The organism is Massilia cavernae (assembly GCF_003590855.1).
In the GTDB taxonomy this organism is placed as follows: domain Bacteria; phylum Pseudomonadota; class Gammaproteobacteria; order Burkholderiales; family Burkholderiaceae_D; genus Telluria_A; species Telluria_A cavernae.
On the sequence record NZ_QYUP01000079.1, the window covers coordinates 1 to 45,319 of the forward strand.

The window sequence follows — 45,319 nt, forward strand, 5'->3', positions numbered from 1 at the left end:
CTTGAAGCCGGCCATGGCACGGCGCTGTCTTCCCCTGCTGGCGCTGTGCGCGGCCGCCGCCTTGTCGGCGTGCGCGGGCGGCAGCGGCATGGCCACCACCGGCGAAGCGGAAATCAAGACCGCGTCCGACCAGACGCTGGCCGAGAAGCGTTCCAGCATCCGCCTGCAACTGGCGATCGGCTACTACCAGGACCGCAAGTACGAGGTGGCGCTCGACGAAGTCAAGCAGGCCATCGCGGCCAATCCGGAATCGGCCGACGCGCATGGCGTGCGCGCGCTGATCTACGATGCGATGGGCGAAGCCGCGCTGGCCGACCAGAGCTTCCAGCGCGCCCGCCAGCTGGCGCCGCGCAATCCGGAACTGGCCAACAACTACGGCTCCTTCCTGTGCCAGAACGGCAAGCCGGAGCAGGGCATCGCCCTGTTCGAGCAGGCCCTGAAGAACCCGGCCTACCAGTCGCCGGTCAACGCTTTGCTGAACGCGGGCTCGTGCAGCCTGCGCATGAAGAAGCTCGACGCGGCCGAGCGCTACCTGCTCGACGCGCTGCGCTACGACGCCGACCAGGTGGCCACCAATGCCAACCTGGCGCATGTGTATTTCGAGCGGCGCGACCTTACGCGCGCCGGATTTTTTATTAACCGCCTGAGGGAAGTCGCAAAGATCGACAACCTGCCGGCCGACACGCTCTGGCTTGCGATCCGTATCGACCGCAAGCTGGGGAACAAGGCGGGCGAGGCGAGCATGCTGTCGCAACTGCGCCGCCGCTTCCCGGCGTCGCCGGAGCTGGCAGCCTATCAGCGCGGTGCATTTGATGAGTGAGACAGGGACGACGATGAGTGGAGAGTGGGCAGATCAGCCGGCAGTGCCAGACAATCATGGTATTCCGGGCAAGACGCTGGCAGCCGCGCGTGAAGCGTTGGGCTGGTCGGTGGAACAGATCGCGGACCAGCTGAAGATGGCGGTGCGCCAGGTGGTTGCGCTGGAAGCGGGCGACTACGCCGCGCTGCCCGGCCCCGCCGTGGTGCGCGGCTTCGTGCGCGCCTACGCCAAGGTGGTCAAGCTCGATCCGGTGCCGCTGGTGGCGCAGATCGCGCTGGACGCGCCCGAAGCCGGCATCAACGGCAGCGTGCGCCCGAACAGGCCAACCTCGTTCACGCAGACGCGCTTCCCCAGCCACGGCAAGCGCGGCAAGCTGCCGGTGATGCCGATCGCGATCGCGGTTATCGCCGCTGCGGCCGCCGTCGGCGCCTGGCAGTTTGGCTTTGTGCCCGGCATGAACCGCGGCGCCACCCAGCCTGCCGCGACCGGCGACGCCGGCATCGCCACCTTGCCGGTGCCTGCCAACGGCAGCGCGGTGACGGCGCCTGCCATGCAGGATCCGTCGGTGCCCCTGATTTCGGTACCGCCGCCGGCCACGCCGGGTACGTCGGGCGGCGCTTCCGCGCCGGTCACCAATTCGCCGGTACAGGGCGTGACGCCGCCGCCGGCTGCCGTTGCGCCGGCTCCTGCCGCGACCGCTCCAGTCGTCACGGCGCCTGCGGCCACCGCGCCAGCCGCGGCCGCGCCGGGCGCCAATGCGCTGGTGCTGCAGGTTCGCGAGGATTCCTGGGTTGAGGTCCGCAACGCCAGCGGCAAGCCGCTGATCCGCCGCATGGTCAAGGGCGGCGGCAGCGCCACCGTGGACATCACCGACTCATCGACGGTCATCGTCGGTAACCCGTCGGCCGTCACGGCGACCCTGCGCGGCGCCGAGGTAGCGCTGCCGCCGCAGCCGGGCAAGACCTTTTCACGAGTTAAAGTTCAGTAATCATGTCCTTTTCGAATCAGGCTATTCCTTCGGGCCCGCTGGCCCGCCGCGCCAGCCGCAGCGTGCTGGTCTCGCACGGCGAGCGCAAGGTCTGGGTGGGCGGCGACGCGCCGGTGGTGGTGCAGTCGATGACCAACACCGACACCGCCGACGTGATCGGCACCGCGATCCAGGTCAAGGAGCTGGCGCGCGCCGGTTCCGAGATGGTCCGCATCACGGTCAACAATCCGGAGGCGGCGGCCGCGGTGCCGCTGATCCGCGAACAGCTCGACAAGATGGGCATCGACGTGCCGCTGGTGGGCGACTTCCACTACAACGGCCACACGCTGCTGCGCGACTTCCCTGAGTGCGCGAAGGCGCTGTCGAAGTACCGCATCAATCCTGGCAACGTGGGGCAGGGCGCCAAGCGCGACACCCAGTTCGCCCAGATGATCGAAGTGGCGGCGCAGTACGACAAGCCGGTGCGCATCGGCGTCAACTGGGGCAGCCTGGACCAGGCGCTGCTGGCCCGCATCATGGACGAGAACGCGCAGCGCGCGGAACCATGGAGCGCGCAGGCGGTCATGTACGAAGCGCTGATCACCTCGGCCATCGAGAATGCCGTGCGCGCCGAGGAACTGGGCCTGGGCCGCGACAAGATCATCCTGTCGTGCAAAGTGTCGGGCGTGCAGGACCTGATCGCGGTGTACCGCGAACTGGCGCGCCGCTGCGACTACCCGCTGCACCTCGGCCTGACCGAAGCGGGCATGGGCAGCAAGGGCATCGTGGCGTCGACCGCGGCGCTGTCGGTGCTGCTCCAGGAGGGCATCGGCGACACCATCCGCATTTCGCTGACCCCGGAACCGGGCGGCGACCGCTGCAAGGAAATCGTGGTGGCGCAGGAGATCCTGCAGACCATGGGCCTGCGCAAGTTCACCCCGATGGTGATCGCCTGCCCGGGCTGCGGCCGCACCACCTCGACCACTTTCCAGGAACTGGCCGACAACATCCAGACCTACCTGCGCGACCAGATGCCGGTGTGGAAAGAGACCTATCCGGGCGTCGAGGCGATGAACGTGGCCGTCATGGGCTGCATCGTCAACGGCCCCGGCGAATCGAAGCACGCCAACATCGGCATCAGCCTGCCGGGCACCGGCGAGTCGCCGGCCGCGCCGGTGTTCGTCGACGGCCAGAAGTTCACGACCCTGCGAGGCGAGCGCATCGTCGAGGAGTTCCAGGACATCGTGCTCAATTACGTCAAACAGAATTACGGTAAAAAAGAATATGTCCAAGCCTGAAAAAATTACAGCCGTCAAAGGCATGAACGACATCCTGCCGGCCGACGCGCCGCTGTGGGAGCTGTTCGAGAACACCGTGCAGTCGGTCCTGAAAAGCTATGGCTTCCAGAAGATCGTCACCCCTATCGTCGAAGACACCGCGCTGTTCGCGCGCGCCATCGGCGCCGTGACCGACATCGTGGAAAAGGAAATGTACTCCTTCACCGATTCGATGAACGGCGACGCGCTGACCCTGCGCCCTGAAGGCACGGCCGGCGTGGTGCGCGCGGTGATCGAACATAACCTCGTCTACGAAGGCCCGAGGCGCCTGTGGTACCAGGGCCCGATGTTCCGCCACGAGCGTCCGCAGCGCGGCCGCTACCGCCAGTTCTTCCAGATCGGTGCGGAAGCCGTCGGCTTCGCCGGCCCGGACATCGACGCCGAACTGATCATGCTGTGTCGCCGCCTGTGGGATGACCTGGGCCTGGAAAACATCCGCCTCGAACTGAACTCGATCGGCGACGCGTCCGAGCGCCAGCGCCACCGCGCCGACCTGATCGCCTACTTCGAAGCCAACGAAGACCAGCTGGACGCTGAAGCCAAGCGCCGCCTGCACACCAACCCGCTGCGCATCCTCGACACCAAGAACCCTGCCATGCAGGAGCTGGTGAACAAGGCGCCGAAGCTGCTCGACTACCTGGAAGGCGAGTCGGTCGCCCACTTCGAGGGCGTCAAGCGCATCCTCGACGCCAACAACATCCAGTACACGGTCAACCCGCGCCTGGTGCGCGGCCTGGACTACTACAACCGCACCGTGTTCGAATGGGTGACGGACGAACTGGGCGCGCAGGGCACCGTGTGCGCCGGCGGCCGTTACGACCCGCTGATCGAAACCTTCGGCGGCAAGCCGACGCCGGCGGTCGGATTCGCGATGGGCATCGAGCGCCTGGTCGAGCTGATGAAGCTGGCCGGCGAGCCTGCCGTGCCGTCGCTGTGCGACGTCTACATGGTGCACCAGGGCGAAGCGGCGCAGACCCAGGCGTTCATCCTGGCCGAGCGCATTCGCGATGCCGGCCTCGATGTTGTGCTACATTGCGCGACTGCGGCGGGTGCGGGCAGCTTCAAGAGCCAGATGAAGAAGGCCGATGGCAGCGGCGCCGCGTACGCGGTCATTCTCGGCGAAGACGAGATGGCCAAGGGCGTGGCCGCGATCAAGGCGCTGCGTGGCGCCGAGGGCGAGCAGCAGGCCAGCGTGCCGTTCCTCGAGGTGGTCGACTACGTGGTCGACCAGATCATCGGCTGCTGCGACCACAGCGGCGAAGAAGGCCACGTGCACCATCATCACTAGGCAAGCGGCAGTACTTTTTTTGATCCATTAACTATACTTATAAGCACATGGCATACGATCTCGAAGAACAAGAGCAGATAGCGTCCCTGAAAGCATTCTGGAACAAGTTCGGCAACCTGATTACCTGGGCGGCCATCATCATCCTCGGCAGCTATGCGGCCTATAACTACTGGAACTACTACCAGCGCAACAACGCCGCCGAAGCCTCGGGCCTGTACGAAGAGATGACCAAGTCGATGGCCGCCAAGGACAACACCAAGGTCCAGCGCATCGCCTCCGACATCGAAGCGAAGTACGCGCGCAGCGCCTACGCCCAGATGGGCGCGCTGGCCGCAGCGAAAAGCGCGTTCGACGCGAACGACCTGAAGACCGCGAAAGCGCGCCTGCAGTGGGTGGTCGAACACGGCGACGACGAATACCAGTCGGTCGCGCGCCTGCGCCTGTCCGGCGTGCTGCTCGACGAGAAAGCCTTCGACGAGGCGCTGAAGGTATTGTCCGCCGTCGAGCTGCCGCAATTCGCGGGCGCGGTTGCCGACCGCAAGGGCGACATCCTGGTAGCGCAGGACAAGCTGGCCGAGGCGCGCGCCGCCTACCAGGCTGCGCTCGACACGATGGCAAAGAACGATCCTGGCCGCCAGCTGGTGCAGCTGAAGCTCGAAGCGATTGGCGGCGCCGCGGCGACCCCGAAAGCAGCTGCGTAATATCCCGTAATGGCAGCCCGCGCGCGCCGTCAAGGGTGCGCGCGGGCTTTGCGCCCTCTGGTGGCAACGAACACAAGATCAAGGTAAATGAATATGCGTATTACCCAGAAGCTTCTCGGTGCAGGTGTGCTGGCTGTCGTGGCCGGCTGCTCGACGCTCAATTCGATCAATCCATTCGCGTCCAAGCCGAAGGGTAACCTGCCGGCGCCGCTGGTCGAACTGAAAGGCACGATGGCCGTGCGCACCGCATGGAAGCTCGATATCGGCAAGGCCCAGGATTACCTGTTCTCGCCTGCGGTGGTCGGCAACACCGTGGTTGCCGCCAGCAACGACGGCTCGATCGCGCGCGTCGAAGCGGAATCCGGCCGCCAGCTGTGGCGCATCAAGGCCGAGAGCCCGCTGACCGCGGGCGTCGGCACCGACGGCAACATGCTGGTCTTCGGCGCCAACAAGGGCGCGGTGCTGGCCTACGACATGGACGGCAAGGCGATGTGGAAGTACCAGGCCTCGTCGGAAGTGATCTCGTCGCCGGTGGTGGGGCAGGGCATCGTGGTGGTGCGCTCGATCGACAACCGCATCGTCGGCCTGGACGCCAGGACCGGCGAACAAAAATGGACCGTGCAGCGCATTTCGCCGCCGCTCACCTTGCGCAACGCGCCGGGGATGGTGGTGGTGAACAAGGACGTGATCATCGCCCAGCCGGGCGGCAAGCTGATTTCGCTGCTGCTGGCGACCGGCGCGCCGCGCTGGGAAGCGACGGTCGGCGAGGCGCGCGGCGCCACCGAACTGGAACGCGTGACCGACATCGGCGGCACGCCTGTCGTGTTCGGAAACGAAGTGTGCGCCGCTGCCTACCAGGGCCGTGTAGCCTGCTTCGAACTGGCCAGCGGTTCGCCGCGCTGGAACAAGGAACTCTCGTCCGAAGTGGGCGTGTCGGTCGACCAGCGCTTTGTGTTCGCGGTGGACGACAAGGGCGCGGTATCGGCCTTCGACCGCGAAAGCGGCACCAGCGTCTGGAAGAACGACAAGCTCGGCTTCCGCCGCGTGTCGACCCCCGTTTCCTACGGCCGTGCCGTGGCGGTGGGCGACTACCAGGGTTACATCCACTTCCTGTCGCGGGAAGATGGCGCATTTTTGGCACGCGCCGCAACTGACGGAAGCCCGGTGATCTCGGTTCCCCAGGTCGCTGGCTCGAATCTGATTTTTCAAACACAATCTGGGACTGTGACCGCAATCGCGGTCGAATAAAATGAAGCCGGTAATAGCACTAGTTGGTCGACCCAACGTCGGGAAATCGACCTTATTCAATCGCCTCACCCGCTCGCGCGATGCGCTGGTGGCGGACCTGCCTGGCCTGACGCGTGACCGCCACTACGGCGAAGGCCGCGTCGGCGAGCGTCCGTTCCTGGTCATCGACACGGGCGGTTTCGAGCCCGTGGCCAAGGAAGGCATCGTCAAGGAAATGGCGCTGCAGACCAAGCAGGCCGTGGCCGAAGCCGACGTGGTGGTGTTCATCGTCGACGGCCGCCAGGGCCTGACGCCGCACGACAAGACCATCACCGACTTCCTGCGCAAGTCCGGCCGCAAGGTCATGCTGGTGGTGAACAAGGCCGAGGGCATGAAGTACACCTCGGTGGTGGCGGACTTCTATGAACTCGGCATGGGCGACCCGTACGTGATCTCCGCCGCCCACGGCGACGGCGTGCACGACCTGGTGCAGGAAGCGCTCGACACGGCCTTCGCCCAGCGTCCTGAGGACGCGGAAGAGCTGGAGCCGGCCGAACGCGGCATCAAGATCGCCATCGTCGGCCGCCCGAACGTGGGCAAGTCGACCCTGGTGAACACCCTGATCGGCGAACAGCGCGTGATCGCGTTCGACATGCCGGGCACCACCCGCGACTCGATCGAGGTTCCGTTCGAACGCGACGGCAAGCACTATACGCTGATCGACACCGCCGGCATCCGCCGCCGCGGCAAGGTGTTCGAAGCGATCGAGAAGTTCTCGGTCGTGAAGACCCTGCAGTCGGTGTCCGAAGCCCACGTGGTGATCCTGCTGCTCGACGCGCAACAGGACATCTCGGAGCAGGACGCCCATATCGCCGGCTTCATCCTCGAATCCGGCCGCGCGCTGGTGGTGGCGGTGAACAAGTGGGACGGCCTCGAGTCCAGCGACCGCGACGAGATCAAGATCGACCTCGACCGCAAGCTCGACTTCCTGTCGTTCGCCAAGACCCACTTCATCTCGGCGCTGAAGGCCACCGGCATCGGCCCGCTGATGAAGTCGGTCGACTCGGCCTACGCCGCGGCCACCGCCGACCTGTCGACCCCGCGCCTGACCCGCGCGCTGATCGAGGCGGTGGAAAAGCAGGAACCGAAACGCAAAGGGTCGACCCGGCCCAAGATGCGGTATGCTCACCAGGGCGGGCAAAATCCGCCGATCATCGTCATCCACGGCAATTCGCTCGAGGCGATCACCGAGCCATACAAGCGCTACCTCGAGAAGCATTTCCGCGACACGTTCAACCTGGTCGGCACCCCGCTCCGCATTGAATTGCGTACTGGCAAGAACCCCTTTGCCAGAACGCAGAAATAAAGACGGTCGGCCGACAAGAACCGGCAAAACAGGTTACAGTAGCTTGGAGACACCTTTCGCCTTTTTATAGAATGGTGTTTCCGGCACTTGAAAAAGAACGAGTCGCCTCCAATTCCTTAATACAACAAACACACGGAGCTGTTATGAGCAACAAAGGGCAATTGTTACAAGACCCATTCCTCAATGCATTGCGCAAAGAGCACGTACCCGTTTCGATCTACCTGGTCAACGGCATCAAACTGCAGGGCCACATCGAATCGTTCGACCAATATGTAGTACTGCTGCGTAACACCGTTACCCAGATGGTCTACAAGCATGCCATCTCCACCGTCGTGCCTGCCCGCGCTGTCAACCTCAGCCTTGAATCCGAAGCTGAATAAGACGATGGGCGACAAGCCACCGGCGTTTGCCCGCGCCGACTGCAGCCTGGAACTGTCATGCGCGCGGCGCTAGTCGGCGTCGACTTCGGCGCTGGCGACTTCGACGCCAGCCTCGAAGAGCTGTCGCTGCTTGCCCAATCCGCCGGCGCGGAACCGATCACGACCATCACCGCCAAGCGTTCCAGCCCGGACGCCGCCTACTTTGTCGGCAGCGGCAAGGCGGACGAAGTGGCGCATGCCTGCGTCGACGACAAGATCGAGATCGTCATCTTCAACCACGCGCTGTCGCCGGCCCAGCAGCGCAACCTCGAAAAACGCCTGAACGTACGGGTACTCGACCGCACCAGCCTGATCCTCGACATCTTCGCGCAGCGTGCGCAAAGCCACGAGGGCAAGCTGCAGGTCGAACTGGCCCAGCTCCAGCACCTGTCCACGCGCCTGATCCGCGGCTGGACCCACCTTGAACGCCAAAAGGGCGGTATCGGCCTGCGCGGCCCGGGTGAGACCCAGCTGGAGACCGACCGCCGCCTGATCGGCGAGCGCGTCAAGGCCCTGCGCGCACGCCTGGCCAAGCTGCGCAAGCAGCACGAAACCCAGCGCCGCTCGCGCAACCGCGCCGGCACCTTCTCGGTGTCCCTGGTCGGCTATACCAACGCGGGCAAATCGACGCTGTTCAATGCACTCACCAAGGCCGGCGTGTACGTCGCCAACCAGCTGTTCGCGACGCTGGACACGACCTCGCGCCGCGTCTACCTGGGCGAGGAAGTCGGCAACGTGGTCATCTCCGACACGGTCGGCTTCGTGCGCGAACTGCCCCACCAGCTGGTGGCGGCATTCCGCGCCACCCTGGAAGAAACCATCCACGCCGACCTGCTGCTGCACGTGGTCGACGGCGCCAGCCCGGTGCGGATGGAACAGATCGATCAGGTCAACCTGGTGCTGAAAGAGATCGGCGCCGACCATATTCCCCAGATCCTGGTCTGGAACAAGATCGATGCGGCGGGCCTCGATCCGGCGGTCGAACGTGATGAATATGATAAAATCAGCCGCGTTTTTATCAGCGCCCGCAGTGGCGCCGGCCTGGACTTGCTGCGCGATTCGATCGTCGAATCGGCCAAATCCGCGCCAGGTCTGACCTATATGTATGAAAACAAAGAGCAGGACGATGCCGGCCTGGAGTCGATGGAAGACATCGACCCAACCGAAAGTATTCTAACCTCCACCAACGTCGGACCACGATAGCATGCTTGTCTCACTTCTTAAACGCGTTGGCATCTCGCTGACGCTGAACGACCCGCGCTGGGGCCGCAAGCCCGAAGGCGACAACAACAAGGCCCAGGAAGGCAAACGCCCGGGCGAAGGGCCGCCTGACCTCGACCAGATGTGGCGCGACTTCAATGCCCGCCTGAATCGCCTATTCGGCGGCAAGAACAAGGGCGGCGGCGACGGCGGCAATGGCGGCGGCAGCGGCTACGTCGGCGACATGAAAGGCGCAGGCTTCACGGTCGGCGCGGCCGCCGCGGTGGTGGCGCTGATCTGGCTGGCCAGCGGCGCCTTCATCGTGCAGGAAGGCCAGGTTGGCGTGGTCACCACGTTCGGCCAGTACAGCCACTCGACCACGCCGGGTTTCAACTGGCGCTGGCCGTATCCGTTCCAGGCGCATGAAACCGTCAACGTGTCGCAGGTGCGCACCGCCGAAATCGGCTACCGCTCCAACGTGCGCAACAAGCGCCCGCAGGAAGCGCTGATGCTGACCGACGACGAAAACATCATCGACATCCAGTTCGCCGTCCAGTACACGCTGAAGGATCCGGTGGCGTGGCTGTTCAACAACCGCGACCAGGACGAAACCGTGCGCCAGGTCGCCGAAAGCTCGATCCGCGAAGTGGTCGGCAAGAGCAAGATGGACTTCGTGCTGTACGAAGGCCGCGAGAAAGTCGCCAACGACGTGCAGATGCTGATGCAGACCATCGTCGACCGCTACAAGCTGGGCGCGCAGATCACCAACGTGACCATGCAGGGCGTGCAGCCGCCGGAGCAGGTGCAAAGCTCGTTCGACGACGCCGTCAAGGCAGGGCAGGACCGCGAACGCGCCAAGAACGAAGGCCAGGCCTACGCCAACGACGTGATCCCGCGCGCACGCGGTAACGCATCGCGCCTGCTGCAGGAGGCCGAAGCGTACCGCTCGATGGTGACCGAGAACGCAACCGGTAACGCATCGCGCTTCGCGCAGGTGCTGACCGAGTACCAGAAGGCGCCGGGCGTAACGCGCGACCGCCTCTACCTCGACACCATGCAGCAGATCTTCACCAGTGCCAGCAAGGTCATGGTCGACGCCAAGTCGAACAGCAACCTGCTGTACCTCCCGCTGGACAAGCTGATCGCCCAGAGCGCGGCCAATGCTGCAGCGGTGGGCAGCAAGTCCGGTCCTGTGACGATGCCGGTCGAAACGCCGGCGCCGCTGGAACAGGTAATTCAGCGCGACAGCCGTAGTCGCGAGTCTTCACGTGATCGGGAGAGCCGTTAATGAACCGCTTGGTAACCATTTTAGTCGCGGGCTTCATTGGCTTGATGATCTTGTCGTCGACCGTGTTCGTGGTCGACCAGCGCAGCTACGCGATCGTATTCGCCCTGGGCCGCGTGGACAAGGTCATCGTCGAACCTGGCCTGCAATTCAAGCTGCCGCCGCCGTTCCAGAACGTGATGTACCTGGACAAGCGCATCCAGACCCTGGACACGCCTGACGCCGACCGCTTCATCACCGCCGAGAAGAAGAACATCCTGGTCGACGCTTTCGTCAAATGGAAGATCGCCAACCCGCAGCGCTACTTCATCAGCTTCAGCGGCGATGAAAGCCGTGCGCGCGACCGCATGTCGCAGATCGTCAAGGCGGCGCTGAACGACGAGATCACCAAGCGCACCGTGCGCGAAGTGATTTCGGGCGAGCGCGGCAAGGTGATGCAGGCGATCCAGGCCAAGGTAGTGGCCGAGTCGAAGGAGATCGGCATCGACATCGTGGACGTGCGCCTGAAGCGTGTCGACTACGTCGAGCAGATCAACACCTCGGTGTACGAGCGCATGAAGGCCGAGCGCGCCCGCGTCGCCAATGAACTGCGTTCGACCGGTATGGCCGATTCGGAGAAGATCCGCGCCGATGCAGACCGCCAGCGCACCGTGATCCTGGCAGAAGCGTTCCGCGAAGCCGAGAAGATCAAGGGCCAAGGCGATGCGAAAGCGTCGCAGATCTATGCCGATGCGTTCGGCAAGAACCCCGAGTTCTACAAGTTCTACCGTTCGCTCGAAGCCTACCGCGCCGGCTTCAAGGACCGCAACGACGTGATGGTGATCGATTCGAATTCGGAGTTCTTCAAGTACTTCCGCAATCCGGGGGCATCGTCGGCCGCGCCTAAGAAGTAAGTAAGTCAGCTTCAAAACCGTCGTGCCCGCCGATGGCGGGCACGACGGTTTCTGCAATAGCAAAATTGGTGAGGAGCGTAGTGGTCTGGTATCCCAAATCCAACCCTTTCTCCCTCATCCAACCCCAATTTCGTTGTAAAAATTATCGATTCGCGCTATGTTCGCGCGCGCTCCGTGTCGCGCATTTCCCCGACTTCTAACGAAACTCCCACACAAACTGCGTCTGCTCATGCCGAATTGCTTTTGCCTGAGAATATTGCCGATGTCTTGCCGTCCGAAGCGCGCAAGACGAAGAGAGCTGCGTCGGCTGATGCTCGATAATTTCCGCTTGTACGGTTACGAGCTGGTGATGCCGCCGCTGCTCGAATACGTCGAGTCGCTTCTCACCGGCGCCGGCAAGGACACCGACCTGCGCACCTTCAAGCTGGTCGACCCGCTGTCGGGCCGCATGCTTGGCCTGCGGCCGGACATGACGACCCAGGTGGCGCGCATCGACGCCCACCTGCTGAACCGCGACTCGGTCACCCGCCTGTGCTACGCCGGCAGCGTGCTGCACACCCGTCCATCGGGCCTGCACGCCACCCGCGAACCGCTGCAGATCGGCGCCGAGATTTACGGCCATGCCGGCCTCGAAGCCGACGCCGAGATCCAGGAGCTGGCGCTTGCCTCGCTGGCGATGGCCGGCTTCCCTGAAGTACGCCTGGACATGTCGCACGTCGGCGTGCTGCGCGCGATCATCGCGGAAGACGCGGCAGCGGCCAAGGACGAAGCGGCGCTGTCGGCGCTGCTGCGCGCCAAGGATTGCCCGGGCCTGGCCGCGCTGACCGCGAACTACAGCGAGTCCACCCGCGCCGCGCTGCTCGCGCTGCCGAACCTGTACGGCGACATCGACGTGTTGACCCGTGCGCGCGCAGTACTACCGCAGCTGCCGGGTGTGACCAAGGCTCTGGCCGAACTGGCCGCGCTGGCGGGATGCGCCGTCGGCCGCGCCGAAGTGGCGATCGACCTGGCCGACCTGCGCGGCTACCAGTACGAAAGCGGCGCGATGTTCGCGCTGTACGTCCCCGGCCTGCCGAATGCGGTGGCGCGCGGCGGGCGCTATGATCACGTGGGCGAAGCGTTCGGCCGGGCACGTCCCGCGACCGGCTTCTCGCTCGACTTGCGCGAACTGGCGCGGCTGCTGCCGACCGCCGAGCGCAAGCACTCCATCCGCGCGCCGTGGGGCAATGCCCCCGAGCTGCGTGACGCAATCGCTCAACTGCGCAAGGCAGGCGAAGTCGTTATCCAGAGTTTCCCGGGTCACGACAATGAGCAGGACGAGTTCGAGTGCGACCGCGTACTCGTCCTCGACGACAGTAACTGGATTCTCAAAAACTTAGGTTAAGTGTGATGTCAAAGAAAAACGTGGCAAAGAACGTGGTTGTCATCGGTACCCAATGGGGCGATGAAGGCAAGGGCAAGATCGTCGACTGGCTGACGGATAACGCGCAAGGCGTGGTTCGCTTCCAGGGCGGCCACAATGCGGGCCATACGCTCGTCATCGACGGCCAGAAGACCGCGCTGCAGCTGATCCCGTCGGGCATCATGCGCGCAGGCGTGGCCTGCTACATCGGCAACGGTGTGGTGGTGTCGGTTCCTGACGTGATGCGTGAAATCGACAAGCTCGAAAAGGCCGGCATCGAAGTCGCCTCGCGCCTGAAGATCTCCGAGGCTTGCCCTGCGATCCTGCCGTACCACGTCGCGATCGACGTGGCGCGCGAAGCGGCACGCGGCGTGAACAAGATCGGAACGACCTGCAAGGGCATCGGCCCGGCCTACGAAGACAAGGTCGCGCGCCGTGCGATCCGCATCGCCGACATGCTCAACGAGACCCGTTTCGCCGAGAAGCTGCGCGAGAACCTAGACTACCACAACTTCGTCCTGACCAATTACCTGAAGTCCGACGCGGTCGACTTCCAGAAGACCTTCGACGACGCGATGGCACTGGTGCCGCGCCTGCGTCCGATGGTGGGCGACGTATCGTCCGCGCTGTACGCGGCGCACAAGGCCGGCGGCAACCTGCTGTTCGAAGGCGCGCAGGGCTCCCTGCTCGACGTCGACCACGGCACCTACCCGTTCGTCACCTCGTCCAACTGCGTGGCGGGTAACGCCGCAGCCGGCGCCGGCGTCGGCCCTGGCATGCTGCACTACATCCTGGGCATCACCAAGGCCTACACCACCCGCGTGGGTTCGGGCCCGTTCCCGTCGGAGCTGCCGACCGATGCAGGCGTGGGCGAGCACCTTTCGCGCATCGGCCACGAATTCGGCACCGTGACGGGCCGCGCCCGCCGCTGCGGCTGGTTCGATGCCGCGCTGCTGCGCCGCTCGGTGCAGATCAACGGCGTGACGGGCATGTGCCTGACCAAGCTGGACGTGATGGACGGCCTCGAGTCGATCAAGCTGTGCACCGGCTACAAGATCGACGGCCGCGAAGTCGACATCTTCCCGGTTGGCGCTGAAGACGCGGCCAGCTGCGTGCCGGTATACGAAGAGATGGCCGGCTGGAAGGAAAGCACCGTCGGCGCCAAGTCGCTGGCCGAGCTGCCTGCTGCCGCGCGCGCCTACATCAAGCGCATCGAAGAGCTGGTCGGCGTACCGGTCGACATGGTATCGACCGGCCCTGACCGCGTCGAGACGATCGTCCTGCGTCACCCGTTCGAATAATAAAAAAAATAGGAGCATCCATGACCACGCCACCATCGACCGACAAAGACCTCTGGGTGTCCTGGGACGAATACCACCGCCTGATCGAGCGCCTGGCGCTCAAGGTGTACGAATCGGGCTGGAAGTTCGACCAGGTGCTGTGCCTGGCCCGTGGCGGCGTGCGTCCGGGCGACGTCTTCTCGCGCATCTTCGACGTACCGCTGGCGATCCTGTCGACCAGCTCGTACCGCGAAGAAGCCGGCACCAAGCAGGGCGACCTCGACATCGCCAAGTACATGACGATGACCAAGGGCCCGCTGTCGGGCAAGATCCTGCTGGTCGACGACCTGGCCGACTCCGGCGTCACGCTGGATAAGGTCACCAAGCACCTGAAAGAAAATTTCACCGGCGTGACCGAAGTGAAATCCGCTGTCATCTGGGTGAAGGGCACCTCGTCGATCCGTCCTGACTACTATCTGGACGACCTGCCGCACAACCCGTGGATCCACCAGCCATTCGAGGACTACGACGGCCTGCGCCCGCACCAGCTGTCGGCCTGGCTGAAAAAGTTCGACAAGCAGGCTTAATCCGCCGGCTTTCAAAATGAAGCCAGAGTGTTCGTCGCGATGCGATGGATACTCTGGCTTTTTTGCGTTCGAACGTATCACCGGCGGTGCCGCTTCTGGCCGGAGTTTGTCAGATTCTGGCGCGGCCAACTTTACGTTTGGGTGTCGACGATTTTTACAGCGTGGACCAAAATCCTTTCCAGTGACTCGCTGCTAAAAGATCAACATGCTGTAAATAAAGAGAATTTCATAATTCGCCCTCAGCTGGCACGCCCTGTGCTACTTGCTAATTGCTTATCGGAAGTAGTGCAATTATGTTTTGGGGGAATCCGGTAATCATGCCTCTTCCACTTATCCTAACAATTATAGATAAGGAAACTAGTCAATGAATCCGATCATGAAATCCAAGCAAATCCTAGCCATGCTGGCTCTCGCTGCGGCGTCCTTTGCAGTGCCTTCGCATGCCATGGTGGTGCAATCCGGTACCAGTACCGGCAACTTTATTTTGGATGGTAACGGTGGAGCACCGATCGTCGGCAGCGACTTCGTTCTCGGCCCGACAACCCCCGGCAAGTGGGGACCGCCGGTTTTCGGCACTGGCGCAGTAGTCACCTGGAGCTTGATGCCAACCGGCACGAGTTGTGCCGCTGAAGGCGGCGGATGCACGATCTCCGCGCTGGGCGACTTCATGCCGGCGAGCTTCCTGACCGCGATCACCGCCGCATTCAACGCCTGGTCGGCGGTCGCAAACATCGTATTTGTGCAAGTGGCCGACGACGGCTCCGCCTTCAACGCGCCTGGTGTGGCTGGGGATATCCGTCTTGGTGGGCATGCATTCGACGGTCCCTCAGGCACCCTTGCTCATGGCTTCTTCCCGCCTGTAAACGGGAATACTGCCGCTGGAGACATTCACTTCGACACCGCAGAATTGTGGAAACTGGGCTTCGGCGGTCCCGGCTTCGATGTATTCCAGGTCGCGGCGCACGAGATCGGTCATGCGATTGGTCTCGAGCACACCGCTGTCCCAGCGTCTCTCATGAACCCGTTCTACACGGAAGCGTTCTCCGGGCCACAGGCGGACGACATTGCTGGCGCGCAGTTCATTTATGGACCTGTTAACGCGGTGCCGCTCCCCGCGACATGGCTACTCTTTAGCCTTGGGCTCATGGCCTTGGGAATCGCTCGCCGCCGTGCCTGACATTTGACTGGGGCAAGGAACGTCGTTCTTCGCCGGGCACGCCGAAACCATCAGCATTCGGCGTGCTCGCAATTAATTATCGAGGTTTCTACCTACCTATCCATCAATTGCCTTATTCTACGGTTTCAGAACACTGGGTCACTCATTTTATCGATGCCATTCTTGTATGGCTGAATTTTTAGAGATACTCCACATGAAACTGATAGCAGCATTGATTCTGTTTGCAGCATGCATGTTTACGGGGGATGTTTCCGCTATGTGGGCACGGCTTAGCGACGTCGAACTTGTCGATCAGTCCGACATCATTGTTTCTGCCACGCTCGTTCGTGCCGAGCGGCGAGCCATGCCCGGATCAGCCGTGTCACGCGAGATCGGCGTGCTCCAGATCCGCCAGGTTCTCAAGGGCCCTGCCAAGCTTGGCGAAGTGCACATTGCGCTGCCATCGGGCGACTCTCCATTGTCCAGTTCCGACATTCGCTATACCACTGGCCAGAAGGGCCTTTGGTTTCTCCGGCCACATCCGCTTGGTAGCGACCGGGTCATTTACGACGCCGGCCATCCGCAGCGCTTTCTTCCGGAGGAGGCAGCCATTCCCCGTATCGCGTACTTTCGCAATTTGATTAATTCGCGAAAAACGCAGTAACTCGTCGAACAACGGCAAGCGCGACGCTACTGCCGTTCCTGACATCGCCTGTCGTCTTACGTCAAGACGGCCGATAGCAATATTCATGGCTTAAAACCAACGAAAGTGTTCCATTTGTCCGCAACGGTAATTACGCTGTCGCATATACCTTCCTGTTCGGAATATCGAGGCGTTATCATTGGACACATTTTCTTGCCTAGTGACCCATGACTCAAAGCTTCTTCCAAACCTTCATCCTCCTCCTGCTCGTCACCGATCCCTTCGGCAACGTCCCCCTGTTCGCCAGCGCGCTCGCTCCAGTGGAGAAAGCGAGAAGGGCGCGCATCGTCGTGCGCGAGTGCGCCATCGCCTTCCTGGTCCTTCTGGTCTTCATGTTCTTCGGACGCCACTTCCTGACCGCGCTGCAGCTGTCCGAAGCCTCGCTGCGCATCGGCGGCGCGGTGATCCTGCTGCTGATCGCGATCCGCATGATCTTCCCGCACCCCGACGGCGTGCTTGGCAAGACCGATGGCGGCGAACCATTCATCGTGCCGCTCGCGATCCCCGCGCTGGCAGGTCCTTCCGCGCTGGCCACCGTGCTGCTGTTCACGTCGAACAGCACGGTAGAGATCATGGCCCACGTCGCCGCGCTGGCGGCCGTCGCCGTAGTCTGGCTCGCAGTATTTCTCGGCGCCGAACGCCTGCAGAACGCCCTCGGCCCGCAAGTGATGACAGCCTTCGAGCGTTTGATGGGCCTGATCCTGACCGCGATGTCGGTGGAGATGCTCCTTGGTGGTATCAGGGAATTCGTCAAAACGCTGTAAGCAACCCAAACCAAAAAGCGATATGGCCTCGATCAGCCTGTTCCACCACACGAAGCGCCACCCGTCCGCGATCCTGTTGCTGGTGCAGTTGGCGGGGATGATCCTCTATCCGTATTTCGAGGATACCGAAATGGCGCGGGTCGGCCTCAATGCATTCGGACTGATCGTCCTGCTGGCGACGGTCGGCATGGTCCGTCGCACGCCTGGGCATGTGTGGATCAGTGCGACAATCGCCGTACCCGTCATCATCCTGCTGATCCTGCAGATGGGTTACGGCATGAAGCACCTGCTGCCGTGGTCCTCCGCGCTCGAAGCGATGTTCTATTTTTACGCGGCCGGCAGCCTGGTGATGTACATGATGGAGGACCGCCGCGCCACAGCGGATGAACTGTTCGCGGCGGCCGCTGCGTTCACCTTGCTCGCCTGGGCCTTCACCCACCTGTACATCCTTGTCCAGGCTGTCTACCCCGGATCGTTCGGCGCCGCGGTCAATCCCAACGAGCTGCGGACGTGGACCGAACTGAATTACCTCAGCTTCGCGCTGCTATCGAGTACAGGCATCGGTGACGTCATCCCATTGAGCTCGCACGCACGCGCCCTGGCCAGCGTGGAGATGCTGATCGGCCTGATGTACCTCGCCGCAGTGGTGGCAAGGCTGATCGGCTTTACCATCACATCGCACAAAGAAACCCGGGACTGATGTGAGCGCGCTGGCTCGCCTGCAGGCGTTGATCCGAACCGAGTTGGCTCACCTGACGACGATACAGTCCAGCGACCGCGCATGGCAGTTGCCGCTTGCGGCGGCGCTGTCAACGGGTATCCCGCTGCTGGTCGCCGCGTATTTCGACCACTTGGCTTTCGGCCTGGTCGGCTCCATCGGCGGCCTGGTTTTCCTCTACCTTCCAAACACGCCGATGCATCACCGCATGGTGCAGCTGATGGCGTGCGCGTTCGGCCTCGCCGCCTGCTACTGTCTTGGCTTGCTCTGCCACTTCGTCCCGTACCTGGTGGTGCCGATGCTGGTCATCCTCACAATCCTGGTGACGATGATCTGCCGTTTCTTCGGCATGGGACCACCGGGCAGCCTGTTCTTCGTCATGGCTGCGTCGGAGCCGGGCGCGTAGCGCCCGCAGCCGTCCAAGTGAAAAAATGTGTTGAACTTGGTTGTTGGTTCACGGTCAAACTTCATAAGTGCCGCAGTAAGCGATTACGCGCTGGGGCATGATTCACCAGTACCGCTTTTTCCAATCCGCAGTCGCCATCGGCGAGGTCGAAAGATATCCTGCGGATTGAATGAGAAGCTGGGCTGCTTTCAGTCCGGCTTCCGTCTGGGGCATCAGACGCCAGCAGTGGGAATCCCCTTCCGTTCACGAAGGGGAGGATGTCAACACGCCGCTGACCATCCAGCTGGCGGAAGCCGCGGTCATGAGCCATGGTTCGGCGTCGGCGCTGATTTCGGCGCGGTTCTTCGATACTGTGGTGGGCTGCATGGTTGCCTTGGCCGGAGGCAACTGCCTGCATAGTCCACGGTTCCGCGAGGTGGTGGGTGGATTGATCCGGCATTTCATCCCGAAGCGCTTCACTTGACCGGCAAATCGCCTTCATTCTTTTCGGGTGATGTGGCCAGACTGAATCTGAACATCTTTCCGTTTGGTCGACGCACACGAAAGGGGCAGGTCATGCAATCATCGCAAAAGGAAAAAATTCCGTAAAACTGGAAGGCCAGGATTGCAGCTCGCAGCAACTCGAACTTCGGCGACGCGACGGGATATGGAAGATCAAGTGGTGAGTTTTTTCTCGGTGCGCCCGGCTCGATGTTTTGCCGCTTTTTTGCAGGGCTGGAAGGCGACATGTTCGTCGCTCCGATTGGGGTTATGTAATCAAGGGGGCGGACGTGACCTATTGCGGATGGAAGCGGAGGGAGGTTCATGCGAACAGATTTTTCTTCTTGGCCACCGGGCACACGGTCATGGTCGATGAAGTTGCCGAAGGTGGTCCTGTTCAGCCCACAGCCATGAAGCATTCCATAGTGCTCGAACATATGGCGCGCCAAGATGAACCCTGAGCTTGTTTTTTGCTAACCCGCAGGCGCTATTTCGAAAGAATTGTGCGCCGCACAATTACTGTGGGATTACCTGCGTTCAGCGCTTGAGTTTGTTCAAATTCAGACGCAATACCCAGGTTTGCGCGTGATCTTGACAGGTTGTAATGTCGTTGAGCGCCGCTTGAAGACAGTGATTTGTAATTCCGGATACGTTGGTCGAATTTAAAACATGGAGGCACCCTTGCAGATAGCTTACGGGCGTCCAAAAATTCCGGCCCACGCAGATAGCAATGGGCTTCTGGTAGCGATTAAATTATTGGTAAATCACATTGGAACGAAGCCCGCGGATGCGGGCTTTTTTTTCGGCTTTTCTCTAGGGAACGCACCTTACTTCCGAGCATTGACGCCACGTTGTCGTATCCCGGGCCGCAAACGCCTGCTGCTTGAGGACATGCAGCTGGTCCCGCACCTGCGCCGCTTCCTCGAATTCGAGATTCTTCGCGTGTCAACCATTCAGCTTCTTCTAGGCGCTTGATCTAACTTGCTGATCTTGCTTCTCGCTCACTTGAACTCGATTTCTTCGCAAGTTTCCTTCTCTGCGTCCAGCCGTTTCGCGTGCCTGCTGCGGACTGTAGACGCCGTCGATCATGTCCCTGATCTGCTTCTTGATGCCGCGCGGCGTGATGCCGTTGGCCTCGTTGAAGGCGATCTGCTTCGCGCGCCGGCGCTCGGTCTCGCCAATCGCCAGCTTCATCGAATCGGTGATCTTGTCCGCGTACAGAATCGCCACGCCGTTCAGGTTACGCGCCGCGCGGCCGATGGTCTGGATCAGGCTTCGCTCGGAACGCAGGAAGCCTTCCTTGTCCGCGTCCAGCACCGCCACCAGCGACACCTCCGGCAAGTCGAGGCCCTCGCGCAGCAGGTTGATCCCGACCAGCACGTCGAAGGTGCCGAGCCGCAGGTCGCGCAGGATCTCGACGCGTTCCACCGTCTCGATGTCGCTGTGCAGGTAGCGCACCTTGATGCCGTGGTCGCCCAGGTATTCGGTCAGCTGCTCCGCCATGCGCTTGGTCAGCGTGGTCACCAGCACGCGTTCGTCCTTCGCGATGCGGTCCTGGATCTCGGACATCAGGTCGTCCACCTGCGTGCGCGCCGGCTTGACGATGACCAGTGGGTCGACCAGGCCGGTAGGTCGCACCACCTGTTCGACCACGTTGTCCGCATGCGTTTTCTCGTAGTCCGCCGGCGTCGCCGACACGAAGATCGTCTGCCGCAGCTTGCCCTCGAACTCTTCGAACTTCAGCGGCCGGTTGTCCAGCGCCGACGGCAGGCGGAAGCCGTAGTCCACCAGGTTGGTCTTGCGCGAACGGTCGCCGTTGTACATGGCGTTGAGCTGCCCGACCAGCACATGCGACTCGTCGAGGAACATCAGCGCATCCTTCGGCAGGTAGTCGACCAGCGTCGGCGGCGGTTCGCCCGGCTTGGCGCCGGACAGGTGGCGCGAGTAGTTCTCGATGCCCTTGGTGAAGCCGATCTCGGCCATCATCTCGAGGTCGAAGCGGGTGCGCTGCTCAAGGCGCTGTTCTTCGATCAGCTTGTTCTCCTTGCGGAAGAAGTCGAGCCGTTCGCGCAGTTCGGCCTTGATGGTTTCGATCGCGCGCAGGACGGTCGAACGCGGCGTCACGTAGTGCGAGCCGGGGTAGACGGTGAAGCGCGGGATTTTCTGGCGCACGCGCCCGGTCAGCGGGTCGAACAGCTGCAGCGATTCGATCTCGTCGTCGAACATCTCGACGCGGATCGCCAGCTCGGCGTGCTCCGCCGGGAAGATGTCGATGGTGTCGCCGCGCACGCGGAAGGTGCCGCGGCCGAAATCCATTTCGTTGCGCGTGTACTGCATCTGGATCAGGCGCGCGATGACGTCGCGCTGCGCGACCTTGTCTTTCGCGCGCAAGGTCAGGATCATCTGGTGGTATTCGTTCGGATTACCGATACCGTAAATGGCCGACACGGTCGCCACGATGACGACGTCGCGCCGCTCCATCAGCGATTTGGTGCACGACAGGCGCATCTGCTCGATATGCTCGTTGATCGACGAGTCCTTTTCGATGAACAGGTCGCGCTGCGGCACGTAGGCTTCCGGCTGGTAGTAATCGTAGTAGCTGACGAAGTACTCGACCGCGTTCTCCGGGAAGAACTCGCGGAATTCGGCGTACAGCTGCGCAGCCAGCGTCTTGTTCGGCGCGAAAACGATGGCGGGACGGCCCAGACGCGCGATTACGTTGGCCATCGTGTAGGTCTTGCCGGAACCAGTTACACCGAGCAGTGTCTGAAACGAGAGGCCGTCTTCGATGCCTTCGACCAGGCCTTCGATGGCGGTCGGCTGGTCGCCGGCCGGAGGGAAGGGCTGGTGCAGCTTGAACGGCGAGTCGGGGAACGTGACGATGGTCGGTTCCGCGGCGATTTCGAGGGGTACTTCTGCCATGTTTTCAAACCTTTGTTAGAATGGAACTCCGCGCGCGGCCCAATGGATATAAGGGTCGCTGTCTATACAACCCAGCCGACTATCAAGTTTATCACGATGACTTCCCCAGCTTCCGCCAGCATCTTCAGCGCCATCGACATGGCTCCGCGTGACCCGATCCTGGGTATCACGGAAGCCTTCAATGCCGACCATAATCAAGCCAAGATCAACCTTGGCGTCGGCGTCTATTATGACGATAACGGCAAAGTGCCGCTGCTGGAGTGCGTACACAAGGCGGAGACCGCGCTGCTAAGCCAGCAGGCGCCGCGCACCTACCTCCCGATCGATGGGCTGCCTGCTTACGACAAGGCGGTACAAGAGTTAATCTTCGGGGCTGACAGCCCGGTCATTCAACAGCGCCGCGCGGTTACCATGCAGGCCATTGGCGGCACCGGCGCGCTGAAAATCGGCGCCGACTTCCTGAAGCGCTTCGCACCGGGCGCGCAAATTTTCATCAGCGATCCTAGCTGGGAGAACCACCGCGCGCTGTTCGAGAGCGCCGGCTTCGTGGTTAGCAATTACGCCTATTACGACGCGGTCACCCGCGGCGTGAACTTCCCGGGCATGATGGCGTCGCTGCGCGCGATGCCGCGCGGTTCGATCGTCGTGCTGCACGCCTGCTGCCACAACCCTACCGGCGCCGACCTCAGCGATGAGCAGTGGACCGACGTGATCGCCGCGGTCACCGCAGGCGGCCTGATTCCCTTCCTCGACATGGCCTACCAGGGCTTCGGCGCGGGCATCCAGGAAGACGGCGCGGTCGTGTCGCGCTTCGCCGCGATCGGCACGCCGCTGCTGGTGTCGAACTCGTTCTCGAAGTCGTTCTCGCTGTACGGCGAGCGCGTGGGCGCGCTGACCGTCGTTGCTGCGGATGCCGACGAAGCGCACCGCGTGCTGTCGCAGCTTAAGCGCGTGGTCCGCACCAACTACTCCAGCCCGCACATGCATGGCGGTAAAACGGTGGCCAGCGTCCTGACCCACCCGGAACTGCGCGCCCTGTGGGAAAGCGAACTGGCCGGCATGCGCGTGCGCATCAAGGAAATGCGCAACCAGTTCGTCGAAAAGCTGAAGGAAAAGGCGCCATCGCACAACTTCGAATTCGTGCGCGAGCAGGTGGGCATGTTCTCGTACTCGGGCCTCACCAAGGACCAGGTCGAACTGCTGCGCAAGGAGCACTCGATCTACGCGGTGGACACCGGCCGCATCTGCGTCGCCGCGCTGAACTCCAAAAATATCGATCGCGTCGTTGACGCCATCGCGAAAGTGCTCTAAACTCTTGCTTCTTTCGGGTTGAGCCGGGCCTCGCTAGGCGTAAGCACGATCCGATAGGCTTCAGAAAGTATGAAAGTAATCGCGCGGTACAATGCCAGACATTGACAACGCAACGGCTTGAATACATAATGTTGCCTCTTTTCCCTGATAGCTCAGTCGGTAGAGCGACGGACTGTTAATCCGCAGGTCCCTGGTTCGAGTCCAGGTCGGGGAGCCAGAATTCGAAGGGCCACGTTGTAAAAACGTGGCCCTTTTTGCTTTTGCCTTGCGGTTTTGTCTACGGATTCCTATGATGCCGGGCTCGATATTTACGCAACGATGCAGTATCGGTCCAGAGCACCCACCATAGAAATTCGATTAATGAAAAAAACCTTACTTGCCTGCGTACTTGCAGCCGCATCCTTCACCGCACACGCACAACAAGTAGCTGCACAGCCGCTGCGTTTCGTCATCGGCGCCGGCCTTACTTTCGGCGGCGACCGCCTGGCCACGACTTCCTATACCAACGGCACCAGCGCCAACATCCGCGCCGGCAGCGGTCTGCAACTGGCGGCTGGCGCGGAATACCGCCTGAGCCCGCTATTCTCGCTGCAGGGCACTGTTGGCTACCACATCCATTTCACGCCGGAAGCGAGCAACGGCGACGCCGATTTCTCGCGCATTCCTGTTGAACTGATCGCCTACTACCACGCCAACGAGAAGTGGCGCGTGGGCGGCGGCATGCGCTTCGTGCGCAACGCCAAGCTGAGCGGCAGCGGCTTCGCCAGCGGACTCGACGAGTCCTTCGACGACACCACCAGCGGCATCGTGGAAGCGGAATACCTGTACAGCCCGTCGCTCGGCTTCAAGCTGCGCGGCGTCAGCGAAAAGTACGACTCGCGCCGCTACGCGATCGGCTCGGCCAAGGCAAACCACCTCGGCATGTTCGCGAACTTCTACTTCTAAGAGTTTGAAATCTGGCGTGGAGTGAAAAAAATTCTCGCCAGCACTCGCCAAGTTGGAAATGGGCAGCTATAATGCGGCCTCTTTTCCCTGATAGCTCAGTCGGTAGAGCGACGGACTGTTAATCCGCAGGTCCCTGGTTCGAGTCCAGGTCGGGGAGCCAGAATAATCGTTGAAACAAAAGCCTTCTTCGGAAGGCTTTTGTCGTTAACACGCGCGGAACGCGCCAGGCTGGCGCCACCGTCGACATGTACACGCTATTTGCTCAGAATTCTTGCGCCTTGCCTAGACTGGTACTTTGCGCGCAAACGGCCCACAATTCACTCTCCTTATGACTGAACAGGTGGACTGCAATAATGACAATCGAAATATCTTCAGACGCCACGAACGCGGCAATCGGTTCCATTCAACGCTATTTTGCGGAAAACATGGATGAGCCAATCGGCAGCCTGGAAGCCGGTTCTTTGCTGTCGTTCATCTTGAAGGAAATTGGTCCGCTTGTTTACAACAAGGCGATTGCGGATGCGCAGGCACGCCTTCAAGAGCGGGTCGCAGAGCTTGACGTCGAGGTGTACGAAGAAGAGTTTTCTTACTGGGCGAAGGGTCGCAACGGCCGTCGCTGATGTGCTTCCTTTTGAATTTGGCTGACTAGAACGATAGAGCCGCGCAAAGCTCGGCCATCGTCCCGGCCTGATACACAAGACTTAGTCCATGCGCCGCGGCAGTTCGATTTCGTCCTTGCGCGCCTGGAGCTGCTCGCCCAGCGCCATAAGGTCAAGCTTGGCCTTGCGTGCTTTCGGGAACATTTCGCCTTCTTCTTCGCCGACATGGTGTTCGATCAGTTCGCCGAGCACCTTGACCTTGGCATCGTACAGATCATCGGTCGGTTCCATCGACACGATCTGGGCGATGAGGTTCTTGGCCGATGCATGTTCCACGGTGGCTTCATCGACCATGTCATCTGCGCCTTTGACCGCTTCGCGGACGGCAGGGTAGAAAATTTCTTCTTCCGCAGTCGCGTGCTTCATCAATTCATTGCAAATCTGGAAGGCCAGCTTTTGCTTCGTGGCATGGGCGCGGTCCCCCAGCCCTTCGTACTGTTCGAACATGGCCTTGACCTTCTCATGGTCGTCCGTCAACAGGGCGATTGCGTCCGTAGGCTCGGTGGATCGGGGAATCTGCTTGCTGCGTGCCTTGCTTGGTGTCGGGGTAGTGCGCATGATGGCTCCTGGAAGTTACACGAGTGCGTGATATCGCAGGCATCACTCTGGCCCGCTATCCCGCCACCGTCTGTGCGTTATTCAACACGGACACTGTTGTTCGATTTTTCGCCGCGCAGTGGCGGCACTGGATAAATTGCCGGAGGTGGTTGCCAAACCGCTACGGGATGGGCAGAGTGTCTGTTTTAACTGCTTGCCTGAACCATGACACTTCATATCCAGACCCCGTTGCTCGAATCCGGCGCCATGTCGGCGCCACGCGGCCAGATCGTATGGCTCAAGATGGAGGCGATGCAGCCGCCCGGGTCCTTCAAGATCCGCGGCATCGGCCATGCGTGCGAAGAATACGTCCGCCGGGGCGCGACGCGCTTCATCTCTTCATCGGGAGGCAACGCCGGCATCGCCGCCGCTTATGCCGGGCGCAGGCTGGGCGTTCCGGTACTGGTGGTGGTGCCCGAGACCACGACCGAGCGCGCGAAGCAACTGATACGGCGCGAGGGTGCGGAAGTGGTCGTGCACGGCGCCTCGTTCCAGGAAGCGAACGCGCTGGCGCAATCGATGGTGACCCCGGCCGACGCCTTCATCCACCCCTTCGACGACCCGCTGCTGTGGCAGGGGCATGCCAGCATGATCGACGAAGTAGCCGCTGCCGGCATCAAGCCCGACGCGGTGGTGCTGTCGGTGGGAGGGGGAGGTTTGATGTGCGGCGTGATCGAAGGGCTGCGCCGCAATCGCTGGGAGTCGGTGCCGGTAGTGGCGGTTGAAACGCAGGGCGCGGATTCGCTGTCCAAGGCGCTGAAAGCTGGCCAGCTGATCGAGCTGCCCGGCATCACCAGCATCGCCACGTCGCTGGGTGCGCGCAAAGTGGCGCTGCAGGCATTCGAATGGGCGCGGCAGTACGGCGTGCGCAGCGAAGTAGTGTCGGACCAGGCTGCGGTAGACGCCTGCGTGCGCTTCATGGACGACCACCGTGTCGTCGTCGAACCGGCATGCGGCGCCGCGCTTGCCGTCGCTTACGACGCACCGACGCTACTTGGCGGCTACGAGAATGTATTGGTAATCGTCTGCGGCGGCGTCACTGCTACAGTCACCCAACTAGAGAAGTGGGCTGACGACGGGGTTTGACGTCAAGGCCCGCCGTCCGCCCCAACTACCCCGTGTCCGGCCGACGCCAACTGCCCACCACCTGCGTCGCCCGGCACCTTGCGCGTCCCTTCCCACACTACATAGTCGTCCACCGAATACAGCTTGCACGGCTGCCCGCTGCTCTTCGCACAAGCCGCCAGCGCACGCTTCTCCGGCGCCTCGCCTTCCTCGCCCCAGCTCCAGGCCCCGTTCGGCGACACCGCAAACGCCCGCGGCGTCATCTTGGTCAAATACTCGCGATACGCCGCGCGCCCATCGTCCGTCAGGTAAGGCACCGCATCGATCTCATCGACCAGCGCATAATCCGTGCGCGGCAGCGTTGGCGCCTCCGCCACGCTGTATACCTCCTCGGTCGGCATCCCGATCTCCTGCAGGAAGCGCTGGGTATCCGGCCACCACACTTTCTCGCCATCGCGGCTGGCGATCATCCCGTGCGAATCGCGCTTGAACGGCCCGAAGGCCACCAGGCGCGCCTGACCACCCGACCTCACGAACGCGTCATGCATGCGCGCCGCAAGGTTGGGGCCGAACAGCGAGTCGTTAAACCCGTACATCCACAGGCTGGCGATCTTGTTGTGCGCGCCATAGTTGGCAAACGCGTTCACCAGTTCCGCGCGCCAGTCGCAGTTGGCGCCGTCGTCGCGCAGCCCGCCCGCGATATTGATCAAGCCACGCACACCCGGAATCGCCTCCGTGCCCATCGCGATGGTGGCAAGGCCGCCGTACGACTGGCCCGCTACCACGATACGGTCGTCGTCTACCCACGGCTGCGTGCGGGCGTAGTCGATGGCGGCCCTGATGTCGTCGGCGTGGCCGTGGCCGTTGGCGCGCATGTCGCAGCCATGGTCGACGTACTTGCCGGTGGAGTTGGAGAAGCCGCGGCGCATCGGCACTATCACGGCGTAACCGCGCTTGACGAAGGCGGTGGCCATGAACACGAAGCGGTCGCGCGCCTGGTTGCGCGGTTCGCCGGCTTCCTTGCCGTGGTTGATGACCAGCAGCGGGAACGGCCCGTCGCCGGGAGGGCGGTAGATTGTCGTCTGGAGCATCGCTTCATCGCGGCCGCCGGCCGGGATCATGATGACTTGCTCATTCAGGCGCGGATCGAGCGGCAGTTCCTGCTCGACCGACAAGGCCGGAAGCAATGCGAGCACGGCAACGCCTGCTGATGCGATGCGGCGTGCGGCGGTGCGGAGACGAGGCGTAGCGGTAAAAATAACGAACTCCCGGACATCGATTTCCGATTGGAATGTAATGATTCTAGGCACGCGATTTTTTGGGAGCAATACCCGATTGATAATTCTGTGCATCGTTTCCGGAAATATTTTGTTACAACGCGAGCTTCGTTATCGGCTTGTCAGTGCCTTCAAGGAAAGCCTGTAAACAAGACAACGCGGCGCGCCTTGTTGGCTGCTTCTTTTACAATTTTCAAACGATTAATAGCCCGGAGAGGGGAGTGCCATGATCAGGATCGGCGTGATTGTCGGAAGTACACGGCCAGGACGAAAGGCTTTGGACGTGGCCAAGTGGGTGATGGAAATCGCCAAGCTGCGCAACGACGCGGCCTACGAACTGGTCGACATCCAGGACTTCAACCTGCCGCTGCTGGACGAACCGGTGCCGCCGGCGATGGGGAAGTATTCCCAGCCGCACACCAAGGCGTGGGCTGCGAAGATCGCCACGTACGACGGCTTCGTCTTCGTGACGCCCGAATACAACCATGGCATTTCCGGCGCGCTGAAGAACGCGATCGACTTCCTGTTCGCCGAATGGAACAATAAGGCTGCCGGTTTCGTCGGCTATGGCAGCGCGGGCGGTGCGCGCGCGGTGGAAAGCCTGCGCCTGGTGATGGGCGAAATCAAGATCGCCGATGTGCGTGTGCAGGTGATGCTGTCGCTGCATTCCGATTTCGAGAACTACACAACCTTCAAGCCTGGCCAGCATCATGAGAAAACGGTGACGGCCATGCTGGACGAAGTGGTGTCGTGGGCGGGCGCGCTGAAACCGGTCAGGGAGCGCAAGGCGGCTGGCGGATAGCCGCTTGTTATAATCGGGCCACTTCATTTCCCGAGCAGGTGTGCGCCATTCGCGCCTGCCTGCACCGACCCGATGCCTGCACCGACCCGATGCCTGAACCATCCCCGCCAAAGCGCGCCATGTGCGCGGCCTGCCTGCGTCCTGGCGCGACCTGCATTTGCCCGTTTGTGACGCGGGTATCGGCCGCGGTCGAGCTTCTGGTGCTGCAGCATCCAATGGAAACGGGCAACGCGAAGGGCAGCGCGCAGCTGCTGCACCTGTGCCTTGCGGGCAGCCGGATAGCAAGCGGCGAGACCTTCGCGGAGGGCGCGCTGCATGAGCTGCTGTACGGCGGCGGACGCAGGCCCGTGCTGCTGTATCCGGAGACGCCGGATGAACGGTCGCTCGGCCTGGTTGCGCCGCCCGCTTTCGACAGCCGCTGGCGCGACGATCCTGCGTCGCTGCGGCTGGTGGTGCTGGACGGCACATGGCGCAAGAGCCGCAAGATGCTCTATCTGAATCCACTGCTGCAAGGGCTGCCGCGGCTGCCGCTGAGCCAAGTGCCGCCCTCGCTATACCGAATCCGCAAGGCGCATGCGCCCGACCAGCTGTCGACGCTGGAGGCAACCTGCTACGCGTTGATGCAGCTCGAACAGGATGGCGAACGGTTCCAGCCCGTGCTCGACGCCTTCGAGCGCTTCGTCGGGCGCTATGAGGAGGCTGCTGTGCAACACGCCATCAAGCGCGCTTGATTAGCGTGGGGCGGCGGCGTAGAATACTGTATGAATGTACAGTCATGAGGTGCTTCCATGCGAGGTCCCGACGAAAATGTAGAAGAGCACGTCATGCTGCCTCCGCGTCCGCTCGCGGCAAGGAAGGGGCGCGGGGCGGTATCGAACATCCAGGGCCGCTACGAGGTCAACGGCCGCGAATCGTTCGACGACGGCTGGGTACATGACGACGAAGACGACGAACCCGCGCCATTCAAAACGGTAGTCACGGACGAATTCGCCAAGACCATCCTCACCCGCAACGCCTCGCCCGACCTTCCCTTCAACGTATCTCTGAATCCCTACAGGGGGTGCGAGCACGGCTGCATTTATTGTTTCGCACGGCCCACGCACAGCTATCTCGGGCTGTCGCCGGGACTGGATTTCGAAAGCCGCCTGTTCGCCAAGGTCAATGCCCCGGACTTGCTGCGGCGCGAGCTGGCCAGGCCCTCGTATGTGCCGGAACCGATTGCCGTTGGCGTCAACACCGACGCCTACCAACCGTGCGAGCGCGAGTTCCGCATCACCCGCCGGGTGCTTGAAGTGCTGGATGAGTGCGAGCATCCTGTGGCGATGATCACCAAGAATTCACTGATCGAGCGCGACATCGACCTGCTGGTGCCGATGGCCGCGCGCAACCAGGCCATCGCCGCCATCACGCTGACCACGCTGGACCCTGACATTTCGCGCACGCTGGAACCCCGCGCGGCGGCGCCTGCGCGGCGCTTGCGGACGATCCGCACGCTGGCCGAGGCGGGCATTCCTGTTCGCGTGAGCGTGGCGCCTGTCATTCCGTTCGTGACCGAGCCTGAGCTTGAAAAGGTGCTCGAGGCCGCGTGCGAGGCTGGCGCGGTCAGCGCGCACTATGTCGTGCTGCGGCTGCCATGGGAAGTCAACCCGCTGTTTCAGGAATGGTTGCAGGCCCATTTCCCCGACCGCGCGCAGCGCGTGATGAACCGCGTGCGTGAAATGCGCGGCGGTAAGGATTACGACAGCGATTTCAGCCAGCGCATGCACGGGGAGGGCGTGTGGGCCGACCTGATCCGTCAGCGCTTTGAAAAGGCGGTCAAGCGGCTTGGCATGAACATGACCAGCGGGCGTTTCGCGGAGCTGGATACCTCGCGCTTCCAAAAGCCGCTGGTGGTGCCGACATCGGTTGGCAAACAGACGGGTAACGCAACCGGACAGTTGGACCTGTTTTCCTGAGCAGGGTCGTGACAATGTGCGGATTTTTGAGATGTATGCGCGCGTTGCTCATTGCGCTTCGGGGCCGTAGGAAGGAAATAGTATGCTCACCCTCAGGCCTTGTCCGCCCGGGCCGTCGTGCAAGGTAATGCCGGCACCGTGCAATGCGACGATGTCATGGACGATCGCAAGGCCCAGGCCGGTCCCAACCGGATTGGTTTCCATGGCCGCTTGCACACGGTAGAAGGGCGTAAAGATCTTGTCCCGCTCATGTTCCGGTACCCCAAGCCCACTGTCGATGACTTCGAACAGCGTGCCCCGGCCTTCGTCTAGCACTTCGAGCCGCATGGATACGCGCCCGCCCTGCGGCGTGTAACGGATCGCATTGTCGAGCAGGTTGGACACCAGTTCGTGCAGCATCAGGCCGTGGCCGAAGATGATGGCTTTGCTATCGGGCGCCTCCAGCGACAGGTCGATGTTCTTGTTGACGGCCGCGAGCGCCAGTTCCAGCCCGACCTGCTGCACTATCTCGTTCAGCGACACCGGCCCCATGGCGGCAACTTCGCTGCCATGCTCGATGCGCGCGAGCGTCAGCAGGCGATTCGCAAGGTGAATCGCTGAGTCGGTGGTGACAGAGATGGAGGAAACGATCTCGCGCATTGCCGCCACGTCGTTTTCGCGCAATGCCAGTTGCGCCTGCGTCTTCAAGATGGTCAGGGGCGTGCGCAGCTGGTGCGAGGCATCGGCGATGAAGCGGCGCTGGCTGGCGATCAGGTTCTGCAACCGCGTCATGGTGTGGTTCATCGCCGCCACCAGCGGGCGCACTTCCCTGTGCACCAGCGCCTCGTCGACATCCGACAGGTCCGAGACGGCGCGCGTTTCGACCTCGTGCTTGAGACGCATCAGCGGGCGCAATACCAGCCTGACGGCAAACCAGATGAGGGTGCCGGTGGCTAGCAGGAAGGCGGCTTGCCAGGCCAGCGTCTCGGCCAGGATCTTGCGCGACAGGGCTTGGCGCGCATTCAGCGTTTCGCCGACCTGGATCAGGGCGATGCCGCGCATCGAATCGTCGTAGACCGGCTGCAGCAGCGCGGCGATGCGCACCGGCTCCCCGTTGTAGTCGGCGTGATAGAAGCGCACCAGCGCCGGGTATGCTTCCGAGCGCGGCACGTTGGCCGGCACCGGCGGCAGGTCGTCGTAGCCCGACACCAGCTCCCCATCGAGCCCGCTTACCTTGTAGAAAATCCGTCCCAGCGTATCGGTTTCGAAGCTGTCGAGGGCGACGTAGGGCACGTCGGCGACCACCTTTCCGTCCTTGATGGCGACCCGCTCGGCCAGCGCACGGGTCGACGCCAGCAGCGAACGGTCGTAAGCCAGGTCGGCGGCGTCGATGGCGTTGAAATACACCGACACCGCGTTCAGGCAGGTAAGCAGCAGCAGCGGCACCAGCAGCCAGCGCAGCAGTTGCGAGCGCAGGCTGCCCAGGCGTGCCGGGCCGCCGTGCTTGTTCCGGATGACGGGTGGCAGCGTAGTCACGTCAGGCCGTGCTGGCGTCGGCGCCGCGTACCTGCAACAGGTAGCCGATGCCGCGCAGGGTCACGATCGCCGCCGCATCCGGCGCCGCCGATTCGAGCTTCTTGCGGATGCGGTGGATATACAGTTCGATCGCATCGATATTGGCATCGGCCTCCAGCGCGAACACTTCATCGAACAGCTTTTGCTTGGACACGGCCCGCCCTGAGCGCGTGATCAGCGCCTCGAGTACCGCATGCTCGCGCGGCGTCAGCGCCAGTGGTGCGCCGGCATAGGCGAACATGCGGCTCACGGTATCGAAGCTGAGTGCGCCACAGGAATGAACCAGCGCTTCGCCGCCATGGCTGCGCCGCAGCAGCGCCTTGACCCGCGCTTCGAGCTCGGTCAGTTCGAACGGCTTGGAGAGGTAGTCGTCCGCGCCGGAATTGAGGCCTTGCACCCGTTCTTCCAGGCCGCCGCGCGCGGTCAGGATCATGACCGGTGTCTTGCCGCGGGCACCGGGACGGGCGCGCAGCCGGCGCAGCACTTCCAGACCGTCCATCTTGGGCAGGGTCATGTCGAGGATGACCAGCGCATATTCCTGGGTGTGCAGCAGGGCGTCGGCATCGGCGCCGTTAAAGGCGCATTCCACCGCAAGGTTGGAGTCGTGCAGCGCCTTCGACAGCCAGCGCGAGAGCTCGATATTGTCTTCAACTAGCAAAATCCGCATGTTTTATCAGCGTGGGCGTTTGGATGGAGGAAGTGTATGCCCAGTTTCGATATTGCCGTTAGTAGATGTAAGAATAATTTTCCACCGGCGTGGCAGTTCGGAAACATCGAAAGCGTTGAAAGGCAATTGAAAGGAAAGCAGCCCTATAGTGACCCCCAGAGACAAAGCAGTCCACTACAAAATCGGGCTAACGACCCTAGAGCAAGGAATGCATCATGACCAGATTTTCCCTCGCGTCCGTCGCCACGGCAACGCGGGCACCCTCCCGTGCCATGCACTTTCCCCATCCCCCTGGGCGGCGCCGCGCCTCGACAAGGTCGCCGCCGCAGTAGCTCCCGCCATTGCCACTGAATAAATTTCGGCTCATAGACCGACAAGATCAAGGGGACAAAAAAATGAAAGTGCTTATCGTCGAAGACCAGGAACGCCTCGGCCGCTTCCTGAAACAGGGACTGGCCGAGCATGCCTATACCGTTTGCTGGGTGGGCTCCTGCCAGGAGGCGCGCGATGCGTTGTGCGAAACCGCCTACGATGCGATTATCCTGGACCTGGGACTGCCCGACGGCGACGGACTGGAGCTGCTGCGCGAATGGCGCAAGAGTGGCTTCAACGAGCCGGTGCTGATCCTCAGCGCGCGCGACAATGTAGAGGACCGCATCAAGGGGCTCGATCTTGGCGCGGACGACTACCTGCCCAAGCCATTCAGCCTGGAGGAGCTGCTGGCCCGGATACGTTCGCTGATGCGGCGCCACTCGTCGGCCAAGGACACCGTGCTGGAGCATCGCAACGTGCGCCTCGACCTGCTCGGCCACATGGTGCATATCGATGGCCAGACCGTGGACCTGACCAGCCGCGAGTTCGCGCTGCTGGAGATCTTCATGCAGAACGCCGGCCGCATCCTGCCGCGCACCCTGATCTCGGAAAAGATCTGGGCGGCGCACTACGATGTCGATACCAACCTGCTGGACGTGTATATGAGCCGCCTGCGCACCAAGGTCGACACGATTCCGGACCGGCCGCTGTTCCGGACCATCCGCGGCGTCGGCTACCAGCTGGTATGAGCGTGGCCGCGCGTTCCGCCATGGACAAGCGCCTTGCGCCGTTCGCGCTGCGTTTCAGGTCGGTCAGCGTCCGGCTGGCGATCTGGTACACGCTGGCGACGGCGGCCACGCTGAGCTGCCTGTTCGCCGCCGGCTACCAGCTGTTGGAACGCCACCTGATCCACGGCCTCGACCTGTTGACCACCGCCCAGTTCGAACAGGTCAAGTCGCACCTGCACCTTGAAGACGACAAGCTCGATCCGGCGGCGCTGGAGGAGCGGCTGCGCAAGGTGACCGACCATGCCGCGGTGCTGTTCTATATTGATGTACACAGCCCGGGCCGCGGCACCATCTTCCAGTCGACGAACATCCGGGGACGCGTGATCCCGGACGTCAAGGGCGAGCGCTTTTTCAACAGCCATGTGGAAGGTATCGGCGACGTCAGGGTTGGCGAGTTCATTCTCGGCCCGATCGACGTGAATGTCGCCACGCCCTTGCGCACCGTGCACAACGTGATGGAAGGCTATGCGGAAGTGTGCCTGGCCCTGTTTGGCACGATGCTGGTGGCCAGCGGCGTGATCGGATACTGCCTGAGCCAGCTGGCGCTGCGGCCGATCCGCAAGATCAGCGAAACCGCAAACCGTATCCGGTCCGACAACCTGAGCGAACGTATCGAGGTCTCCGAAGTGCGCGACGAAGTATCGGACCTGGCGCACATGTTGAACCAGATGTTCGACCGGCTCGAATTCTCCTTCAACAACATCCGCCACTTTGCGGCCGAAGTGTCGCATGAACTGAAGACGCCCCTTTCGCTGCTGCGCCTGCTGGGCGAAAAGATGCTGCTGGACGGTACGGCCAGCGCTGCGCACCAGGAATCGATCCAGGTCCAGCTGGAGGAACTGGCGCGGCTCGACCAGATCGTTGAAGAACTGCTGTTCCTGTCGCGCGTGGAAGCACGCGGCGTGCACTTCCAGATGGTCGAAGCCAATCCGGCGCGCTTCCTGCACGCCTTCGCGCAGGATGCCAAGGTGCTGGCCGAACACCACCAGGTGCGCTTCGCATATACCCATGACGGCGAAGGCCCGGTGCAGTTCGACGACAAGCGGATGCGCCAGGTGCTGCTCAACCTGTTATCCAACGCCCTGCACATTTCTCCCGCTGGCTCGCACGTCACGCTGCGATCCATGCTGGCCGACGGCAAGTGGGTATTGCGAGTCGAGGACGAAGGCCCCGGCCTGCCAGCCGACAAACACGAACAGATGTTCGAGCGCTTCGTGCGCCACCAGCCGCAGGAAAGCGGCTACAAGGGCAGCGGCCTGGGGCTGGCGATCTGCCGCAGCATCGTCGGCCTGCACAAGGGGCGGATTTTTGCCACGCATGGTCCGAACGACCGCGGGCTGCACGTGGTCATCGAGATTCCCGCACTCGCGGCCTAGTTCCTGGCCAGGTACCAGCTATACGCGGCGAACGCCGGTACGCACACCAGCGGCAGGCATAGCAGAACGGCGGATGCCATGGCTTTACCCCCGTCCGGGCGCCGCTACGGTCGTGACGGCCGCTGGCCGCGCCGGCACTGCTGCGCGGGACTTCATCGGGGCGGGTGTCATTGTCTGCACGGGGAGGGCCTTTTTTTCGAGATTGGCGGGACGCCTGGCGATGGCGGGGGACAGGCGAACGATGAGCCAGCGAGCTGAATCCTCCCTGTCATTTACCTGAATATTTATTCAGTTTGCTCCGGCGCGGCCGCGCTTAAAACTCGTTCAGGATGGCTTCAGGTTGCCTTCAGGATTGGCTGTCAATGTGGCGATTGTCTTCAACCCGACTAGTCAAAAAGGATCCGTACATGAAACTGAACCCCCGCCTTACCCCGATCGCCCTGCTGGTAGCGGGCCTTACCTTGTCCCAGGGTGCGCTGGCTTTCGACGGCTGGCACCTCGAAAGCGCGACCCCGATCCCCGGCACCGGCTCGAGCTGGGATTACCTTTCCATCGACGAGGCGCGCGGCCGCCTGTTCATCGGCCACCGGAAAGAGGGCCTGAAAGTGTTCGACCTGGCCAGCGGCAAGGTGATCAAGGTGGTCGACCACACCGTCGCCGGCTCGTCCAACGGCGCCACCCTGATGCCGGAATTCGACCTCGGCATTTCCAACAACGAGGACGGCTCGATCACCCCGTTCAAGCTGTCGACGCTGGAAGCCCGGCCTTCGATCAAGCTCAGCTCGGAGCTCGACACCAGCCACTACGATCCGCTCACCAAGCGCCTGCTTGTCAACGTGGCCGGCGACAAGGATGGCGGCACTGACCTGGTCGTGCTGCAAGCGCCCGCGTTGAATGTCGTCGGCACCATCCGCGTGCCGTCGATCAAGCCGGAGCATGCCGACTCCGATGGCAAGGGCAACTACTTCCTGACCGCGCGCGACCAGGACAAGGTGTTCCGCATCGACCTGAAGAACCTGAAGGTCACCGCGACCTGGTCCACGCCCGGATGCGGCCAGACCAACGGCTTGGCGATCGACCCTGCGACCGACCGGATTTTCCTGGGTTGCCGTGGACGGGGCGAGGTGAAGCCTTCGTTCGCGGTCATGAATTCGACCAACGGCGCCATTATCTACACCCATGAAGTCGGCGGCGGCAACGACGGCGTGATCTACGATGCCGACCTCAAGCGGATTATCCTGTCGAACAGCGTCAACGCGGTCATCAACATCTTTGAGCAGCAGGGCCCCGACAGCTACCGTCCGGTCGAGTCGCTCGGCACCCGTGCCAGCGTGCGCACCATTGCGCTGCACAGCAAGACCAAGAAGCTGTATTCGTTCGCCGCCGAAGGCAGCGCCGACCACGCCAGGAAGATCACCACCACGGTATCGCCGTTCTATGCCAATACCTTCTTCCCCAACACCTTCACGGTGATGACCTACTCCCGCAAGTAAGCTCGTTGGCGGCGCCGCGTGTCATGCGGCGCCATTGCCTTTCCCTCCCTTCTCAGGCAGTTCCCGAACCGGCCGGCAGCAGCGTTACGCTGGTGCGGCGGTTCACAGCCTCGAACCAGAGATACAATACCGGCGTGATGAACAGGGTGATGACCTGGGAGACCAGCAGGCCGCCCACCACCGTCACGCCCAGCGGCTGGCGCAGTTCCGCGCCGGCGCCGATGCCCAGCGCGATCGGCAAGGCCCCCAGCAGCGCACACAGCGTGGTCATCATGATCGGCCGGAAGCGCAGCTCGCAGGCCGAGCGGATCGCCTGCTCGGGCGTGGCCCCGTGCCGGCGCTGCGCGTCAAGCGCGAAGTCGATCATCATGATGGCGTTTTTCTTGACCACGCCGACCAGCAGCAGGATGCCGATCATCGCGATGAAGGTCAGTTCGAGCCCGCACAGGCGTAGTGCCAGCAGGGCGCCCAGCGCCGCCGACGGCACGCCGAGCAGGATCGTGACCGGATGGATCCAGCTTTCATACAGCATGCCTAGCACCACATAGATGGTGGCGACCGCAACCAGGATCAGCCACAGTTGGGTCGACTGGGCCTTGTCGAATACCGCCGCAAGGCCGGCAAAGGCGCCGAACACGGACTGCGGCATCTTGACCGCGGCGCGCGCCGCCTCGATTGCCGTGCCGGCGTCGGACAGGGATTTCCCTGGCCGCAGGTCGAACGAAATCGTCACGGCCGCCAGTTGTCCCTGGTGATTGACCGCCATCGTGCCGGGCTGGCGACGTACCCGCGCCAGTGCCGACAACGGCACCAGCGTGCCGCTGTTCGCGCGCACATGGATGGCGGCGAGGTCGCTTTCGTCGCTGCGCCTGGCCTCGGCCACCTCCATGATCACCTTGTAGCTGTCTTCCGGTGCGTAGATGGTCGACACCTGGCGCCGTCCGAAGGCTGCATACAGGCTGCTGCGGATGCCGGCCAGTTCGACGCCCAACTGCGCTGCCTTGTCGCGGTCGACATCGATCAGGACCTGCAGGCCGTTCTTCTGCGAGTCGCTGTTGACGCCGACGAACACCTCCGATTCGCGCATCGCCGCCATCAGCCGGCTGGCCCATTCGTCCAGGTCGCCGCCGCCAACCGCCTGCAGCGTGTACTGGTAAGTCGACTTGGAGCTGCGCCCGCCGATCTTGAGGTTTTGAACAGGGCTGAACAGCACCTGGATCCCGGGCAGGAATGCCGTGTCCTTGCGCAGGCGCGTCAGTACCTCGCTCATCGGCGGCCGTTCGCCGCGCGGCTTGAGGGTGATGGTCAAACCGTTGGTATCGTGGTCGACCTTGGTCGCGATCGACTCGATGGCCGGGTCGTCCAACAGGCTGGCCTCGATCCGCGTGACCGCGTCGAGGCGGCCGAGGAAGGACATGTCCTGCGGGCCTTCGACGGTAGCCTGGATCTGACCGATGTCCTCCTGCGGGAAGAAGCCCTTGGGTGCGGCGATATACAAGGCGGCTGTCAGGCCGAATGTCGCCAGCGCAACCGAGAGCACCACGCCGCGGTGGCGCAGCGCCCAGTCGAGCCGCGCCAGGTAGCAGCGCTGGACCCAGGCGAACGCGGCCTCGAAGCGCTTGCCGCCGCCGTGGCCGCTATGTTTTCCGATCAGCAACGGAGCCAACAGCGGGATCAGGGTCAGCGCGACGCAGGCCGATACCAGGATCGCCAGCGATACGACGATCGCGAACTCGTGGAACAGCAGGCCGATCGTACCCGGCATGAAAAAGATGGGAATGAAAACGGCAACCAGCGACACCGAGATCGACACGACGGTGAAACTGACTTCGCGCGCGCCGCGCAAGGCCGCCTCCACGGGGCGCAGGCCTTGTTCGATGTACCGGATGATATTTTCGAGTACCACGATGGCATCGTCTACCACGAGGCCGACCGCGATTGTGATGCCCATCAGCGATATGTTGTTCAGGCTCAGGCCGAGCAGCGACATCAGCCCGAAGGTGCCGAGCAGCGACAGGGGCAGGCTGATGGCCGCGATCACCGTGGCCGCCACGCTGCGCAGGAACAGTAGGATCACCATGATCACCAGCGCGATGGTGAGCATGATCGTAATATGGACGTCGTGCATGGCGTCGCGGATCGACAGCGAACGGTCGCTCAGCAGCCGCACCCTGACCGAGGCAGGCATCTTTTCCTGCAGGCGCGGCAGCAGCGCGCGGATGGCGTCGATGGTGGCAACGGTGTTGGCGCCGGGCTGGCGCTGGACGGTGAGCAGGATCGCACTGGCGCCGTCGATATTGCTGCTGTTTTGGGCGTTCTCGATGCTGTCCTCGACGGTGGCAACGTCGCGCAGGCGCAAGGTATGGCCGTTGCGGGTGGCGATCACTTGCGCGCCGAAATCGCTCGCTTTCCTCAGGCCGCCGGCCATTTGCAGCATCAGCATCTGGCGCTTGCCGTCAAGCTGGCCGACCGGCGTATTGGCATTCGCGCCCTTGAGTGCCGCCGCCACTTCATCTATCGTCAGGTCTGCCGCCGCCAGGCGTTGCGGGTCGATCCCGATCCGCACGGCGTATCGCTTCTGTCCGGTGACGGTGACCTGTGCCACGCCGGGAACCGCCGACAGGGACGGGACGATCAGGTTGTCGGAAAAGCCGTTCAGCTCGGAAAGTTGCAGCGTCGGCGAGGAAAGACCGATCAGCAGGACCGGGGCGTCGCCCGGGTTGAGCTTCTTGTAGGAGGGCGGCGAGGTCATTTCCGCCGGTAGCGAACGCGAGACCCGGAACAGCGCGGCCTGTACATCGCCGGCGGCGGCGTCGATATTGCGCGAGGCTTCGAATTCGAGGGTGATCTTGGTCTCGCCCTGGACGCTGGTGGAGGTGGTGCCGGTCAGGCCCGGAATCGATGAGAATTCCTTTTCCAGCGGCGTGGCGACCGACACCGACATGGTCTCCGGGCTTGCCCCGGTCAGGCGGCCGGTGACCTGCAGCGTCGGGGTGTCGTAGTCGGGCAGGGCGGAGATCGGCAGCTGCTTCCAGCTCGCGATGCCGGCCACGCTGGCGCTCAGCCACAGCAGCATGGTGGCGATCGGGCGCCGCATGCAGAATTCAGGAATGTTCATTGGCGTCCTCCCATACCGGCCCGCGCAATGCGCACCGCTTTACCCTCGCGCACCTTGGCGCCCCCGTCGATCACAACCCGTTCGCCCTCGCCCAAGCCGGTGACGATGGCCTGCTGCTGGCGGATCCGCAGCATGGCGACCGCGCGCCGCTCGGCCTTGCCGCCGCTGCCGATGACGTAGACGAAGTGGCCGTCCGGCCCGTCGAGCACCGCATGGGCCGGCAGCACCGAGGCGTCCGGCACCGTACCTAGTCCCACCACCACGCGCGCGAAGGCGCCGGGCCATAGCGCATGGCCGGGATTGGCGAAACTCGCCTTGACGGCGATGGTGGCGCTGGCTGGATCGACGCTGGAGTCGATGAAGGTCAGCTGGCCAACCCGGCGCTGCGGCGCCGCGGCCGCCGCTCCGTTCGGCTCGTCCAGCGTCACCGTGGCCTTGCCGCGCCGTTGCGCATCGCGCAAGGCGTCCAGCTGCGGCTCCGGCAAGGCGAAGGCGACGCCGACCGGATCGAGCTGGACCAGCGTGACCAGGGGGGCGCCGGCCCCGGCTTGCACCAGGCTGCCGGGGTGGACATTGACCGCGCCGGTCCGGCCGTCGATCGGGGCGCTGATCCTGGTACGTTCGAGCTGGATGCGGGCGCTTGCGATCTCGGCCTGGGCCGCTGCGCGCTGCGCCTGCAGCTCCGCTACCCGCGCCTCCAGCGTTTCGGATGCGTTGGCGGAAATGAATCCTGACTGGACCATCTGGAGCGAGCGCTCCAGCTTGCGCTGGGCGTCGATCAGCTCGGCCTTGATCTGAGCGGTCTGGGCGCGTGCCCGCGCCAGCTGGGCACTGTGGCTGCTGTCGTCAAGCATGAACAGCAGCTCTCCGGCGCGCACCAGCTCGCCTTCCCGGAAGTGTACCGAGCGTATCGTGCCGGTCAGCTGGGACCGGATGTCGACCTGGCTCAGCGCCCGGACATGTCCTTCGAGGCTCAGTTCCAGTGCCTCGCCGCGCGGGTGGACCACGGCCGTGCTGACCAGGGGGGCGGGTTTGGGGGGCTTGGGCGGCGCTGCGCCGCCCGCTTGCGCCATCCATGCGAGGAGGGCGGCGCTGCCCGCGGCAAGCACCAGTGCCGATGCGGCGGTGGTTTTTTTCATCAGAATTGCTCCGAGAAACCCTGTACTTCAGGGCAGGGAGTGAAAGGAGCCGGGCGCGAAGCGCCCGCAGCCGTCCAAGTGAAAAAATGTTTTGAACTTTGATGTTGGTCCACGGTCAAACTCCATAAGTGCTTCAGTATGCGATTACGCGCTGGGGCATGATTTACCAGTACCGCTTTTTCCAATCCGCAGTCGCCTTAGGCGAGGTCGAGAGATATCCTGCGGATTGAATAAGAAGCTGGGGTCTTTCAGTCCGGCTTCCGTCTGGGGATCAGACGCCAGCAGTGGGAATCCCCTTTCGTTCACGAAGGGGAGGATGTCAAGTAGTCTCTCTTTTTTATGACGCGGTCATTCGGACCGCGCGTGATTATATACAGACGCGAGGACGCCACTGCCGATTATATCGGCCCCGCAACCGCCTCAGGGTTCGATCCACAGCTTTCCGCCGTCCGTGCGCACCCGCGTTCCCATCTCCGCGCAAAGGCCGGTCATGCGCTTGGCGATGTAGCCGAAGTGCGCGCCGCCCGCGAGCCTGGCCTGGCAGTCGGCAATCAGCACCGGATGCAGGCCGATCCGCCGGAGGGCAGCGCGGCCGAGCTCCAGTTCGAACAGCAGCTGGTGGTCGTTCCTGAACTCCGGGTCTATATAGTAGTCATCGACCAGGTCGCCCGCCGCATACACGATCGGGCAGCCCCGTACAGCTCGATGCCATGGAAGACATGCGCGCTGTGCCCGAACAGTATCCTCCAGCCCATGTCGATGGCGGCGTGCGCGATGCGCCGGAACTTGCGCGAAGGCTCGGACACCATGTTCGGGCCCAGTGCAGCGACAGGATCGGCCAGTCGGCCTTCGCTTGCTGGATGGGCTCGAGCAGCTTGCGCATCAGCGCCAGCGCGGCCGGTTCGTCGTCGAGGTCCACATAGGTGGTGCCGGGCCGGCGCACGCCGGCTGCAAAGTCCACCTGGTGGTCGCAAAGGGCGGCCATGCCGAAGCGCAAGCCGTTGCGCTCAGCGAACACCGGCGCCCGCGCCTCATCGATGGAATTGCCTGCGCCGGCCCACCCGATGCCCCTGGCGCGCAGGTACTTCATGGTGTCGAGCAGGCCTTCGACGTCGTAATCGAGGGCATGGTTATTGGCCAGGCTGACGAGGTCAACCCCGGCGTCGGTCAGCGCATGCACGGCAGCAGGCGGCGCCCCGAAGTAGAAAGCCTTCGGCGCCCCATGCCATTCGCGGGTGGAAGACGTGATCGCGCATTCCAGATTGACGATGGTGAGGTCGGCCTTGCTCATCAGCGGCGCGACGCCGCTCAGCGGATAGTGCGGGCCGAAGCGCTGGATCGCCTTGCCGACCAGCCGCCCGAGCATGACGTCGCCGCCCAGCATCAGGCGCACCCGCGGGTCGGGGCCAGGGACGGAATCGGATAACACGGCGGCGTTCAATCATAGGGACGTTGGCCCATGATTTCAAAAAATGCCCCTCCGCGTCAAGCGGAGCACGGCGAATCGGGCCTTACAAGGCGCACTGCACCGCCCTGGCGCCCAGCAGCGCCACGACCACCTGCGGGTCGATGCCGATCAGATAGCCGCGCCGCCCGCCGTTGATATAGATCTTTTCCAGCGCGAGGATGCTTTCCTCCACATAGACCGGCATCGCCTTTTTTGTGCCGAACGGGGAAGTGCCGCCCACCATGTAGCCGGTATGGCGCTGCGCCACCTCCGGCTTGCACGGTTCGACCGACTTGCACGGGATGGCGCGCGCCAGGTTCTTGGTCGAGACCTTGCAGTCGCCATGCATCAGGACGATCAGCGGGCGCGCCGCCTCGTCCTGCATGATGAGGGTCTTGACCACGTCGTGCTCCGGCACGCCAAGCTCGCGCGCCGACACCGCGGTGCCGCCATGTTCTTCGTATTCGTAGGGGTGTTCGGTGAAGCTAACCTGGTTCTTTCGCAGGAACTGGGTCGCCTGCGTCTCGGAAGTATGCTCTTTGCGGGCCATGCGTGTTACGCTAAAGGTTCATTGAGGAGTCTTATTATGCAGCAAGAGATTCGCTTTGCCACCTTCAATGTATTCAACCTCGCCCCGCCGGCGCGAGGCTGTACGACAACCTGCTGCCCTCCACGCCCGCGGAGTACGAGGCGAAGATCGCCTGGACTGCGCGCCAGATCGACATGCTGGACGCCGACGTCATCGGCTTCCAGGAGATCTTCTCGCAGGCGGCGCTGAAGGATGCGTTGTCGCGCACGACCAAATACCGCAACGCCCACCACGTCGGTTTCGATCCCGACCCGGCCGCCGAACGCCTGACGCCCAGCGTGGCGCTGGTCTCGCGGTTGCCGCTGGCCGGCGAAGGCACCGCCTATGGCCTGTTCCCCAGCGGGGTCGCCCTGCCCGCCGGCATGCGCGACCCCGACGCTTCACGCGGCCGGTGGTGCATGCGCCTGTCGTCGTGTCGCCCGACTGCACGCTGGACGTGGTGGTGGTCCACCTCAAGTCGCGCCGCCCCGACTACCGCAACGGCGACGCCGGCGACGATACGCAGGCGTACGCCATGGCCTGCCTGCGTTCGCTGGTACGGCGCGGCACCGAGGCGGTCGGCCTGCGCGTTCTGCTCAGCAGCCTGGGCAAGGCCAACAAGCGTCCGCGCGTGGTGCTGGGCGACTTCAACGACGTGGCCGACTCGGTCACCACCGCCATCGTGCAGGGCGTCGGCGCGCCGCTGGGCGACCGCATGTTCGACGCCTACGACCTGCAGCGGACACAGGACCGGTTGCGCCACGTGGGTTTCAGCAGCATGCACGAGGGCCGCTACAGTACCATCGACCATATCCTGCTGTCCGAGGACTTCAACACGGCGCTTCCCAACGCCATCGGCGAAGTGGTGGAAGTGAACTACCTGAACGACCACCTGGTGCTGGAACTGCCCGAGGCCTCCGACCACGGCCAGGTGCTGGCGCGCATCCGCCTGTTCGACGAGACGCACGGGCTCATTGATGCAGGCCTGTGAGGCCCGGGTTGCTTGAAAGCGTGGCCTCGTCGGCGCTCATGACGAATGCGCGTTCATGTCGGGCCTGAAGAAGCGGAAGGCGTTGCGGCCGCCCTGCTTGGCGTGGTACATCGCGATGTCGGCGTGCTGCATGAGGGTGTCGACATCGGTGCCGTCGCCCGGATAGATGCTGATGCCGATCGAAACGCTCACGGAAGCCCGCACCGTGCCAGCGTCCACCGGCTGCAAAATCGAATGCATCACGCTCTCGGCAACATGGGCGGCCTGGTCCACCCCGCCGATGTCGGCCAGGATGATCACGAACTCGTCGCCCCCGTGGCGGCTGACCGTTCGATTGCCTCGCGTCCAGGTCCATCCGGCTCATGCATATCCGGCGACGATTGCTGGCTGGCACTCAAAACATTTCCTTTGATGAAGAGGAGCGCTGTGTCACGTTCTGCGCGCCGGAATGCCAATTCTCGACGGCTGCGCAAGCCCGCCGCTTGCGACAGCACAAAGTGGTGCGGCGCGACTGATTCCGCTGTTCAATAGATAAGCATCCTGCGACGTTTTGTCCCGGCTTTTTGCATTTCATCGCGCCGAAAGCGCCTCCTGTCGCATTCCGATGGCGGGCCGGCGCCGCTTTTTCTAGAGTGTCAACATGCGCTTGGGGCTCCATCCTGGTTTCCAGGGCGGAGCACATGCGCCTCCCGCCGCCGTTCAACTGAACACGATAAGAAAATCGAAAATGAAACTCGAAAACCTGCCCCGGCCGCCCCTTCCATCAAAACCACCACCAGGAAGCGCTGGCGCGCGCCCGCGATCGCGCTGGCCGCGGTCGCCATCGCGCCGGTGGCTGGTATGCGATGAAGCCGCCGGCCAAGCCCGCGGCGCCGGCCGCCGCACAGGCAGCCGCCGGCAAGGATGGGCCGAAGATTGAGGTATATGAATTGTCGGCGCGCGACGTGGCCGCCATCGGCACCGGCGAACTGCGCGTCAATCTCCCGCTTTCCGGCTCGCTCATTCCGCTGTCGCAGGCGACCATCAAGTCCAAGGTGTCGGGCGTGGTCACCGGCGCCACCGTGCAGGAAGCATGGCGGTATCCGCCGGCCAGGTGCTGGCGCCTCGACCAAGCCGACCAGCGCGCACGCGTGGCGCAGCAGCAGGCGGCGCTGGACGAAGCCAACGCCCGCCTCGACATGGCGGTCAAGAACAACGCCAATAGCCAGGCCCTGCTCACCCAGAACTACATTTCGCAGAACTCGCACGACACCACCTCCAACGCGGTGGCGCTGGCGCGCGCCAGCGTCAAGTCGGCCCAGGCCCAGCTCGACCTCGCACGCAACGCACTGAAC

41 protein-coding genes, 2 tRNA genes and 4 pseudogenes are annotated in these 45,319 nt (G+C 63.0%); 34 read left to right on the plus strand and 13 right to left on the minus strand.

What is annotated here, in order from left to right; all coding sequences use genetic code 11:
• Positions 1-13: 13 nt before the first annotated feature.
• The 20 genes and pseudogenes from pilW (at position 14) to D3872_RS25240 (ending at position 18,982) form a co-directional block, all read left to right on the plus strand.
• Entirely contained in the window at positions 14-820 is an 807-nt protein-coding gene (pilW, locus tag D3872_RS07885) for a type IV pilus biogenesis/stability protein PilW (protein ID WP_119810294.1), read from the plus strand.
• 43 nt (positions 821-863) lie between these two features.
• Positions 864-1,808 (plus strand): helix-turn-helix domain-containing protein, encoded by a 945-nt coding sequence (locus D3872_RS07890; RefSeq protein ID WP_229459220.1) that lies wholly within the window; start codon positions 864-866, stop codon positions 1,806-1,808.
• Between the two features lie 2 nt (positions 1,809-1,810).
• Positions 1,811-3,085, plus strand: a complete 1,275-nt coding sequence (gene ispG, locus D3872_RS07895) for a flavodoxin-dependent (E)-4-hydroxy-3-methylbut-2-enyl-diphosphate synthase (RefSeq protein WP_119810264.1) — start codon at positions 1,811-1,813, stop codon at positions 3,083-3,085.
• A gap of 22 nt (positions 3,086-3,107) precedes the next feature.
• The gene (gene hisS, locus D3872_RS07900) at positions 3,108-4,412 is read left to right on the plus strand and encodes a histidine--tRNA ligase (RefSeq protein WP_220476903.1); all 1,305 of its coding nucleotides are present in this window, start codon (positions 3,108-3,110) and stop codon (positions 4,410-4,412) included.
• A 47-nt stretch (positions 4,413-4,459) separates the two neighbouring features.
• A complete protein-coding gene (locus tag D3872_RS07905; protein WP_119810266.1) occupies positions 4,460-5,113 on the plus strand; it encodes a YfgM family protein in 654 nt (217 codons plus the stop codon).
• A 93-nt stretch (positions 5,114-5,206) separates the two neighbouring features.
• Positions 5,207-6,361, plus strand: coding sequence for an outer membrane protein assembly factor BamB (bamB, locus tag D3872_RS07910; protein WP_119810295.1), 1,155 nt, complete (start codon positions 5,207-5,209; stop codon positions 6,359-6,361).
• Between the two features lies 1 nt (position 6,362).
• Positions 6,363-7,706: a ribosome biogenesis GTPase Der gene (der, locus tag D3872_RS07915; RefSeq protein WP_119810267.1), complete on the plus strand. Its 1,344-nt coding sequence runs from the start codon at positions 6,363-6,365 to the stop codon at positions 7,704-7,706.
• 143 nt (positions 7,707-7,849) lie between these two features.
• On the plus strand, positions 7,850-8,086 hold the full coding sequence (hfq, locus tag D3872_RS07920) for an RNA chaperone Hfq (protein ID WP_119810268.1): 237 nt from the start codon (positions 7,850-7,852) through the stop codon (positions 8,084-8,086).
• Between the two features lie 57 nt (positions 8,087-8,143).
• On the plus strand, positions 8,144-9,328 hold the full coding sequence (gene hflX, locus D3872_RS07925; protein ID WP_119810269.1) for a GTPase HflX: 1,185 nt from the start codon (positions 8,144-8,146) through the stop codon (positions 9,326-9,328).
• 1 nt (position 9,329) lies between these two features.
• On the plus strand, positions 9,330-10,613 hold the full coding sequence (hflK, locus tag D3872_RS07930) for an FtsH protease activity modulator HflK (RefSeq protein ID WP_119810270.1): 1,284 nt from the start codon (positions 9,330-9,332) through the stop codon (positions 10,611-10,613).
• Positions 10,613-11,503 carry a protease modulator HflC gene (gene hflC, locus D3872_RS07935; RefSeq protein WP_119810271.1) on the plus strand — a complete coding sequence of 297 codons (891 nt, stop codon included), beginning with the start codon at positions 10,613-10,615 and terminating at the stop codon, positions 11,501-11,503. Before hflK ends, hflC begins: the two co-directional genes overlap by 1 nt.
• A gap of 237 nt (positions 11,504-11,740) precedes the next feature.
• A pseudogene (locus tag D3872_RS07940) lies at positions 11,741-12,887 on the plus strand (ATP phosphoribosyltransferase regulatory subunit).
• A 5-nt stretch (positions 12,888-12,892) separates the two neighbouring features.
• Positions 12,893-14,206, plus strand: coding sequence for an adenylosuccinate synthase (locus D3872_RS07945; protein WP_119810273.1), 1,314 nt, complete (start codon positions 12,893-12,895; stop codon positions 14,204-14,206).
• Positions 14,207-14,226: 20 nt separating this feature from the next.
• A complete protein-coding gene (locus tag D3872_RS07950) occupies positions 14,227-14,772 on the plus strand; it encodes a phosphoribosyltransferase (protein ID WP_119810274.1) in 546 nt (181 codons plus the stop codon).
• A gap of 364 nt (positions 14,773-15,136) precedes the next feature.
• Positions 15,137-15,949, plus strand: coding sequence for a matrixin family metalloprotease (locus D3872_RS07955; protein WP_119810275.1), 813 nt, complete (start codon positions 15,137-15,139; stop codon positions 15,947-15,949).
• Positions 15,950-16,142: 193 nt separating this feature from the next.
• Positions 16,143-16,592 (plus strand): hypothetical protein, encoded by a 450-nt coding sequence (locus tag D3872_RS07960; RefSeq protein WP_147373832.1) that lies wholly within the window; start codon positions 16,143-16,145, stop codon positions 16,590-16,592.
• 206 nt (positions 16,593-16,798) lie between these two features.
• Positions 16,799-17,395, plus strand: coding sequence for a MarC family protein (locus D3872_RS07965; protein WP_119810277.1), 597 nt, complete (start codon positions 16,799-16,801; stop codon positions 17,393-17,395).
• A gap of 22 nt (positions 17,396-17,417) precedes the next feature.
• Positions 17,418-18,095: an ion channel gene (locus D3872_RS07970; RefSeq protein ID WP_119810278.1), complete on the plus strand. Its 678-nt coding sequence runs from the start codon at positions 17,418-17,420 to the stop codon at positions 18,093-18,095.
• A 1-nt stretch (position 18,096) separates the two neighbouring features.
• Positions 18,097-18,519, plus strand: coding sequence for a hypothetical protein (locus tag D3872_RS07975; RefSeq protein ID WP_182915724.1), 423 nt, complete (start codon positions 18,097-18,099; stop codon positions 18,517-18,519).
• Between the two features lie 169 nt (positions 18,520-18,688).
• Positions 18,689-18,982, plus strand: a complete 294-nt coding sequence (locus D3872_RS25240) for a hypothetical protein (RefSeq protein ID WP_147373833.1) — start codon at positions 18,689-18,691, stop codon at positions 18,980-18,982.
• On the opposite strand, the gene D3872_RS25245 is transcribed toward D3872_RS25240, so the two are convergent.
• Both D3872_RS25245 and uvrB read right to left on the minus strand, forming a co-directional pair.
• Positions 18,975-19,436, minus strand: a complete 462-nt coding sequence (locus D3872_RS25245; RefSeq protein WP_147373834.1) for a hypothetical protein — start codon at positions 19,434-19,436, stop codon at positions 18,975-18,977. The genes D3872_RS25240 and D3872_RS25245 overlap by 8 nt on opposite strands.
• 376 nt (positions 19,437-19,812) lie before the next feature.
• Positions 19,813-21,921 (minus strand): annotated as a pseudogene (gene uvrB, locus D3872_RS07980) (excinuclease ABC subunit UvrB).
• Between the two features lie 96 nt (positions 21,922-22,017).
• On the opposite strand from uvrB, the gene D3872_RS07985 reads away from it, so the two are divergent.
• The 5 genes from D3872_RS07985 (at position 22,018) to D3872_RS08005 (ending at position 24,797) form a co-directional block, all read left to right on the plus strand.
• On the plus strand, positions 22,018-23,232 hold the full coding sequence (locus D3872_RS07985; protein ID WP_182915725.1) for an amino acid aminotransferase: 1,215 nt from the start codon (positions 22,018-22,020) through the stop codon (positions 23,230-23,232).
• 141 nt (positions 23,233-23,373) lie between these two features.
• A tRNA-Asn gene (locus D3872_RS07990) sits at positions 23,374-23,449 on the plus strand.
• Between the two features lie 143 nt (positions 23,450-23,592).
• Positions 23,593-24,177, plus strand: a complete 585-nt coding sequence (locus tag D3872_RS07995) for an outer membrane beta-barrel protein (RefSeq protein WP_182915726.1) — start codon at positions 23,593-23,595, stop codon at positions 24,175-24,177.
• A gap of 84 nt (positions 24,178-24,261) precedes the next feature.
• Positions 24,262-24,337: transfer RNA gene (locus tag D3872_RS08000), tRNA-Asn, on the plus strand.
• 193 nt (positions 24,338-24,530) lie between these two features.
• A complete protein-coding gene (locus D3872_RS08005; RefSeq protein WP_119810280.1) occupies positions 24,531-24,797 on the plus strand; it encodes a DUF2164 domain-containing protein in 267 nt (88 codons plus the stop codon).
• Positions 24,798-24,878: 81 nt separating this feature from the next.
• On the opposite strand, the gene D3872_RS08010 is transcribed toward D3872_RS08005, so the two are convergent.
• Positions 24,879-25,394, minus strand: a complete 516-nt coding sequence (locus D3872_RS08010; protein ID WP_119810281.1) for a hemerythrin domain-containing protein — start codon at positions 25,392-25,394, stop codon at positions 24,879-24,881.
• Between the two features lie 204 nt (positions 25,395-25,598).
• Between D3872_RS08010 and D3872_RS08015 the strand changes: the two genes are divergently transcribed.
• Positions 25,599-26,519: a pyridoxal-phosphate dependent enzyme gene (locus D3872_RS08015; RefSeq protein ID WP_119810282.1), complete on the plus strand. Its 921-nt coding sequence runs from the start codon at positions 25,599-25,601 to the stop codon at positions 26,517-26,519.
• A 2-nt stretch (positions 26,520-26,521) separates the two neighbouring features.
• Here D3872_RS08015 and D3872_RS08020 read toward each other — a convergent pair whose 3' ends face one another.
• On the minus strand, positions 26,522-27,694 hold the full coding sequence (locus D3872_RS08020; RefSeq protein WP_229459221.1) for an alpha/beta hydrolase family protein: 1,173 nt from the start codon (positions 27,692-27,694) through the stop codon (positions 26,522-26,524).
• A 307-nt stretch (positions 27,695-28,001) separates the two neighbouring features.
• Here D3872_RS08020 and D3872_RS08025 point away from each other — a divergent pair, with 307 nt between their 5' ends.
• The 3 genes from D3872_RS08025 to D3872_RS08035 all read left to right on the plus strand — a co-directional run bounded on the left by D3872_RS08025 (position 28,002) and on the right by D3872_RS08035 (position 30,532).
• The gene (locus tag D3872_RS08025) at positions 28,002-28,577 is read left to right on the plus strand and encodes an NADPH-dependent FMN reductase (RefSeq protein ID WP_119810283.1); all 576 of its coding nucleotides are present in this window, start codon (positions 28,002-28,004) and stop codon (positions 28,575-28,577) included.
• A gap of 89 nt (positions 28,578-28,666) precedes the next feature.
• Positions 28,667-29,308 (plus strand): tRNA-uridine aminocarboxypropyltransferase, encoded by a 642-nt coding sequence (locus D3872_RS08030; RefSeq protein ID WP_119810284.1) that lies wholly within the window; start codon positions 28,667-28,669, stop codon positions 29,306-29,308.
• A gap of 93 nt (positions 29,309-29,401) precedes the next feature.
• Complete coding sequence (locus tag D3872_RS08035) at positions 29,402-30,532, plus strand: PA0069 family radical SAM protein (RefSeq protein WP_119810285.1); 1,131 nt, start codon at positions 29,402-29,404, stop codon at positions 30,530-30,532.
• Positions 30,533-30,580: 48 nt separating this feature from the next.
• Here the strand turns inward: D3872_RS08035 and D3872_RS08040 are convergent, their stop codons facing one another.
• The gene (locus D3872_RS08040) at positions 30,581-32,047 is read right to left on the minus strand and encodes a sensor histidine kinase (protein ID WP_229459222.1); all 1,467 of its coding nucleotides are present in this window, start codon (positions 32,045-32,047) and stop codon (positions 30,581-30,583) included.
• Position 32,048: 1 nt separating this feature from the next.
• Positions 32,049-32,753, minus strand: a complete 705-nt coding sequence (locus D3872_RS08045) for a response regulator (RefSeq protein WP_119810286.1) — start codon at positions 32,751-32,753, stop codon at positions 32,049-32,051.
• Between the two features lie 395 nt (positions 32,754-33,148).
• Between D3872_RS08045 and D3872_RS08050 the strand changes: the two genes are divergently transcribed.
• The 3 genes from D3872_RS08050 (at position 33,149) to D3872_RS08060 (ending at position 36,722) form a co-directional block, all read left to right on the plus strand.
• Entirely contained in the window at positions 33,149-33,814 is a 666-nt protein-coding gene (locus tag D3872_RS08050; RefSeq protein WP_119810287.1) for a response regulator, read from the plus strand.
• A gap of 2 nt (positions 33,815-33,816) precedes the next feature.
• Positions 33,817-35,229, plus strand: coding sequence for an ATP-binding protein (locus D3872_RS08055; RefSeq protein ID WP_229459223.1), 1,413 nt, complete (start codon positions 33,817-33,819; stop codon positions 35,227-35,229).
• A gap of 407 nt (positions 35,230-35,636) precedes the next feature.
• Positions 35,637-36,722: a YncE family protein gene (locus D3872_RS08060; protein ID WP_119810288.1), complete on the plus strand. Its 1,086-nt coding sequence runs from the start codon at positions 35,637-35,639 to the stop codon at positions 36,720-36,722.
• Positions 36,723-36,774: 52 nt separating this feature from the next.
• Here D3872_RS08060 and D3872_RS08065 read toward each other — a convergent pair whose 3' ends face one another.
• The 6 genes and pseudogenes from D3872_RS08065 to D3872_RS27240 all read right to left on the minus strand — a co-directional run bounded on the left by D3872_RS08065 (position 36,775) and on the right by D3872_RS27240 (position 43,334).
• Positions 36,775-39,840 (minus strand): efflux RND transporter permease subunit, encoded by a 3,066-nt coding sequence (locus tag D3872_RS08065; protein ID WP_119810289.1) that lies wholly within the window; start codon positions 39,838-39,840, stop codon positions 36,775-36,777.
• A complete protein-coding gene (locus D3872_RS08070) occupies positions 39,837-40,979 on the minus strand; it encodes an efflux RND transporter periplasmic adaptor subunit (RefSeq protein ID WP_119810290.1) in 1,143 nt (380 codons plus the stop codon). The genes D3872_RS08065 and D3872_RS08070 overlap by 4 nt, the downstream gene beginning before the upstream one ends.
• A gap of 420 nt (positions 40,980-41,399) precedes the next feature.
• Positions 41,400-41,660, minus strand: coding sequence for a hypothetical protein (locus tag D3872_RS08075; RefSeq protein WP_119810291.1), 261 nt, complete (start codon positions 41,658-41,660; stop codon positions 41,400-41,402).
• A pseudogene (locus tag D3872_RS08080) lies at positions 41,621-42,363 on the minus strand (CapA family protein). Before D3872_RS08080 ends, D3872_RS08075 begins: the two are co-directional and overlap by 40 nt.
• Positions 42,364-42,490: 127 nt before the next feature.
• Positions 42,491-42,976 (minus strand): Cys-tRNA(Pro) deacylase, encoded by a 486-nt coding sequence (gene ybaK, locus D3872_RS08085; RefSeq protein ID WP_119810293.1) that lies wholly within the window; start codon positions 42,974-42,976, stop codon positions 42,491-42,493.
• Between the two features lie 73 nt (positions 42,977-43,049).
• Positions 43,050-43,334, minus strand: coding sequence for a hypothetical protein (locus D3872_RS27240; RefSeq protein WP_307719414.1), 285 nt, complete (start codon positions 43,332-43,334; stop codon positions 43,050-43,052).
• A gap of 75 nt (positions 43,335-43,409) precedes the next feature.
• On the opposite strand from D3872_RS27240, the gene D3872_RS27245 reads away from it, so the two are divergent.
• On the plus strand, positions 43,410-43,985 hold the full coding sequence (locus D3872_RS27245) for an endonuclease/exonuclease/phosphatase family protein (RefSeq protein WP_307719415.1): 576 nt from the start codon (positions 43,410-43,412) through the stop codon (positions 43,983-43,985).
• Positions 43,986-44,021: 36 nt separating this feature from the next.
• On the opposite strand, the pseudogene D3872_RS08095 reads toward D3872_RS27245, so the two are convergent.
• Positions 44,022-44,321: pseudogene (locus tag D3872_RS08095) on the minus strand (diguanylate cyclase domain-containing protein); the annotation flags it as partial.
• Between the two features lie 509 nt (positions 44,322-44,830).
• Between D3872_RS08095 and D3872_RS08100 the strand changes: the two are divergent.
• On the plus strand, positions 44,831-45,319 hold a 489-nt coding region (locus D3872_RS08100; protein ID WP_502567353.1), incomplete at its 3' end, for an efflux RND transporter periplasmic adaptor subunit.

Coding starts and splice junctions, on each gene's coding strand:
- pilW (WP_119810294.1), top strand. CDS start 14: ATGGCACGGCGCTGTCTTCCCCTGCTGGCGCTGTGCGCGGCCGCCGCC.
- ispG (WP_119810264.1), top strand. CDS start 1,811: ATGTCCTTTTCGAATCAGGCTATTCCTTCGGGCCCGCTGGCCCGCCGC.
- hisS (WP_220476903.1), top strand. CDS start 3,108: ATGAACGACATCCTGCCGGCCGACGCGCCGCTGTGGGAGCTGTTCGAG.
- D3872_RS07905 (WP_119810266.1), top strand. CDS start 4,460: ATGGCATACGATCTCGAAGAACAAGAGCAGATAGCGTCCCTGAAAGCA.
- bamB (WP_119810295.1), top strand. CDS start 5,207: ATGCGTATTACCCAGAAGCTTCTCGGTGCAGGTGTGCTGGCTGTCGTG.
- der (WP_119810267.1), top strand. CDS start 6,363: ATGAAGCCGGTAATAGCACTAGTTGGTCGACCCAACGTCGGGAAATCG.
- hfq (WP_119810268.1), top strand. CDS start 7,850: ATGAGCAACAAAGGGCAATTGTTACAAGACCCATTCCTCAATGCATTG.
- hflX (WP_119810269.1), top strand. CDS start 8,144: ATGCGCGCGGCGCTAGTCGGCGTCGACTTCGGCGCTGGCGACTTCGAC.
- hflK (WP_119810270.1), top strand. CDS start 9,330: ATGCTTGTCTCACTTCTTAAACGCGTTGGCATCTCGCTGACGCTGAAC.
- hflC (WP_119810271.1), top strand. CDS start 10,613: ATGAACCGCTTGGTAACCATTTTAGTCGCGGGCTTCATTGGCTTGATG.
- D3872_RS07945 (WP_119810273.1), top strand. CDS start 12,893: ATGTCAAAGAAAAACGTGGCAAAGAACGTGGTTGTCATCGGTACCCAA.
- D3872_RS07950 (WP_119810274.1), top strand. CDS start 14,227: ATGACCACGCCACCATCGACCGACAAAGACCTCTGGGTGTCCTGGGAC.
- D3872_RS07955 (WP_119810275.1), top strand. CDS start 15,137: ATGAATCCGATCATGAAATCCAAGCAAATCCTAGCCATGCTGGCTCTC.
- D3872_RS07960 (WP_147373832.1), top strand. CDS start 16,143: ATGAAACTGATAGCAGCATTGATTCTGTTTGCAGCATGCATGTTTACG.
- D3872_RS07965 (WP_119810277.1), top strand. CDS start 16,799: ATGACTCAAAGCTTCTTCCAAACCTTCATCCTCCTCCTGCTCGTCACC.
- D3872_RS07970 (WP_119810278.1), top strand. CDS start 17,418: ATGGCCTCGATCAGCCTGTTCCACCACACGAAGCGCCACCCGTCCGCG.
- D3872_RS25240 (WP_147373833.1), top strand. CDS start 18,689: ATGAGAAGCTGGGCTGCTTTCAGTCCGGCTTCCGTCTGGGGCATCAGA.
- D3872_RS25245 (WP_147373834.1), bottom strand. CDS start 19,436: ATGTTCGAGCACTATGGAATGCTTCATGGCTGTGGGCTGAACAGGACC.
- D3872_RS07985 (WP_182915725.1), top strand. CDS start 22,018: ATGACTTCCCCAGCTTCCGCCAGCATCTTCAGCGCCATCGACATGGCT.
- D3872_RS07995 (WP_182915726.1), top strand. CDS start 23,593: ATGAAAAAAACCTTACTTGCCTGCGTACTTGCAGCCGCATCCTTCACC.
- D3872_RS08005 (WP_119810280.1), top strand. CDS start 24,531: ATGACAATCGAAATATCTTCAGACGCCACGAACGCGGCAATCGGTTCC.
- D3872_RS08010 (WP_119810281.1), bottom strand. CDS start 25,394: ATGCGCACTACCCCGACACCAAGCAAGGCACGCAGCAAGCAGATTCCC.
- D3872_RS08015 (WP_119810282.1), top strand. CDS start 25,599: ATGACACTTCATATCCAGACCCCGTTGCTCGAATCCGGCGCCATGTCG.
- D3872_RS08025 (WP_119810283.1), top strand. CDS start 28,002: ATGATCAGGATCGGCGTGATTGTCGGAAGTACACGGCCAGGACGAAAG.
- D3872_RS08030 (WP_119810284.1), top strand. CDS start 28,667: ATGCCTGAACCATCCCCGCCAAAGCGCGCCATGTGCGCGGCCTGCCTG.
- D3872_RS08035 (WP_119810285.1), top strand. CDS start 29,402: ATGCTGCCTCCGCGTCCGCTCGCGGCAAGGAAGGGGCGCGGGGCGGTA.
- D3872_RS08045 (WP_119810286.1), bottom strand. CDS start 32,753: ATGCGGATTTTGCTAGTTGAAGACAATATCGAGCTCTCGCGCTGGCTG.
- D3872_RS08050 (WP_119810287.1), top strand. CDS start 33,149: ATGAAAGTGCTTATCGTCGAAGACCAGGAACGCCTCGGCCGCTTCCTG.
- D3872_RS08060 (WP_119810288.1), top strand. CDS start 35,637: ATGAAACTGAACCCCCGCCTTACCCCGATCGCCCTGCTGGTAGCGGGC.
- D3872_RS08065 (WP_119810289.1), bottom strand. CDS start 39,840: ATGAACATTCCTGAATTCTGCATGCGGCGCCCGATCGCCACCATGCTG.
- D3872_RS08070 (WP_119810290.1), bottom strand. CDS start 40,979: ATGAAAAAAACCACCGCCGCATCGGCACTGGTGCTTGCCGCGGGCAGC.
- ybaK (WP_119810293.1), bottom strand. CDS start 42,976: ATGGCCCGCAAAGAGCATACTTCCGAGACGCAGGCGACCCAGTTCCTG.